The sequence below is a fragment of the Streptomyces bullii genome, from assembly GCF_042657145.1.
GTDB classification, from domain to species: domain Bacteria; phylum Actinomycetota; class Actinomycetes; order Streptomycetales; family Streptomycetaceae; genus Streptomyces; species Streptomyces bullii.
In genome coordinates this window covers 230,686-287,612 of the sequence record NZ_JBHSNY010000004.1, presented here as the reverse complement: position 1 = coordinate 287,612, position 56,927 = coordinate 230,686, and the positions used below count along the sequence as shown (strand labels likewise).

Genomic DNA, 56,927 nt, shown 5'->3' with positions numbered 1-56,927 from the left:
CGCCTGCGGCCACACCACGGTTCCTTTGCCGTCGATGAAACCGACGTTCCAGGTTCCACCCTCGGAGACGAGACCGTCGCGACCGACGAACAGTGCGTCGCCGAAGCCTGCGAGCTGCGCCGTGCGACGTGCGTGCAGGGCACCGAACAGGCCGCAATGCTTCACCTCGGGGAGGTCGCGCTCGTACGGAACGCTCATGGCGCGCAGCGGCTCCGGGGGCAGGGCGCCGGCCCCGCGCACGGACACCATGATGTGCGGATCATTGGCGTCGGCCGGGTGCCCCAGCTCGATCTTCGGGTCATAGATCGTTACGCGGACAACGCACGCGCCGTTTTGCCCATCCAGGCCCTGCCGGACGTACTCCCGGACGCGCTCTGGGTCAACGCTTGCGCCCCACACGATCTTGCTGTCTCGCACGAGCCGTTCCATGTGCAGCGTCAGGCCCCGGATGCTGCCGTCGGCGTCGACGCGCATGGACGTGAAGTGGCCGGTGTTGGTCAGGGCAAGGGGCAGCAAATCGTCTGCGGATACGGGCTTTCCATCGAGAGTCACCATGCCGCCCAGCATGTCAGGACCGTGCACTCCGGCGGCACCCCAAACCTAGTTACTGACGAGTCAACTTCACAGAAAGTTCCTTCCCCCTTCCATGCAGCACGGTGTTCGCTGGTCACCGTGCGAACACGCCCGGTGATCGACGAGGCGTGACGTGCACCGCAAGGACGCCGCGCGCAGCACGCTCCCCCACACCGCCCACCCGGGAGGCCACCGATGAGCCCCGTCACAGCCGTCGCGCCAGCCGCTGCGAAGGCGCTGCCGCAGACGTGGCGCGCCTTCGATGTGGCCTTCGCCTCTGACCCGGTCTGCATCGGCCTTGCACGTCGGATCACCCGCGCCTTCTTGGGCCTGTGGAACGTGAACGACGAGCTGGCCGAGAGCATCGTGCTTGCCGTTTCCGAGCTGGTCACCAACGCACTCGCGCACGGGAGCGGAGACGTGGGATTCCGGCTCCGGTACCCCGACGGCGAACTGCGTATCGAGGTCACCGACGACAACCCGACTCCAGCCGAACTGCGCTTCGCTGGTGACGATGACGTGTCGGGCCGCGGTCTGTTCCTCGTCGCCGTCCTCTCCCGGAAGTGGGGCGTCAGCGAAGACGGCAAGACGACGTGGTGCATCTTCCGCATCCCTGAAGGGAGGGCGTGATGGCTGCAGTCCCGCCGGCGCACAGATCTGGTGTCGTCTCGCTCTCCCCATGGCGGCGCCTGGCTGCCCCTCATCGGCTGCGAGCGGACCGATTGCGCCCATTTCCACAATTTGCACGGCGACCCCGGTCAACTTGGCCTGATCTGAATAGGAGTTGTGTCATGCGTCTCTCGCTGGCTCCCCGCCAGGACGCCGGTCAACGCGTCGCGTCCAGCAGGAAGGGCCGGGTCGCCAGTGAGCCGGCTGCGCAGCGCGACCAAGCGGTGGCCGCGGCGGAGACAGTGGCGCTCGTGCTGCACGAGGATTCAACGCTGCCGGAGACCGCTGCTGACGTTGAAGACCTTGCGAGGCGTCTGCGTGGTCACATCAATCGACTCGGCGTCATGGTGTCGAAGGAGGAGCCGGCGCTGCGCCGCGCGCAGCGGTTGGGCTTGGAAGCGGTTCCCGACGGCTACATGCCCAGCAGGGTGCATCTGGTCAAACTGGCCGAGGCGACCCAGGAACTCGTGGCGACCACGGAGGCCCACAGCACCAGCCGGGCGATGCCTGGACGGGGCCGTCGTTGGTGGACGCCGCCGATCAACCTCCTGCGCGGCACAGTCTTCGCGGTCGCCTTCGCCTGTCTTGTCCTGGCCGGGTCGGTGCCCCGGACATGACCGTCACCGGGCGGTTCTGATCGTCCTGATCCTTGGTCCCACGGCATGGCTGGTTCTCCGCGGTGATCGCGCAATCAGTGCGCCATCGGCGGACCAGGAACCAGCACCGGCCCGGAGCGAGTCGCCGCCTCACCGGTGACCCCGGAGTCTCGCCTCACCGACAGTTCGCCGGCCGTTTCGACGGCCCTGGAGCCCTCCCCGGATTCGGGGGCCTTACGGAGATCTACACGATGAAACGCCTTCCGCGTATCGAGCACTACGGCCTGATCGGCGATATGCAGACCAGTGCCCACGTCTGCGACGACGGTTCGATCGACTGGCTGTGCCTGCCCCGCTTCGACTCGCCAGCCCTCTTTGCTGCGCTGCTCGGCACGCAGAAGCACGGAGCGTGGCGCATGGCCCCGGCCGCTGCGTGCGAGGGGGGAGTTGGTGCGACTGCCGCGCGGCGCTATGTCGGTGAGTCCCTCGTGCTGGAGACGGTCTGGACGGCGCCGTCCGGCAGCGCGAAGGTCACCGACTTCATGCCGCCGCGCGACGGGGCACCGCAGGTGATCCGGATCGTGGAGGGAACAGCCGGCCAGGTCTCCATGGCTTCCACGCTGCGCGCCCGCCCTGGCTACGGCCGGATCAGCCCGTGGATCCATGAGCTGGGCGGACGCGTGATCGCTGAGGGCGGAGGGGACGCCCTGTGGCTCGACACTTCCACCGGGCAGGTTGAGAAGGACGGCGCGATCGTCAGCTCCTTCACGGTCACCGCCGGCGAGAGCGTCGCCTTCGTACTGAGCTGGGGACCCTCCCACGGGGCCGCGCCGGAGATCCCGGATCCCGATGCGGCGCTCGCCGCGACCCTGGCGTTCTGGGAGGACTGGACGAGCCAGTGCGCCTACGACGGCCCGCACCGGGAAGCGGTCGTCCGGTCGCTGATCACCCTGAAGGCGATGACGTACGCCCCCAGCGGCGGCATCGTCGCAGCGCCGACCACGTCGCTGCCGGAAGAGATCGGTGGTGGCCGGAACTGGGACTACCGCTACACGTGGTTGCGCGACGCCTCCACCACCCTGGCCGCCTTGCTCGGTTCGGGATACCGGAATGAGGCCGAGGCGTGGCGGCGGTGGCTGTTGCGGGCCGTGGCCGGAGATCCGGAGAACCTGCAGATCATGTACGGCATCACCGGAGAGCGGGATCTACCGGAGCGGGAGCTGCGGTGGCTGCCCGGCTACGAGAACTCCGGCCCGGTACGGATCGGCAACGAGGCTGTGGACCAGTTGCAGCTCGACGTGTACGGCTATGTGATCGAGACCCTGTACCTCGCCCACCAGAACGGGGTCGCCCGCTGTGGCGACACCGCGGTCCTCCAGCAGCGGCTCATTGAGCATCTGGCCGAGCGGTGGAAGATGCCCGACGAGGGGATCTGGGAAGTCCGGGGTGAGCGGCGGCACTTCGTGCACTCCAAGGTCATGACCTGGGTGGCCGTCGACCGCACCATCCGTCTGGTCGAGGCCGGCGCTCTGGACGCTGACCTGTTCGCTCTGGTCGATCTGCGCGAGGCCATCCACCACGAGGTGTGTACGCGTGGATTCGACCCGGCCCGCAATACCTTCACCCAGTCCTACGGATCGCAGGAGGTCGATGCCGCCCTGCTGCTGATCCCCCGGGTGGGATTCCTGCCGCCCGACGACCCCCGCGTGCTGGGGACGGTGGAAGCAGTACGTCAGCAACTGTCCACCCCGGAGGGCCTCGTGCGCCGGTACCCGACCGCCGGCGACCGCATCGGACTCGACGGCCTGAACGGTGACGAGGGGGCCTTCCTGCTCTGCTCGTTCTGGATGGTCGATGCGCTCGCCCTGACCGGCCGCCTGGACGAAGCCCACGCTCTCTTCGACCGGCTCCTGACCTTGCGTACCGATCTCGGGCTGCTCGCCGAGGAGTACGACCCCGCCACCGGGCGACAACTGGGCAACTTCCCGCAGGCGTACAGCCACATCGGGGTGATCGGGTCCGCGCTCCTGCTGCAGCAGCTCGGCGCGGGGGCGCCCGCAGCCGAGGCCGACGTGCTCTTGACGGCGGGTGTCTGATGAACACGACCGCCTCCATCATGGTCATCGTGCTTGCCGCTGCGGCCATCGTCGCTGCGGCATCGGCCTGGATTACCCACCGCCGCTGGCAGAAGACAAGGCGGCAGGCCCACCTCCTGGCCCGCGAACGACAGGCCACCGTGGGTGCCCTGCAGAAGCTGGTCGACGAGACGCTGCCCGAGATCCACCGGTCGGGCGGTCGGATCACGGTGCCGGCCCCCGCACCGGAACTGGCCGACACCGTGATCGCTGAGCAACTGACCAACGTGGTCAAGGGCACCGCCGGCGTCGTCCAGGCGGTGGTCCGCGACATCCAGTACGCGGCGCACGAGGAGGTCGTGCAGGCGAAGACGCGCGGGGCGGAGGAGTTACGGCGTTCACACACCGCCGCCCAGGAAGAGATCGCTCGGGTAGGTGCCACTGCCGTGCGGTCGACCGAGGCCGCAGTGCGCAGTGTGTCGTCGGCGCTGGTGGGCATGGCCGCCAAGACCAGCCGCAAGGTCAGCGAGGGTGTACGCCGGCACGAGGACGACGCCGCGTTCGAGACGCTCACCGGTATCGACCACACCGTGCAGCAGATGCTGCTGGTCGCTCAGGGCTGGGCCATTCTGGCCGGCGGGAAGCTGACCCGGCACTGGCCCACGACGACGCTGACCGATGTGGTGCGGGCCGCGATGGGCTACGTCGAGGACTACCAGCGCGTACAGCCCCAGGAACTCACCGTCGCGGTGAAGACCCGCGTGGTCGGGCCCGTGGTGCACGCCCTCGCGCTTCTGCTGGACAACGCGCTGCGCTTCTCGCCACCGCAGTCGAGAGTGCACGTGTCCTTCGAACAGGGCCACCACGGGGTCACCGTCTTCGTGGACGACAGCGGCCTGCAGATGACGCCGGAGCAGCTCGACAACGCCCGGGACATCCTCACCGGGCAGCGCACGGACGACATCACGCAGCTCGGCGCCCGTCCGCAGACCGGGTTCCGTGTCGTAGCCGCCCTCGCGCGCGCCTACGGATTCCGGGTCGATGTCCAGGCGCCCAACTCCCTGCTGGGCACCCGCGCGCTCCTCACCCTCCCCCAGGAACTCCTCACCACGGCGCCCCAGGCGCCGCCGGCATCCTCGCAGGGGGCACAGGAGGGTCCGCCAACTCCTCTCGCCTCCGCACCCTCCGGCCGGCTCCCCGCGCTCGCCGCGGTTCCGGCAGCCACAGCACCCGCGCTCACCCCCGTCCCGCCGACTGCCGGGGAGTCTGACCAGGAGCGTGCCGCTGTCGGCACGACTGCCAGCGGACTGACGGTGCGCAGCCGTCGCGCCGCACCTGTCTCCGGTCCCGTTGCCCGCCCTGCCAACGCCGAGCCGGGGCGGGCGAGCGTGGTCGCCGCCTGGGCGCGTGGCACCCAGCGCGCCCGCGCCGAGCAGGGCACCCCCGTCCCCACTGCCGACAACGACCAAGGACACGACGCATGACCGACACCCGCAAGAACATCGGCTGGCTCCTCGGAAGTCTTGAGGAGACCGCCGGCGTGGAGTACGCCGTGCTGGTCGCGGCGGACGGCATGAGTCCGGCCTACACCGACCGGCTGTCGCGCGAGCGCGCCGAGAAGATCTCGGCCATCGCCTCCACGCTGTGGGGAGCATCGCGGGCCTACGACCGGGAGACGGACGGCGGGGGCGTCCGCCAGTTCGTCATGGAGTCGGTCGACCACATTTCCCTGCTCATCCCTGCTGGCGACAACACCATCCTCGCCGTCCGCACCGACAGCCCTCACGCGGACATCGGTGTGATCAGCGAGGCCGCCCTGCGCTTGGCCGCGAGCGTCGGCGAACAGCTGGGCGTCCAGACACGCATCGCCAACGGCACGGAAGCACCACTGGCATGAGCAGGCCGCGGCAGGACCCGGATCTGGTCAGGCCCTACGTCCGCACGGGTGGACGTACCCGCCCCAGCAAGGACGTGCGTCTGGAGAGCCTGGTCTTCGCCGCGACCGGCACCCTTCCTGGCCTCCACCCGGACGCACGGCGCGTACTCGCCCTGTTCGCCCCCGCGCAAGGCGGAGGGCTGGCCGTCGCCGAGATCGCCTCCGCACTCGCCCTCCCGCCCTCGGCCACCCGGATCCTCGTCGCCGACCTCATCGGACACGGGCTGATGACCCTGGCCCAGAGCCAGGACGACGACCGGCCCCCGGCCTCACTCATCGAAAGGGTTCTCCATGGCCTCCGCGCCCACGCCTGACCGGTTCGTCGCGCGCACGGTGACGGCTACCGCGAAGATCGTGGTCGCTGGAGCCTTCGGCGTGGGCAAGACCACCTTCGTCGGCAGCGTCTCCGAGGTGCCTCCGGTCCATATGGAGGAGACCATCACCCGTGCGAGCGCCCTCGTCGACGACCTGGCCCGCACGCCGGAGAAGATCACCACCACCGTCGGCGTGGACTTCGGACGCAAGCACCTCAGCGACGACCTCGTGCTCTACCTGTTCGGCACCCCCGGCCAGGCCCGGTTCAGCTTCCTCTGGCAGGAGTTGATCATCGGCGCCCTCGGTGCCCTGGTCCTCGTCGACCCGCGCGACCTAGATGCCTCCCACGAGATCCTCGGCCTGCTGGAAGAGAACGGCGTCCCCTACGCAGTGGCGGTCAACGAGTTCGACGGCGCGCCCCGCCACCCGCTCGAAGAAGTCCACGAGGCCCTCGCCCTGGAGGGGCACACGCCGCTGACCGTGTGCGATGCCCGGGACCGAGCGTCCTGCATGCAGGCCCTGATCCAGCTCACCGAATACCTCGCCCGTCTCGCGCACCGTCTGGAGCCCCGACCGTGAGCACCGCGACCCACCGCATCCCCCTGTACGAACCGGAGTTCGCCCAGCATCCGCACGCCGCCTACCAGCGCATGCGCGAGCAGTTCGGCCCTCTGGTCCCCGTGGACCTGGCCCCCGGTGTGCCCGCCACGCTGGTCGTCGGCTACGAGGAGGCCCGCCGCATCCTCGGCGACCCGCAACGCTTCCCCGCCGATCCGCGCCGGTGGCAGACCTCCATCCCCGACACCTGCCCCGTCCGGCCGATGATGGAGTGGCGTCCCAACGCCCTGCGCTCGGCCGGCGCCGAGCACGCCCGCTACCGGGCCGCGAACACCTCCGCCCTCGCCGCTGTCGACCAGCACGCGCTGCGCGACCACGTCGAACTGGTCGCCGAGCAGACCATCAACGCCTTCAAGGCCGACGGGAAGGCGGATCTGCTGTCCCAGTACTCCTGGCCGCTCGCCTTCCAGACGCTCAGCTACCTGCTCGGCTGCCCCGACGAAGTCGGACAGCGGATCGCGGACGGAATGGCGAAGATCTTCGACGGGGTCAACGCCTCCATCGGCAACCAGATCATGGCCCAGGCCGTGGCGGACCTCGTCGCCCTGCGCCGCCAGTATCCCGGCGACGACGTGACCAGCGGGCTCCTCGCCCACGTCGCACGGCTGGACGACACCGAGATGGGCCAGCAGCTCATCACCCTGTACGGCGCCGGCATCGAACCCCTGACCAACCTGATCACGAACACGCTCCTGGAGATGCTCACCAATAGCGAGTTCTCCGGTGACCTGCACGCCGGCGACGCCTCCGTCCGCGAGGCCCTGGAAAGCGTCCTCTATCGCGACCCGCCGCTCGCGAACTTCGCGATGACCTACCCTCCCCGCCCGGCCGACATCGGCGGGTATCTGCTACCCGCCGACGAGCCGGTGGTCATCAGCTATGCCGCCTGCAACAACGACCCCGCCTTGGGAGCCCACCGGCCGCTCGGCAACCGGGCCCACCTCGCCTGGGGCGCCGGCCCGCACAGCTGCCCGGCCAGCTCGCACGCCTATCTCATCGCCGAAGCCGCCATCCTCCACATCCTCGACGCCCTGCCCGAGATGGACCTCGACACCCGCCGCGACGACCTCGCCTGGCGCCCCGGCCCCTTCCACCGCTCACTGGTCGCCCTCCCCGTCACCTTCCCCACCAGCTGAAAGAGACCCTGACGTGCCCGAGCAGCAGATACTCGTCCTCGACCCCACCGGCAGCGACCCGGATGCCGAACACCAGGCCCTGCGCGAGCGCGGTCCCGCCACGCCGGTGGACATCCTCGGCGTGCGGGCCTGGTCCGTCTCCGCCCCGGCCCTCCTCAAGCAGCTGCTCACCAGCAAGGACGTCTCCAAGGACGGCCGCGCCCACTGGCCGGCCTTCGCCGAGACCGTCCCCACCTGGCCGCTGGCCCTGTGGGTCGCGGTGGAGAACATGTTCACCGCCTACGGCCCGGACCACAGTCGCTTGCGCCGCATGGTCGCCCCCGCTCTCTCCGCCCGCCGCACCGCCGCCCTCCAGGCAGACATCGAGGCGCTGGTAACCGGCATCCTCGACGACCTCGACACGCTCCCCGCCGGCGAGACCGTCGACCTGCGTGAACACCTCGCCTACCCGCTGCCGATCGCCGTCATCGGCCAGCTCATGGGCGTCCCCGCCGACCAGCGCACGGAGTTCCGCACCGTGGTCGACAACGTGTTCGCCACCCACCTCACCACCGAGGAACAGGCCGCCAACACCGCCGCCCTCTACGCCCTGCTGGACGCACTCATCGCCATCAAACGCACCGAGCCCGGCGAAGACATGACCTCGCTTCTGATCGCCACCCGCGACGAGGAAGGCGACGGTTCCACCCTCAGCGACGCCGAGCTGCGCGACACGCTCCTGCTGATGATCAGCGCCGGGTACGAGACCACCGCAAACGTCATCGACCAGGCCCTCACCACCCTGCTGTCCGACCCGCAGCAACTCGCCCATGTCCGGAATGGACGGTGCACCTGGCAGGACATCGTTGAGGAGACCCTGCGGCACGAGCCCGCGGTCAAGCACCTGCCCCTGCGCTACGCCCTCACCGACATCCCGCTCCCCGACGGGCAGACCATCCACGCCGGAGACGCCATCCTGGCCTCCTACGCCGCCGCCAACCGTCACCCGGACTGGCACGAGGACGCCGACCGATTCGACGCAACCCGCCTAAGCAAGGAGCACATGGCCTTCGGGCACGGCGTTCACTTCTGCCTCGGCGCTCCGCTGGCCCGTCTCGAAATCGCCACCGTCCTGCGCCTGTTCTTCGAGCGCTTCCCTGACGTCCGACTCGCCACCGCATCCGACAAGTTGGAGAGGCTGCCGAGCCTGATCAGCAACGGACACACCACCGTCCCCGTGCGCCTGCGCCCGACAACGACCAGCTGACCGACATCAACGAGGAAGCCCGCCATGACCGCCCTCGCCCCAACCCAGCGCCTCACCCCGTCTGAACGGCGGCTCGCCCAGCACGTGGTGGAGGGCCTGAACGCTCGCGAGATCGCAGCCACAACCCAGCTCAAGCCCAACACCGTCCACTCCACGCTGCGCACCGTGCGCTGGAAGTTGCGCTGCCCCGAACGCTGTTCCCTCGCCGTCGTCGCCCACCGCCTCCTCGACGCCAGAGAGATCACGGCCCCTGCAGCGGAGCGGCCCGCTCCGGACATCAGCGCCGAGCAGATCAGCCTACTCAAGGCCGTCGCCGAACACAGCCAGCCCCTCGACATCGCCCGCGCCGCCAACCTCGCCCCCGCCGACCTGCGCGACGCACTCGACCAGCTCCTCGCCGCCACGGGAACACAGGACACCACCCAGTTGGTGGTCCTGGCGCACAGCTGGCAACTGCTGGCCGCCGAGCAGTCGCACGGGCCACGAAGCGGAGCGAGCAAGTGACCCGGCCCACGACTCCCACCGCAAGTCAGGAGCGCCCCGCTCAGCCTCCGTTCGTGCTGGCACCGCCGGCCGCCGTATACGAGATGTGCACCTTACGCACGGACGCCGAGCGTGAGGAGGCCGCCGCCCTCGTCCAGGACCGCCAGCGCTGGCTCGTCCTTCGCGGTCTTCCGGTGCCCGCTCAAGCCGACATCCCAGCCCTCTTCCGCGACCCGCAGACCAGGTCGGCAGGGCTGTTCGAGGACGGGAAACTGCTGGCCTGCATGATCCCCGAGCGCGACCCCAGCCTCGGCTGGGGCGAGGGCCCCTGCCTCTTCCTCGGCTGCGTCCACACCCTGCCCAATCAGTCCGACGACATCACCCGGCTGGTCACCCTGTGGGCGTCCGACTTCGCCGCCCGGCAGGGCCTCCCCCTCGTACGGGCCGAGGCCCTGGCCCGCCACCCCCGGGACGCCGACCCCATCGCCGGCCTTCTGCGTCGGCTCACCGACATGGGCTGGAGCATCCAGGGCTCCGGCACAGGACGAGAGGGTGACCGAGTCGCCCGCCTCGAACTCGCCGCCGAGCACCGGTCCGGGCTGAGCGCCCTCATCGGCTGCCGCGTCCACGCGCCTGAGACAACCCCGGACGATCGGGGCAGCGCGTGACGACCGCCGAACCCCAGCGCCCCGACCTCGCCCGCGAACTGATCGCCCGCGCAGCCCAGTCGGCCGCGCGCCGGGCGAAACGAGTGCGCAATCAGCTCGATGCCGTCCAAGTGGGTCAGGGCCGTCATGCCGACCACGCCGACACCAAGTTCCTGAGCCGCATCCTGGCCGATCACGACTGGCCCGGCCATCGTCTCGTCGGTCCCGACGGGGCCCGCGCCGCCTGGAGTATCGCCCTGCACAGCGACGACGACCCGGCCTTCCAGCGCGCCGCCACCACTTTGCTGGGACGTGCGGTCCAGGCCGGCGACGCGCTGGTCCAGCACTGGGCGCACCTGCGCGACCGCGCCCTCATCACCAGCGGGCGCGACCAGGAGTACGGCACCCAGCTCCTGCTGAGCGCCAACGGGATCGAGCTGTGCCCCCTGGACGCGCCGGCGTCGGTCGACGCGCGCAGGGCCACCGTGGGTCTGCCGCCGATTGCTGTCGCTCTCCAGGCCCTGCGTCGCCGCTACACGCTAGACCACTCCGCCGACGAAGCCCCGACCGTCGTCCTCACGGGGGCCGCGTGAACATGCGGAACCCCGGGTTCTCCACCAGTCGGCCTCCAGGCCGGCACTCTTCCCTGCGAAAGGATCGTTGACTGATGAAGCTCACCACAGCCGTCCTCGCTGCCGGTGCTGCCCTCTCCCTCACCACCGCCGTGGTCGGAGCCACCCGTCTCAGGCAGGACGCGCGGCACCAGACCGAGCGCAACGAGGCGTTCCTCACCCGCAACCAGCTCGAATGGTTGGCACAGCTGTCCACCAACCCCGACCTCGCCAAGCTTTGGACACCCGAGGGCATGGACGTCGAGGAGTACATGCAGCTGCTCAAGGCCAAGCAGCTCATCTGCATCCTCAGCGTTCGCGACCGCCTCGGCTTCGTCCGTGCCGGACAACTCCCCTTCTACGCCGCGAAGCTGATGGAGAGCGACGTCTGCCGACGCTACTGGCAGCGGTTCGGCGGCCTCCGAGCCGAGGAGGCCGAGGGCGATGAGCAGGGCGAGCACTTCACCCGGGTGCTGGACCAGGCCGCTAAGAAACTTTCGCAGGCGCAGGCCGCAGCAGCCTGACGGCACCACTGACTCCCAGGCGCGCGACCGGTCAGGAGCCTTCGCCGGTCGTCGCGGTCTGGTGGCAGACCCCGGGGCCGACCGCGCCTCGGCATCCCGCACCACCCACTCCTAGGAGGCATGCATGACCGCCATCCAGGCCGAGAGGCCGACCGCCCCCGCACAGGCAGACCTCGTGAAGACCGACGCCGACCCGTTCAAACTCGACATCACCTTCGTCGAGGGCACCCCCGCGACCGAGACAGTCCTGATGTGCAGCACGGGCGACACCTGCGGCAGCTCCTGCCCCAGCGCCTGCACCACCTCGTAAGCCGGATCACCCCGGCAGCGCGGGCCGGACGGGGCTCTCCCCGTCCGGCCCCGCCCCCGCCCGTCACGCCAGGAGATGAGGAGAGCACTGATGACACGGCACCGGCCCAGCCTGTACGAGGCCGCGGGGCAGGCCATGCTGCGCGCCGCGGTGCACACGACCGAGCCCGTCATGCCGCCCTGGCCGGCGTCGACGGCGCCCATGGACGAGTGGCGCGCGTGGCTGAGCACGGTATGGTCCGACGCTGACTTCCGCAGGACCGTGTCGCAGGCGAGCCCTCACCTCGCCAAGCAGGTGCTGGCGATCATCGACGGCCGCACGCCGAAGGTGCGACGGATGCGCCGGGCGGCACTGTCCACGGCCCGCTACGCAATCCGCTATGCACGCCGCTCCACCCCATACGGCCTGTTCGCCGGCGTTGCTCCGCTCGCCTTCGGCCAGGCCGCATCAGTCCGCTTCGGCGACGAGCATCAAACCGTGGCCCGCCCCGAGCCGGTCGGGCTCGAGGAAGTCCTCAGCGCCTGGGAGAGCGACGCCGCCCGCATGGGCGACGCCGAGGTCTGCGTCAACACCCTGATCCGGCAGCGCGATCAGCACATCCACGTGCCGTCCGAGGGTGACGCCGAGTTCCGCCTCGCTCTCAGCCCCGCGCTGCGTCTCATCCTCGGCCTGGCCCGATCGCCGATCGGGTACCGCCAGTTGTCCGACAAGCTGGCCGCGGAGTTCCCCTCCGTGAGCGACACCGCGCGCGACCGGCTGCTCGGTGAACTGCTGCGGGTGCGGCTGCTGCGCTCCTCACTGCGCGCGCCCGCCACCGTCGCCGACCCCACCGACGTCTTACCGCATGCAGCATGCGCTCAGGCAGCCGGCCTGCGGGCAGCGTGCGACCTGCGGCTGGACGCCGACGTGCGGCTGCCCGAGCAGGTACTGACCGAAGTGGAGACCGCGGCGACCGTCCTGGCCCGCCTGGTCACCCATCCGACCGGGACACCGACCTGGCGGCGGTGGATCGAACAGTTCTCCGAGCGCTACGGCGAGAACACCGCGGTGCCGGTGGACGTGGCCACGGACCCCGACCGGGGCCTGGGCTTCCCTGCAGGGTTCGTCACGGCGAACGAACCGCCCCGGCCGATGTCCCGGCGCGACCGCCTGCTGCTGGAGCTGGCCGGCACCGCCGCCGCCGAAGGCAACCGCACCATGGCGCTGACCGGGGCGATGATCGAGGAACTGGAAGCAGCGGCCGGCGGCAAGCCCCATGGCCTGGCGCCCCACCTCGAACTGGCCGCACAGGTCCACGCCACCTCCGTCCCTGCCCTGGACCGGGGCAACTTCCGGCTGCGCGTTTTGACCGTCTCCCGCTCGGCCGGATCGATGACCGGCCGGTTCTGGCACCTGTTCCCCGGCGCCGAGGAGGCGTACGCGCACCTGCCCACCATCGATCCGGAGGCGGAACTCGCACAGCTGTCCTTTCACGCCGGGCGGGTGCCGGCCGACCTGCTCACCCGCGCGCCGCAGGCACTGCCCCGCGTCGTCAGTGTCGGCGAATTTCGCCACCCCGGCCCGAACGTCCTCTTCCCCCGCGACCTCGCGGTCTGCATCACCGAAGGCCGCCCACAGCTGATGGAGTACGCGACCGGGAAACGGCTGGAGCTGCTCGCCCCGACCGCGATCAACTTCCTGTGGAACCACTACACCCCGCCGATGGCCCGCTTCCTCGGCGAGGTCAGCCGGGCCATCTCACCGCAGGTGACCTGGTTCGACTGGGGCGCCGCCTGGACTCTGCCCTTCACCCCGGCGCTCACCTACCGGCGCACCATCCTCACCGCCGCCCGGTGGAAGATCCGCAGCCGCGCACTGCCCGCCCGCACCGCACCACTCCGGCAGTGGGCAGATCAACTCCATGCCTGGCGTGCCCGGTTCCGGGTGCCGGAGCGGGTCCTGCTCGCCGAGGACGACCAGCAGCTGCCCCTCGACCTCACCCGCGACGTCGACCTGGACCTCCTGCGAGCACACCTGGACGCCAGCCCTTTCGGCATCGCCACCCTGCACGACGCGCCCCCGCCGGACGCCGACGGATGGATCGGCGGCCGGGCCCACAGCATCGTCGTCCCCCTGGCCAGGCGCTCATGACCACGCCGATCGTGCCCCGTACGCAGGACCTGTCCGAGGGCGCCCTGGGGATGGCCCTGCTCGACATCGAGCGCCGGGACCTGTCAACCGCCCGCCGCCACCTCGCCCAATCCATCGGGCGGGGAGTGAGCACCGGCAGCAATGCATCCCTCTTCCACGGTGCACCCGCCCTGGAATTCGTCCTCGATCGCGTTCACGCGGCCGGTAACGACGTCCGCGCGGCCGTCGACCGCGTCGTGGAGACCCGGCTCGCCGCAGCCCACCGACGTCAGGCGGCCGGCGCGCTACCCCACCTCGCCGAATGGGACCTCATCCGCGGCCTGACCGGACTCGCCGCACTATTGCTGTCCCGCCGCCCGATCGCGCCCCGGCTGCCCGACGTGATCGCCTACCTCGTCGCGCTCGCCCACCCCGCCCGCAGTGAAGGCCGGATGCTGCCCGGGTGGTGGTCGGCGGTCGGCCCGGACGGGAAGGAGATGGCCGGCGGGCACGGCAACAACGGCATGGCCCACGGCATCGCCGGGCCCCTAGCCGTGCTCTCCCTCGCCCTGCGCGCCGGCGTCTACGTCCCGGGCCAGGAGGAAGCGGTCGGCACATTCGCCACCTGGCTCGACCGGCATGGCTCCCACTACTGGTCCACCGCAGCACACCTGGACGCCCAGCAGCCTCCCGCGCCGGAACCGGCCCGCCAGTCCTGGTGCTACGGCCAGCCCGGCATTGCCCGCGCCCAGCAGCTCGCCGCGCTCGCCCTCGGCGACTCCGCCCGCCGCCGGGCGGCCGAGGACACCGTCGAGACCATCCTGACCGACCCGCTGCGGCTAGCCCGCATCACCGACTCCACGCTCTGCCACGGCTGGGCCGGCCTGCTGACCCTCACCCGCGCGGTCGCCGCCGACAGCCCCGCGCCCGCACGCTTCACCCCCATCATCCAGAACCTGCACCGACGGCTGGCCGACGACTGGGAGCACCTACCCAAACCCGGATTCATGGAAGGCCGCGCTGGCGCCCAACTCGCCCTGAACGGCACCGACATCACGGGCTGGACCCGCGTCCTCCTGCTCACCTGATCCTCTCCCCGCCGCCTCGCAAGGAGTTTTCTGCCCATGACCTTCGACGACGAGAACCTGCCGATCCCCCCGGACACGTCCTGGTGGCACGCCTCCGTGGCCTTCCCCGACCAGCACGCGGACGCCGCCCGGGCCCTGGCGACCGCGCTGTCCGGGCGCCGCTTCCACTTCCTGCGCAAGGACGCCGGTGTGCGTCTGCGCACCGAACAACCCGCCAACGACTTGCTGGACCAACTCGTCGCCGACCGCGTGATCACCGGCTGGACGGGCGGGATGTACGAGCCGGAGACGCACGCCTTCGGCGGCCCCGAGGGCATGGAGGTCGCGCACGACGTCTTCTGCGCCGACAGCCCGGCCGCGCTCGCCGAGACCGGCCTCCCCGGCGCACGTGAGCGCAGCGTGATGCTGCTGTCCGCCATGATCCGTGAGGCCGGATTGGACCCGTTCGAAGCCGGAGACGTGTACGCCCGCTGGGCTGCCCTGCGGCCCGCCGTCGCCCCGCCCCAGGGGCCCGCGCTGGAGACAGCCGTCACCGCAATGCGGCGGCTTATGAACGCGGACGCCGCCCTGCGCCCGACGCCGGAGCCGGGCTGGGTCGAGCGCGTCGCCGCGTTTGAGGACGCCGGCCGCCGCCTGCGCCGGCTCGCCGCTGACGGCCGACTGATACGCGGAATCCGGGGCGTCATCGCCCATCACGCGATCTTCGCGTTCAACCGCGCAGGCGTGCCTGCCGAAGCGCAGGCCGCCACCGCGTGGCTCGGCCGTCACGTCGCCTTCTCCACCGGAGAAGGAGCTGACGTGCCTACCCGCAAGTCCGCTTCCGCGGACCCTAGCCTCCCTCGAATGGAGACCCCCGTGACACCCGTAACCGACCCCACCGAGCTGCGCGAATCCCTCGTCCAGCGGCTCGTCGGCAGCGGCCATCTGCGCAGCAAGGCGGCCGTCGACGCCTTCCGCACCACCGACCGGCACGCCTTCCTGCCCGGCGTCGACCTGGAGAGCGCCTACAAGGAGGACGCGGTCCCGATCAAGCACGACGAGCACGGGGAGATGATCTCCTGCATCTCCGCGCCGTCCATCGTCGCCACCCAGCTCGAACAGCTCGGCGCCCAGCCCGGCCACAAGGTCCTGGAAGCCGGAGCCGCCACCGGCTACAACGCCGCCCTCCTCGGCAAGATCGTCTCCCCAGGCGGGCAGGTGTGGACCCTCGACGTCGACCAGGACCTCGTCTCCGGCGCGAGCCAGCACCTCGCCGAGGCCGGCGTCGACAACGCCACCGCGGTGATGGCCGACGGCGCGGCCGGGCTGCCCGAGCACGCCCCCTACGACCGGATCATCTTCACCGTCGGCGCCGGCGACGTGCCCGTGAAGATCCTCGACCAGCTCGCCCCCGGCGGGCGCCTGGTCCTGCCGATGCGTATCCGCGGCAGCATCTCCCGCAGCTTCGCCTTCGAACGCGACGGCGACACGTGGAAGACCGTCTCCTGCGAGATGGCCACCTTCATCCCGCTGCGCAAGGGCGTCTGCGACGACGTGTACACGCTGGTGCCGATGGCCGGCGAGGGCACCGTGCGCCTGGAGACGTTCAGCGAGCAGGACGTCGACCGCGAGGCGCTGCGCACGGTCCTCGACGAGCAGCAGACCAAGCTCTACACCGGGGTGAAGTTCCGGCAGGGCTCGGCGTGGGAGTGGCTGTACCTGTACCTGGCCTGCGTGCTGCCCAATGGCCTGTCCCGGCTGCCGGGCCAGCGCCCCGGGTTCACTCCGCACTTCGGGTGGGGCTCCATGGCGGCCCTCGACGGCGGGTCGCTCGCGTACCTGACCATCCGCGAGGGCGAGGACGACAAGGGCCGGTACTGGGAGGTCGGCGTGATCGGCCACGGCGAGGGCGGCGCCGGCCTCGCCGAGCGCGTCGTGAGCGAGATCCGCGCCTGGGACGCGACCGGCGGCAACGACGCCCCCGAGCCGGGCTTCCGGATGGCCGTCGCGGACTCGCGTGACCGGCTGACGGCGGACGACGCCCGCTTCGTCGTCGACAAGCCTTACAGCCGACTGGTCGTCGACTGGGCGCGCAAGGGCTGAGCCGATGATTCCCGCGATAGCCAGCCGCATCCCCCTGGTCCGCCGCACCAAGGCGCCCGCGCTCCCCTTGGCCGAGCGCATCAACCACCTCACCGGGCTGACCGTCGCGCCCGCAGGTGCGAGCCACCATGACCTGGTGGCCCGCGCCTGCGGGGTCCTCAACTACGCCGCGCTCATCGCCTCCGACGTCGGCCTGCCCGACCTGGCCGCCGATTTGTGCTGGCGCCAGCACCAGGTCTTCACCGACGCCGGACGCCTCAGCGGACGGGTCGCCGTCATGTCGCTGATGCCGCTCGTCAACCTCTCCCGATTGCAGACTCGCGCCGGCCACGGCGAACTCGCCTACGGCTTGTTGTACTGCCTCAACGACGCTGCCCGACATCGGAACAAGGCTGACATCGAGGGCCGCACCGTCGACCTGTCTGCTCTGACCGGCACGGACGAGGACCACCGCACGGTGTGCCAGGAGCTGTACGTCACCCTGCTGGTGGACGGCGCCCGCGCCCTCGCCCAGATCGGGCGGTGGACCGACGCGGCCGACGCCATGGCCCGGCATCGGGGCATTGGCAACCGGCTCCTCGACGGTCGCCAGATCAAGATCATGGCCCTGATGGAGCAGGGCCTGGACCAGCAGGCCCGCGACCTGATCGACACCACCCAGCCCACGGAGCCTTGGGAGAGAGCCATCGCCCTCCTCCTGCACGCCCACTGTCGGCCCAACGACACCCCCGTCTCGGAACCCGACCTCGACCGCACCGTTGATGCAGCCGTCCAGCTCCTTGCCCATCCCGATCCGCCGACCGCCGCCTTCCAGACCCGGACGGGCTTGTCAGCCCTGGAACTGGACCGCACCGGACGCCATGTCGCCCGCGTACTCGACTCCCTGGTCAGCGTTGCCCGACTCGACGCCTACGCCGCACGAGACGCACTGCACCACCCCGTCGCCGCGGCCGCCCTGGACGATCGGGCGGCAGACGCGCTGAACGCGGTGATCGCCGCGGCCGGACTGGGATCCGGCGTCCTGTCCGTCCACCACCATGAGGCTCTGACGGGCGCGGTCGGCCACGCCGAGACAGAGCTGGAAAGGCTGCTGCAGGCCGAACCAGATCCCGGCTAGGAGGGGACGACCGGGATGGGCCCGCCGTGCTGCCCACGCTGTTTGGCGGTGTCGGCGTTTCGGCCATTTCCTGCCCGCGGCCGCTCCAAGCCAGACCAGGGATCCCACGCCCGCAGGGTTCCCTGACGCAGGAAATAGCAGGCTCCCCAGCACGACCGAATGACGTGTGTTCGATATCGCAGCCGTGTCGTTAGACCTCACGACTCTGCCGCAGCGACCGTCCTAGGGGGAACGATGACCTCGGCCATTACGCAGGACCAGCCGCCGCAACCGCCAAAGGGGACCGCGCCGGACGACGAACCGCAGGAGGCCGGTGTTCGAGAGGAGGAATACCTCTACCGCGACGAGTCGAGGCTCCAGGCCGGCTCCCAGCTGACCTCCCGCACCATGGCGCGGCGCCTGCCCTCGCTCGTGCGGCGCTCGGTGCAGATGGCCTGGCGCGTAGACCGCGGCGCGACCATCGGCCTGCTGGTGTGCCAGATCGCAACCGGCGTCCTCGCGGCCCTCGGCCTCCTGGCCGTCACGGGCACGATCACCGCGCTGATCTCCTCGGGCGGCATCACCGAGCGGCTGTGGGACGCCGCCCCGCAGCTGGCCGTGATCGCCGCCGCCACCGGCCTGCGCGCGCTGCTGGGCATCGCCGTCGTCTGGCTGACCGGCCGCCTGCGCCCGGTGCTCGGCCGGGCAGCGGAGCTGACGATGATCGAGGCCGCGCTCGGCGCGGAACTGGCCGCCAACAACAAGCCCGGCTACAACGACGCCTACGACATCGCCGACCGCGGCGCCCAGGTCACCCCCGACCTCGTCGAAGAAGCGCAGGACGTCCTCGCGGCGACCGCCACGCTCGCGGCCGGCGCCACCGTCCTGACCGTCCTGCATCCGCTGCTCCTGCCTCTGCTCTTCCTCGCGTGCCTGCCGCAGGCCGCCGCCTACGTGCGCTCCGCACGCGTGATCTACCTGGCCGGGCTGGAGACCTCCGGGCGGCGCAGGATGCTGGGCAAGCTGCGCTGGCACATGGCCTATCAGGAGTCCAGTGAGGAGATGCGCGCCTGCCTGGCCGGGCCCTTCCTGATCGGCCGGTACCGGCGGCTGGCCGCCTCGGTCAACGCGGCCGAACGCAAGGCCGCGAACACCGGTGCCTGGATGGGGCTGGCAGGAGCAGTGGCCGGCGGGATCGCCTCGACCGCGGTGTGGGCGGCGCTGCTGTGGCTCCTGGCCTCCGGGCGGTTGAGCCTGGCGGCCGGCGGCGGCGCCGTCTTCGCCCTCCAGACCGCCACCGGCTCGGTGCGCGGCATCATCAACGGCGGGGCACGCCTGGTGCGCACCGGCTGGTACGTGCAGGACTGGCAGAACTTCCTCGACAACGCCCACGGCCAGGCCATGACCGATTCCCGCGGCGCCCGTGACCGCGGCCCCGGAGCGTTTCGAGGTCCGCGAGGTCACCTACCGCTACGACGGCGCCCCCAAGGACAGCCTGAGCAACGTCTCCCTGCACGTGCGGCGCGGGGAGATCGTGGCGCTGGTCGGTGAGAACGGCTCCGGCAAGACGACCCTCTCGCGCCTGATGTGCGGGCTGCTGCTGCCCACCGAGGGCGACGTGGCCTGGGACCACGCCTCCACCGCGGACCTGGACCCGTGGGGGTCGTGGGAGCACGTCGCGCTGGTGCCGCAGAAGTTCACGTACCTGCCGCTGACGATGCGCGACAACATCACGTTCGGGCAGGGCGACACCAGCGAAGCCGCCCTGCTCGCCGCATGCGAGGCGTCCGGCGCCGCGGAGATGCTGCCGGGCCTGCGCTCCGGCCTGAACACCCTGTTGACCAGCGAGTGGTTCGGCGGACAGCAGCTCTCCGGCGGGCAGTGGCAGCGCCTGGTCCTCACCCGAGCGTTCCACCGGCAGGCGGCGCTGCTGGTGATGGATGAACCCACGGCCGCCCTCGACGCCCGCGCGGAGCACCGGATCTTCGCCGGCCTGCGCGAACTGGCCAAGGACCGCGCCATCCTGCTGATCACGCACCGGCTCACCAACGTGGCCGTCGCCGACCGGATCGTGGTCCTGGACCAAGGCCGGATCGTCCAGGAAGGCACATACGCCCAGCTCACACAGCAGCCAGGTCTCTTCCGGACCCTGTGGGAGCTGCAGCGCCGGATGAGCGGCGACACCCCCTGATCACCCCTAGCCGTTCCGCGCTGCCCACTCGCCCGTCCACCGTCTCGGAAGGCAGAGATACGTGACCTCTCCCGTCTCCCCTTCGGATCACGTCTCACCGCGTGCCGCTCTGCCCGCAGCGCAGTACGCCGCATCCCGGCATGCTGCGTGGCTCGGCGCCGCCGCGATCATCACCGACGAGGTCGGCCGAGTCCTGCTGGTGCACCCCACCTACCGCGAGGACGACTCGTGGCTGCTGCCCGGAGGCGTCGTCGAAGCCGGCGAACACCCGCACGTCACCTGCAGGCGCGAGATCACCGAGGAACTGGGCCTGGATCTACCCCTGTCGGCCGTGCTCGCCGTCCACTCCTTCTCCCCGCACCACCCCGACCTCCAGCCCGCCACGGCATGCCCCGGCGAGATCCGGTTCATCTTCGACGGGGGAACCCTCCGCCCCGACCAGGTGGAGGCGATCCGCCTGCCGCACGAGGAGCTATCCGAGTACGCCTTCCTGGAGACCCGAGACGCAGTGCAGCGGCTGCGGCCCGTGGACGGGCAGATCATGCTCGCCGCCTACCGTGCCCGGCTCGGGAACACCGCCACCGCTCATCTCGCCGATGGCTGGCACATCCTCGACGTCCCGGCGCTGGACCGCCATGACGTCCACGTCCGGTACCGGCCGCTGTGGGACAGCCCTCTCCACCGCGGCCCCGTCCCCGGGCAGCTGCCCGTGCTGCAAGCCTGGGCGTGGTGCTTCGTCCCCGACGGCCGGGTCGTCCTGGTGGCCGACCCCGGCCCGCGGGGTGCGCTGCCGATGCTGCCCGGCGGCACCGTGGAGACGACCGACGCGACGCCAGAGGACACCTTGCACCGCGAAGCCGCCGAGGAAGCTCAGCTCACTCTGACCGATCCGGTGCGACTGGGCTGGGTGCTGGACGAGACCGGCGAGGTCTACGGCGGGGTGGGGCCCAATGCCCGGCTCCGCCTGGCCGCCCGGGTCACCGCCATCGGGCCGGCGGCCGTCGACCCCGCCACCGGCCACCCCTTCGTCCGCCTGCTCGCCACGCCCGCCCAGGCAGCCGCCCTGCTGGGCTGGGGCCCGCCCGGCGCGCGGCAAGCCCGGCTCGCGGCGGAGACGGCACGCGAGCGGTGGGGCCTGCCCACCGCTCGCTCCGCCGCCATCGAGGAGATCCCTGCGGAGGGGATGCGGCTGAGCTGACCCGAACACGCACCCGCCCCGACTCCTCCCGCTCCACGGCCCTCTGAGGTAGCCCCATGCCGTTGTCGCACGACCACATCCGCACCACCGTCGAGACCTACCTCGCTCGCCACCCTCACGAGCGCAGGCAGCTCGGCGGCCTCCTGGACGCCCTCGAACGTCCCACCGACATCACCAGCCGCTCCACCTTCACCGGACACGTCACCTGCGGCGCGATCGTCGTCGACCCGCTCGGCCGCGTCCTGCACGTGCTGCACCTGGCGAGCGGGAAGGTCCTCGCCCCCGGCGGACACACCGAGCCCGCCGACGAGTCCCTGGCAGCAGCGGCGCTGCGGGAGCTGCACGAGGAGACCGGGATCCCGCCCCAGGCCGTCACGCCGTGGCCCGGCTATGAGGCCGTGCCGTTCGACATCGACATCCACGACATCGACGCCCACCCGGGCAAAGGCGAACCCGGCCACCAGCACTTCGACCTCCGGTTCCTCTTCCGCCTGCACCCCGCAACAGATGTGCCCGTGGTGCTGCAGGAAGAAGAGGTCGGCGGCATCGAGTGGCGTCCCGTGGACAGGGTGACCTCCCCCTCACTGCGCGAGAAGCTGCTCAAGCTTCCGCCCAAGACCGAATCGGATACGGCCAACGCCTCCGCCCTGATCTACAACGACCGCGGCGAGTACCTGCTCCACCTGCGCGACTACTTCCCCGGCCGGATCTGGGAGCCGGGCATGTGGTCCCTGCTGGGCGGCGGCCGAGAGCCCCAGGACGCCACCCTGGAACACACCGTGCGGCGCGAACTGGCCGAGGAAGCCGGCCTCGACATCGCCGACCTGACCCCGTTCGGCACCGAGTACGCCTCCGACAACGCCGGCGCGAGCGTGCCCATCGCCATCTACGCCGGGCACTGGAACGGCGATCCCCGCGAACTCCGCCTGACGGAAGGGGTGATGCTGGCCTGGTTCGCCCCCGACGACCTCCACCGCCTGCGCATCGCAGACACCACCAGCGACCTCGTACGGCGCCACGCCGCCAGCCTCCCGGCCAACGCTTCCAGCATTGCGTCGCAGAGCGGGCTCGCGTCGCACGAGGAGCGTCGCCCAGCTTCGCCGCACGGCACGGTCCTCAACGTCATCGGCGTCCACCTCTACCTGGAGCGGCCCGACGGGACGGTGTTGCTCGGGCTGCGCCACCCCGACTCCGCGTTCGCGCCGTCCACCTGGCACGTCCTGGCCGGCCACTGCGAGCAGGAGAGCGCCATCACCTGCCTGATCAGGGAGGCACGGGAGGAAGCCGGCCTGCGCATCGAGCGCCAGGACGTCGAACTCGTCCACGTCGTCCACCACATCGACCGCTCCGGGGACCGGCCCCGCATGGGCCTGTTCTTCCGCGCCCGGACCTGGAGCGGCGAGCCGGAACTGCGCGAGCCGGACAAGTGCACCCAGTGGAAGTTCTGGGACCCGGCCGCGCTCCCCGACGACCTCGTCCCCTACACCCGGGTGGCCATCGAGGGCATCCGCGCCGGCCGCCTCTACTCCGAAACGGGCTGGGCATGAGCACGGCCGCGCCCCCGCACCCGGACCTCCCGCCCGAGGAAGTGCGACAGCTCGCCGAGCAGGCGGTGGGACCCATCGTCACCTGGACGGACGCCTCCTGGGACCGCGACAGCAGCCGGGGGTGGCGGGCCGCCGGAGCACAAGAAGGGGTCTGGTACGTCAAGATCCACCAGAACGCGCGGTTCCACCACCGCGAGGTGGACGCGTACCGCAGCTGGGTCCCCAGCCTCGGAACAGCGACTCCGACCCGCGTGACCGCCGACAGCACGTTGCGGGCCGTCGTCATCACCGCGGTGCCCGGCCGGCCCCTGCACGGCATCGCACACCCGCCCGAGCAGCAACAGCTCCTCTTCCACCACATCGGCGCCCTGCTGAGGGGACAAATCAGCGACAGCGACCGCGCGCAACGAGGACGCCATCCAAGCGGCCATGGGACGGCTGCTGCGCGGGGAACTCCCGCCCGGCGGCAAGTGCGACCTGAAGACCCTGGCCGCCGAATCCGGCGTCACCCTGACCGGCTTCTACCCGAAGAAGAACCGGGACGGCAACCCCCGGCCAGGCCCCTACCAGCACCTTGCCGAGGGGTTCGAACGGCGCCTTGCGGTTCTGCAGCAGGCTGGCGAGATCGTCGACCCCCGGGCTGGGCAGATCGAACGGCTCCAGGCCCAGGTCGCCGAGCTCAAGGATCGGGTCACCAAGCGGGACGAAGCCCTGGCCGAGCTCACCGCGTTCAAGACCCTCGCGGTCTCCCAGATCGCGGCCCAGCACGATGAGACCCAGCGGCTACGGGAACAGGTAGCCGCCCCTCGGCAACGTCCGCAGGCTCCCGGCCAGCCGCGTGGGTACGGCGCCGTACGGGTCGTGCAGTTGAGCTCGATCTGCCCCCAGAGCGGGGCGCGATCATGGACAACCGGCGCCCTAGGAGGGGCAAACGCCGGACATGATTGTCGACTCTGCGTCCAGTCGCGCCCACCGGCACGCAGCTTCAGCAGGCTGCTTGGGCACGGGCGGGCGATAGGTTCGCGGATCTCCTATTGTGGCGTCCTTGCGTAGGGTCGGCGCTACACTCCCAGGGCGAGTGCTTCGACCAAGTGCGGCCACCTCGAACGGTAGGCAGCCGCCTTGGTGCAGCGGACGCCGTCCGGCGCAATACTGGCCGGGCTGGGGCGAAGGACGCCGCGGAACAGGTCAGCGTAGCCATGTGTGGCGTACGTGGTCAGCATGCCGTCTGGTCTCAGTGAGAGAGCTACAGAGCAACATGTGAACGCGAAGGAGGAGATGGGTTCCTCCAGGTTGCGGTACGGCTCGATGGGGCGCCCGAATTTCTCCTCGTACCAGAGGTGCACGCGAGCTTGGTTGCGAGGTTCAAGCTCCACGCCCAAGCCGTCAACACTGCTCAAGCAGCGTCGGATCACCACATCCTCTGCTTCGTAGGACAAATCCTCGGCATCATAGTAGAAGAGGTCGAAGTCGTGGATTCCCTGGCTCAGGTCGGCGTGGCCTGCGGCGACGTTCCAGACCGTTTGGAACAACGCCCCTGCAGTCAGGTACCACGGGGGGAGACCGAGGTTTGCGACACGTTCAAGTACGGCTCTCACATCAGGATTCCGAAGCACCAGCGCCACGAACGCTCTCTCTTGCTCGATGGACGGAGCATCGGCGAGTGCAGGCAGATCGGTCGCAGTGAGCGAGTCCCAGGGGTAGTTCGGAGCGCAGAAGTAGCGGTAGTCGAAGAGAGCCACCGATCAAGCTTCCCATAATCCGGCAGTCCCCCATGCACTCAGCGTGCGGGCCCCACTCAATCTGGGAGCGTGACCCGCACTGCGCCGGCGCGCCCCGTCATCACTTCAACAGAGCTGTCATGGCTGAGTGGTCGCTGATCCGCCGCGTCCGCACGCTGTGCGTATAGCCGCAATCGGCGAGCCTGTGGGAGAGAGACTCGTCAATCAGCATGTGGTCGAGGCGCTGTCCGCCCATAGGGCCGTACCAGCTCAGGTCGGTACCCTGGGGGTGAATGTGCCGGTAGGCGTCGACCAGGCCCAGGCCCAGGAGACCGCTGTAGAAGGCGTAGTCGTGCTCCTCGAAGTCGTCCGTGACGGGCTGGTGTCCGGGCTCCAGTACATTGAGGTCACCCGTGATCAGGAGGGGAGTCCCAGAGTGAGCTGTTCTGTGCTCGGTGAGAGTCTCAAGGATGCGCTTCTGGAACTCTCGCCGGGCCGTGCTGCTGTCAACACTCATGCCATTGGTGACTGAGTACAGCCCCACTACATCCAACGGCCCGAAATGCGTGGCCAGCCGGGCGATAGCCAGGCGAGGCGTGCTGTCGTTGGTTTTGACAGGCTGCACCTCGTAGCCCTTGGTAGCGATGACGCTCCGGTAGCGGTCGTCTGGGCCCGCAGGGACGCGGACGGCTTGAAAGCCGCTGCTCTCGAGTTCTTGAATCAGGCGGTTTCCGCTGTCATTGACCCTCACCTCCGTCAGGACAAGAACGTTGTGCTCAGTCCCGTAGAGCCACTCCAAAATGTCGTCGCGGCGGGTGGCGGGCGAACCCTGGACGTTGAGGGTGAGCAGGCGCACTTCTCGCTCCGCAACATCGTCGGAGACGACGTCGTGTGAGGACCCGAAGAGCAGCCCCTGCATCACGTCGTCGGTCATCGCGGTGCCCTTCCGGCAGCCAGGCCGTTGGGGCGTCCGGCACGGATGATATCGATGGTGGTACGCAGGCGTTCCTCGGTCATGCGTTTGGCGGCGCGCTCCTCGGACGTCTCTTGGGCGGCACCCTTGACGGTGAAGGAGCTGCTGCGGTCGGTTTCGATGATGCGGAAGCTGTCTTTGACCGCGGGACCTCGGAGCACCAGCGACAGGGTTCCCGCTTCGGCACTGACCGAGTGCACAGCAGTGTGATGCAGGGCATACCAGTCGCCGGGGCGTTCGGTACGGACGGAGAGCGGTCGCAGGTCGTTCGGGTCGACGTCGGCAAAGCCACTGTTGTCGCCGTACTGGGTGTGGCGGTAGGAGCCAGTGAGGATCATCGAGGCGAAAGGCCAGCGATGGTCGTGCGGACGGTCGAAGTAGCCCTCGCGGAAGAGGTGTGCGCGGATGCGGTAGCCGTGCTCCTTGTCGTTGTGCAGCACGACCTTGTCGAGGAAGTCGTATGTCTCGCACATTTCGGAGAGCTCAGGGTCCGTCGGCACCGCGTCGAGCAGGCTCAGCAGCAGCGCCCAGCGGTCTGCGGTGAGGGCAGCGAAAGCCTCCTCCGCTGCCGGGAAGACCGCCTCCATGTCGTCCCAATCCAGTCCGTGCAGGGAGGGCAGCGGGAGAATGCTAGTGGTCATATTGACGACTCCTCAGAGGTCGTGGTCGAGGGGGCGAGGTCGGTGTAGTGCCGGTCTAGGAGGCGGCGCAACGCCGGATGCATCCGGTACCAGCGACGCGCCGCACTCTGGTCCTGGCGCCTGCCGACGGACAGAGCTCCGGTTACTGCGTAGTCCGCCGCCGTACGGGCCAGCAGCGCGATTTGAGATGCTTTGACCGCGGCCCGCAGGTCCGCGCTGTCGGCTGGTACAACAGCGGAGGCTAGAACCTCGCCCGCGTCCACGGCCGGGGTAACCCGGTGGACGCTGCAGACAGGGTGACGGCCCGCCAGGCGCGCCCAGGCGACAGCATCCATGCCGCGAAAGGCGGGCAACTCACCGTTGTGGGCGTTGATGGTGCCAGCCGCAGGAACGCCTAGCACCAGGGGTGGGACGACGTCCATGCCCAGAAGCACAAGCAGACCGGTGTTCCATTGCGCCAACTGCTCGGCAGCAGCGTCCCAGTCACCGTGCGCGAGGTGCCGCTGCGGCAGCGTCATGGGGATTTCTGGCAAGGCGCGAACACGTGCGGCGTTGCGGGGCTCCGGATACCAGGCTGCGGCATACGCGCTGTCGGCAGGGACGCCACCAGGTGCAGGCGCGTGGTGCAGGACGCCGTGCACCGTGAAACCGCTGCGCCGTGCGGTGTCCAGGAACAACGGGAGCCCCCGGGAACCCTCACCCGCGAGCACGACGATGCGGCTGTCTTCTGCCCCTCGGCCCTTGGGCGACAACCCGTTCGGCTCGGCGTATGGCACAGGAGGCAGGGTGGGCGGGATCGCGGCGGCGATACGGGCGAGCCCATTGTGTGCGGACGCCACCACTTCGCGTGCCACCCGCCCGCGGCCTGCGGCACGGCCCGACAAAATGGCGCAAGCAATCAACTTCAGTGCCGCGTTGAGGTAGCGCGGGTCCTGCTCCCGCTCGGCGACCGCTAGCCAGGAATCAGCGACACCGAGGAACAGTCCTATGAGTTCCTCATCTGCAGCCCGGGCCCGCTCGTGGACGGGCGGGCGGAACAGCATGGACGTTTCGGCCTCATGCAGGAGTCGCTCGTCATGTGTGTCGCCGCTCCGCAACCAGTCATGCGCTGCGGAACGGACTGCAGGGGTGGCGGTACGCAGCCGAAACAGTCCGGCAGGCGGACCGCTGCTGGGTGTCCCCTGAGCTTGTGGCAGGGCCGGGCCGGCCTCCTCGCCCAGGGCGGCGAAGAGACCCGGGACGAACACGTCTCCGTCAACGAGATCCTGCAGGCGGAGGACGGAGGCGATGGCTGTCATCGGACGACGGCGGCGGCATGCCGCGTGAGCGTGGCGAGTTGGTGCTCGACCGATGCCTCGTCACCCGGATAACCCCACAGCGGGCCCTTGAAGAAGGAGCGGATAAAGGCGTCCGCGCCCGGGAAGTCACTGGCCTTGACGTCTGGTACCTCGGTCCAAGACTGCGCCCGGTGAGTACGGTGGAAGAGGGGTTCGTGAGCGATGACACCAGTGGAGCCGGGGATGTCGAAGTCAGCACCGTCAGCGGTGAGGCGATCGACGAATTCAGCCATGGAACAAGTGGCCGCAGTCGCGTCATAGCGCAGCCCCATCACGTACAGCCCGAGCTCGCTGCGGCCCTCAGCTCCCCGACTGAGAGAGACTGCGGGGTTACCAGCCAGCGCCTTGTCGAACCGGTCCAGGATGTGACGGCGTCGAGACTCGATGTCAGTCGCCGCAGCAAGCTGGTCGATGCCGATGGCCGCGCCCAGCGTGGTGGAGCGCGACTTCAGACCCATACCGGTGAGTGCGTAGGCCGCATGAGGTCGGTCAGCGGGGATCTCCTGGAAGCAGCGCTTGTTGTACTGCCCGTGCAGCAGGGCGAGTTCCTTGAAGTGAGGGTTGTTCGTGACGAGAACGCCGCCCTCACCAGTGGTGATGGCCTTCTGGTTGGTGCTGAAGACGGCCATGTCACCGATGGTGCCCACTCGTTGCCCGTCCCAACTGGCGAAGTGGGCGTGGGAGCAGTCCTCAAGCAGGAGCAGGCCGTTGTCTCGGCAAAAGGCCTTGATGGCGGTCATGTCGCACGGAACGCCCCACATGTGAGTGACGATGACGGCGCGAGTACGCTCGGTGAGCAGGCGGGGCAGGGACGCGGGGTCAAGGTTGCCGTAGGCGTCCGCGTCGGCAAACCTCACCTGTACGCCTTCGTAGGCGAACGGCGTGGCCGTGGCGAAAAAGGTGTAGGCGGGGGCGATGATCTCGTCGCCCTCAGTCAGGCCGGCGGCCGCGCACATGGCGTGCAGACCCGCAGTGCCCGACGACATCGCGACGGCGTGCTCAGTACCGATGAAGGCGGCGAAGGCCCGCTCGAACTCTCCGATGACGCCTCGACCGTCCCGGTCTGATAGGGAGCGGCTCATCTGCTTCAGCACGGCGCTCTTGAGGGAAGAAGTCGGGTTGGGCCAGACGTAGCGAGCGGTGAATCCCTCGGAGCCAGCGGGCTGAGCGGCCGCCGCCGAGGTATCGAGAATGCCCGAGATGAGCGAGACCAGTCGTGCGGCGGTCTCCTTCACATCCTCCTGGTCGGGCACATCCACGATGTGCCAACCCTCGTTCTCGGCAGTGGTTGTCAGGTTGTCGAGCGTGCGCTGTTGATGGTCCAGGAAGGATTGCTCGCCGAGTTCCGTGTATTCCCTGTTGTGCATGCCGAGTTCGGTGGGGCGCAGGGTTCCCTGTCGGCGTTCCCACATGGCCTTCGGGGAGGTACGCAGCAGAATGACGTGATCCGGGCGGCGCACCCTGGCGAAGAGCCGGTCCAGGTCGGGATCGGCCCAGCCCTGGTCTGACAGCTTGGCCGCCAACTTGTGGTACCAGCCGTCCACGATGACCGGTCCGTCTGCGAGGGCGGGCCTCACCACATGCTGGCCGTGCGCGCTGAACCAGGATGCTTGCAGGTGCGCCCAGAAGTCGTCAGTTAGGTCACGGCTGTCACCCGAGCTCCAGAGCATGTTGGCAAGCTGCTCCATGAGATGGGCGACGAAGGGCGAGGTGTCGGCTATCTGGCGGCGATCTAGGTGGCGCAGCCCGCGGTGGGCCAGCAGCGAGGCCACCGAGCGGGCCAGGGTGGTCTTTCCGGCTCCATCCGGACCTTCAAGGACGATGAACGGCGCGGTCATGCAGGGATTCCTTTACGAGGGAGGGGTCGGTCGGTCATATCGAGACGCAGCCGGAGGCAGGCGTGATCGCTGAGACGCAGATCGCGCGGCGCGTGATCGTAGACACGTGCCAAGACGCGCTCAGGTGTGCTGGTGAAGGCGTGGTCGAATCGGAAGCCGTTCCCGGTACGGCCGAACCAGGAATGCCCGCGATCGTGCGGTAGAAGGTGGCTGAACACGTCAGTGAGTCCAGCCTGTCCGAATGCCTCGTAGAAGTCGTATTCCCAGCGTCCGAAGACCCGGTGGGCGGGGATGTGGTCGGGTTCGACGACGTTCAGGTCGCCAGCGATAACCACACAGGCATCCCGGAACCGCTTCAGCAGCCCGGGCAGCGCCTCGACAACGGCCTGCTGGAAGGCGCGTTTATCCTGATTGCGGCGCTCCCGTGAACCGCGCGAAGGGACGTATAGACCCCACAGACCTACTGGCACCTGGCCGTCCGGCCGTAGCAGCGCCGCAGGCCCTCGGTGTGGCAGAAATCTGATGCACGCGTCGACGGGCTCCAGCCTGTACCTGCAGGCAAGCACTGTGCGGTAATCACGGCCGGCCGTGGGCAGTGCGTGCCAATATGAGTAGCCAAGGGTGGTGAGCTCGTTGATCAGGGTGGCGCCTCCGAGACCAGCACCAACCTCAGTAAGGACCAACACGTCGACCCTCGGCTCAGCGGCGAGCCAAGCAGCCTGACGAATCGCGCGGTCAGGGGACGCGTGCTGGGTGTTGAACACCAGCAGGTCCAGTGTGGCTGCATTCACCGGGAGGCCGCCTTCTCGTCCACGAACACCTCACCCATCGTGTTCAGCTGGTGCTGCAGGGACTGAGCAGTGGCTAGTACCAGTGTCAGCTCTTCTGCGCTCAGCTGGTGATAGACGGCAGCTACGTTCTCCCGTACGTGTCCGGGGGAGGTGAATCCGGCCAGGACCGCGGTGTGCTCGCCGAAACGCAAGCAGGCACCCAGAGCAGCTCGGACCAGGTTTGCGGTCGTGGGGCCGAAGTGTCGTCGGAGAGGGTCTAGTCCCTGGTGAACCACATCGAGCGCGGCAGGGGTGAACCAGCGCTTCCGCAGCCGGTGGTCGCCTGCGCCGAATCGGGTCGGCTCACCCGGGCGGTACTTGCCTGTCAATAGTCCCTGCCCCAGAGGCTTGTTGATCAGAACGCTCGTGCCGTGCGCAGCGGCAAATGCAAAGAGGTCCTCCTGTCCAGGGCCCGGGGACGGCGTCAGCGCGTTATAGCGAACTGCGAGAAACTCCGGGCGTACGGCCTTGAAGAGACGACGAAAACGGGCATGCTTATCCTCCCGCTCATCAGAAGTCAGCTGCGTTCGCTCGCTCGCCAGGCGGTGCGGACCGCGCAGGCCCACACACCGGATAAGACCTTCTGCCTGAAAGGCCCGCATCTGAGCGATGGCCGCCTCCAAGTGACGATCGCCAGGGCCGAAGTCGGGGTGATGGAAATGGTAGATGTCCAGGTGGTCAGTGCCCAGGTTTTCCAGCGTTGTCTCCAGTTGGCGACGCATGTGCGACGGGAGGTAGCCGTGGGCCGCTGTTCCGGAGAAATAGCCGACCTTCGAGGATAGGACGACGGAAGCCCGCGGGACCTGTCGCAGCAGGCCGCCCAAAAGGCGCTCGGAGTGGCCGTGCCCGTAGACGTCGGCAGTGTCAAAGAGGTTGACGCCGAGTTCGTACGCCGTCTCGAGCGCTTCGCGGGAGGCAGTGTCCTCGGCGGTGGACCAGCCCATCGGAACCCCGCGGTTGCTACCCGGACCTCCGATCGGCCAGCACCCGGCACCCAAGGGGAACACCGTCAGCCCGCCGTTCAGTACGCGATGCGGCACGGGCCGGCCGACCAGGGGGGCAGCTGCGGGATCGTACATCTAACTCTCGCCTTTCGAACAGCGATGGTAGAAGCGGATGAGCTAGCTTCACCGGTATGACGCCTGTCGCCACCTCACTCGACCTGCGCACAATCGTTGGGCACGGTTGGGCAGAGTCCGATCACTTCACCACGGTCGAGGCTGAGCGCGCCCGCCGATTCTGGCATGCCATCCGCGCCCACGACGCTGATCTGACTCGCATCCGCCAGCAGGCAGGCGCTTTGGTGCAGCGGCGCACCGGTGCGAATTGGTGCGACTTCGGCTCGCTGGGCCTGCACCTCAACCTTCCCGGCTCGGACGTGGACCTCGGCGCGGCGGTGGCGAGCCACCGATGGCCGCACGTCCGGGCCGCGCTGGCGGACTGCACCGACTACCTGGGCGTTGTCCGTACCCCGTTCGCCAGTGTCCGCCTCGCCTTCTCCTGGCGGATCGGGCAGTCGATGGTGGACCTGAGCGTCGTGACTCCCGATACCTACGAAGAAGCCCGCCGCATGCTGGTGCGCATTGATACGGGGATGACGCGAGACGACCGGATCCGATACACGTGGGTGAAACACTTGCTGCACGTCTCTGGTCGGAAAGAGGAGTACGCCGCCTGGAAGCTGGCACCCTACCGACGTTTCTGTGCCGGACTCGGACCGTTTCAGCACTGAGGCGCGCCAGGTCGTCTCCCTCACGTTCCGCATGGATCGGCGGTGTTGATGAGGTCCCACGTGGTGGCCGACGCCCATCGCTCATGCTGTGTCAGGAGCGTCCTGCGGTGCTGTGCAGGCAGGACGGCAGCGACCTGCCTCAGGGCCTCGCCCATGCTGTCGCGGAGGATGGTCATCTCTCGGTCTAGAATCTGTTCCACACTTTCGGACAGTGCGGCCTCCGTTCCTTGAGAGGGCTCGGTGGGCTGTTCGTCGATCGCGTCGATCAACGAGCCGAGAACCGTATAACTGGCATCCTTGAGTACGCTGCGTGTCTCTCGGACGACTGCGCGCGGCGTCCCGTCGAGGATCTTTTCCTGGGACTTGAGTGTGTAGTCCAAGGCGAAGTTGCGGTCCACCCACAGTTGGGCCCAGTGGGAGGCAACGCCGATGCGCCAGTCCGCGAACTTCGCATCAACTCTGCCCATCGATGGCCGCGCCTGTCCCGCGAGGCCTGCCTGTTCGACCCGCCGAGTGTAGGCGGCGCCGATCAGGCACTCCATGCTGACCAGCATGTAGGAGATGCCGGTGTGCAGTGCCCGTGCTGAGGAATGCGTGGCGACGAACTGCTCGTCGCGAACGCCCTGGACGATCTCCTTGACAGACAGCTGGGGCTGCGGCCTCAGCAGCAGGTCGGTGCGCCCCTGGAAGGCGTAGGTGGCCTTCAATTCCTCAAGCGTCATCAGGTGGTCGAAGGTGATGTAGGTGAACCGAGTCGGCACGCCGAGAGCCGAGAGCGTGCGGATCGCCAAAGCGTTCTGATCACCCGTGGTCTCCTTGTTGAAGCGCTCCAGGATGGAGTCGACACCAGACTCGACGCCGAAGAGCATCCGACGCAGTCCACGGTCGAGGAGACCGCGCCACATCTCGGCCCTCTCGACGTGCCAGTCCTCGGCGCGGTCGGTTCGGACGACCTGGTCGACTCGGCAACTCGACTCCCATTTGAAGCCGGCATCGTGCACGGCTCCCGCAACCTCCAGGGCGCGCTGGACGGCTTCTTCGCCACGCCCGATGAACTCCTCGTCGACGAGGTAGAGCACCCGCGCGGTTTCGGGGTGGCGATCGAAGACGTTGCTGATCTCCGCGAGGATCCAGGGCAGTTGCTTGGCCTCAGACCCTGACCAGATGCCCTTGTGACCACGCGGGCAGAATGAGCAGTAGTTGGTGCAGCCGCGACTCGTCTCGAGTTGAGCCACACCATGGTGCTGCAAAGTAGCCGGCAGCAGGTCAAGTTCGGGAAGAATGTCGCTACTGGCATCACGCGTGATCGGTTTGGGTGTGCGGCGCCTCCCGATCGTCAGCGCCCCGCCGCGCCCGGCTCCGTTGAACCCGAGTCCGGGTATTTGCTGTTTGTCCATGTCTCCGTGCCAATGCTGGAGCAGCGCTTCTATCGTTGCCTCCCCACCGCCCCTGGCAATCAACAAGTCGGGGAAGCGTTGCAACAGCAGCGCCTCATTGCGGACGGTCAGACTGCCGCCAGCGATGATGGTGGGCGGGTCAGGCAGGGAATGCACAGCATCCAGTAGCTCAACCAACAAGTCGTGCTGGCCGAAGGTAACGCTGATACCCAGGATGTCGGGCTGTTCAGAGGTGACTCGCTCGATCAACCCGCGTAGCTCGATGCCCAACTGCATGTCGACCAGACTCACGGTGCCCAGCAGTTGCGATCGAGCCGCGCGGGCCACGTCGCTGATGCCAAGAGGGAAGCGGGGCAGCGGAAAGTACTCGGGGTGATAGAGAGCGGCCAACAGCACCCGAGGACGCGACAGCCGGTGTACGGCCTCCTCGGTGAGCTGGGCGAGGGACACGGCAGCCAACGGATCGTCCAGGGTTATGTGCTCATGCGTCCATGCGGGCCACGCTCTGCTGATGTGGGGGAGATTGGCTAGGTCGGCTACCACCCAACGCCCGTCCCTCCGCTCGATGAACACGAGTCGGCGATCCAAGGATCCGGTGACGCGAACACGCCCGACTTTCGATCCGAGGGAGCTTTTGAGCTCCCCTTGGATCTGCTGCGGATCGATCAAGACCGACATGAGGTCTGACGTCAGGCTCGTCGCTGCGTCCTCGCTAGGTTCGCAGGCCAGTTGAACGGCCTTGAGTAGAACGACGGACGCCTTCGATATGGGCTCACGATCCACAAGCATGTACATCCTTTAGGGAGTCGTTGAGTTCGTCGTGCGATTCGGCAGCCTCAATTCAGGCAACGCAACACGAGCCGCCCGTTCCTCGCCTCGTCATTGAGGGGGCACGAGCCGGCTGGGAACTTCGGGCCTTTCTAGGCAGCGCGCGCCGTGGGCTCAGACGATGGTTTCGCGCAGCAGGGATGACTGCAAAAGTTTGGGCGCTAGTTTTCAGCCAACCTTCGCTCAGTGGTGGCCGGAAAGGCCCCTGCTCACCCCCCTGCAAGGCTCATGTAAACCTCGAAACACCCTACCCATCCAGCGAAACCGGACAAATTATCGCCACTCGACACCTTTCAAGACGGCCGGTCCAGAAGCCTTCGATGTAGCGTCCATGATCTTACGACGCGAAACCAATTCGCGGAAGAGTCGGCGAAGTTCACGTCCCTGAGCGCTCCGTCCTGCAACACCAGCCTGTAAATGGGAGAAAATGGCCCCCGGTTGCAGAACTGGACATTCAACTCATCGGCTCTTGGCGACATATAGGGAACATAGCCAAGCTCACCCTCCTAGCGAGACGGCCACCGGGGGACGGTGGCCTCTGTTGAACCGATGGCCGGCTCCTCGCAAGGGGGTGAGCGACTCGTGTCAGCTGACGGTGCTAGGGGGCATCTCGCCAGGCGACGATTCCCTTGTCGGTCAGATCGTCTAGAAACTCGCGGACATCGTGGAGGGCCTCTTCCGCATCGACCGCGTACTCCAGAGCAACCAGGTGGGCCACGTCAGAAACGCTCCGGCGGCCGTCGAGCGAGGCGAAGATCAGCCCGGCGACATCAGTGAGAAGCAGAGCCCTGTCTTCTTGCCCGATTAGAAAGTCGCCATTGACCCGGCGAATGCGGATCCCTAGCGCTCTAACGGGTACGGCGTTCGGGTTCCGCAACTCTGCATCGCTCACAAGATCTCCTCGCACATCGCTTTCGAATCGCAATTCTATTAGTTAGGTGTCACCCTTCCTGCGCTCGGCTTAGCTCTCTGCTCTCCCGCACCGGGCTCATGATCAGAATCAACGGTGGGATCAATGCCCCGGCGCACACGAACCAGAGCGCAGGCCGCAGGCCAGCCACCTCCGCGAGCACACCGCTGAGTGCCGCACCCAGAGGTAGCACACCCCATGACACGAAACGCACCGTCGCCATGACGCGCGACAGCAATTCGGGCGGAGATTCAACTTGACGGTGGGTCCTGGCCATGATGCTTCCGGTTACGACACCGAACTGGAAGCCGATGTTTCCGAGAAGGAAAAAGAAGACGGTTCCGAGCGTCGTTGTGAAGGGTATCGCCAGAGTGATAATGCCACCGATTAGACCTGACCAGATCATGGCACGCGCCGTGCCAACCCGTGCAGCAAACTTGGGTGCCGCCGCCGAGGCGATCAGCGCCCCAACTCCATTCATGGCAATCACGACCCCCACTACCGCGGCCGAGACGCCGGCCTCGCGTACCAGGTAGAGAGGGGTCAACGCGACCAGGGCCGCGGACACGAAGTTAATGACTGTGGCCCAGATCATGCAGGGACGCATTACTGGGTGCCGGACGACGAAGTCCCATCCTTCGCGGATCAGCTGTAGGGCTGGGACGTTCGACTTAGTTTCGGGACGACGCTCCGGGAGCGTCCGCAGTATCACGGCCGACACTAGGTAGGTAACGGCGTCGATGAGGAGAACACCAACGGCCCCTATCAGCGTGACGAGGAGTCCGCTCAAAGACCGCCCCCCGGTCTGGGTGACCGCCTCGGTGCCCGAAATGAGGCTGTTTCGTGAGGTCAACTCCTCTTTACTGACCAGGGCAGGCAGAAACGTGGAGTTGCCGACGTCGAACAGCACCGATGCCAGACTCGTGATCAAGGCAACAAGCAGCAGGTGCGGGTAGGTGAGTGCGTCCAGCCACCAGGCGATCGGGACGGAGCCCATCGCTGCCATCCGGACAAGGTCCATCGCCACCTGCAGATCACGCAGCGGGTAGCGCTGGACGATGACTCCCGCCGGCAGCCCCAGGAACAGCCAAGCTGCTTGACTCGCTGCCGCGAGCAACGTGACCTGGAACGTTGTGGCCTCAAGGACTATGAGCGCCACAAGCGGCAGGGCCACCGACGTCATATTCGAGCCTGCACGACTCACGGTCGAGGCTAGCCAAAACCGCCAGAACATCCTTGCAGCAGTGGCGTTGCGGGCGTCGGGTGCTTGGGTGGTCATGTGGCAAACTCCCTCGTCGTGCCCGGACGATCCGACTGCTCGTACGACCCGGCTAGCAGGCCGGCCTCCTCGAACGACGCCAACGTGCAGGCGTCGTCGAGAGCTCCGACCTCGGAGAAATAGCGCGTCAGTTGGGACGCTGCCCCAGCGATGTTGCTTCGCACTTGGTGACCTGGCCAAGACTCCGCGATGACCTGGTCGATCTCATCGTTGGCCAGCCCAATACCTCTGAGATGGTGGGCCGTCTGAGAGTAGTCAGGCTCAAGGAATGCGTAGATCGCCGCTGGGATGAGCGGCCCAACAGCCCTTCGCTCCTGTGATGTCAGCGCAGGCCACAACTGCCTGAGTACCGACCTGAAATAGACATGGTGACGTCCTTCGTCCTCCGCATGGTCGCGAACGATGTCACGCACACACTGTGGGAGTCTGTCATCACGCGGAATGTCAGAGAGAATGCCGGAGATCAGGGTCTCACTCACGATGGAGAAGAGAAGCGACTCCACACCCATCAAGTGATGAGGCAGTCGATCCCGCACCTCGTCAAGCCGAGGCAAGAACGCCGGGGGCGCGATGTCCTGCGCCTGCAGCCTCGGGACGTTGGTCTCTGCCTCAATCTGGCTCGCGAAGTCGTGCGAGAACTGGGCATGCCATGCCTCGTCCGTGACGATCTTGTATGCATCCGCCTTCATCCGCTCCGGCAGCATCAGCCCTGACCGGCCCCGGCTAATCTTCGTCGCAACGGGGATGACGGCCAGACTTTCCAACTCGGTGGTGAAGTCCAGGTAGTCGTAGAGACGCTGCAGAAGCAACCCTTTGACGACAGATTCTCCCTTGGCCGTGACAAGCGGATGCAGCACCACGGGGTAGAGCTCAGGTGGAAAATAGAGGTCGAGAGCCCCGACCACGAAGCCTCGCCGCGGTCGACGGCGCACACTCGCTAGATCATCCCAGCGTTCGAACCGGCTGATGTAATCGGCGCTGATGGGCCTGGAGGTGGCGTCTCCTTGCACCAACTGCTCCTGAAACTCTCGGAGGTGCATGCCCATCCCTGTCACTCGGCGAACGCGATCAGACGCTGATCGACCAGCTCATCGAGTTGGGCCCGAATGCTTTCCAGTGCGACACCCGACTCAGTGAGCACTGAGTCGAGAGTCGACTCACCGTCTATGCAGCGCAAGAGACGCAGGATGGCACTGTCCTCTTCGAGTACGAACTCGATCTGTCCATCGTTCGCCAGGTACCAGTCTCCGTCTGTGCCCGACAGAAGAAGCAGTCCTTTCGCAGGAACCAGGATCCGTGCAAGGTCGTAATCCCGGGCTTGCGTGAATAGTCCTTCAGTATCTGCTACGGGGTGGCGCCCCGCCTGCAGGACGCAACGAACCGGGCCGGCGGTCATCCGGTCGAGCTGGGGAGGCTGCGCCGCCATCTCAGCCAGTAGACCCATATTTACAACGCGCATCAGGAGTTCCACCGAGGGGACGTCTGTGTCACCGTTACCGAACTCGGCAAGTCGTTGCCTGATGGCTCGCCCATCCAAGTACGAGTCTGCACCCGGTGCGGCCAGAGCACGCTCCACCAACTCCTGCTTATTACCTCGCATGAGGCGCACGAGCATCTGATAGGCGTGCCCTGTCCCGGAACCATAGAAAAAGGCGACCTTCGGTCGCTCGGCGACCCGATGGGGGACGCGGGACTTCACCGCGTCACGGAGAATTCTCTTGTCCCACAGCAGACGTGGGCGCAGATGAGACGGGATGACCGAGGTCAGTTCCACCAGACGGTGGTCGAGAAACGGCACGCGTGCCTCAATGCCGCTGCCGGCCGCGGTGCGGTCCTCATGCCACACGTTGTACTGCTGGACCTTCCGGTACTCGGACTGGACATACGCGTGATAGAGGTCCCTGCCGTGAGCGCCCCGCACAGTGTCCAGCGCAGCGTCGGAGAGGAAGGACTCTCCGTTGCCCCACCAGTGCCGGAACTCTGGGTGCCGGTCCAACAGTGTGTTGCGGTTCATCTCACCGAGCCCTGCCAGGAAGGAGTCCCAGTCACTACCGGTGTTAGGCGAATAACCGCCGTTGAATTCGTCGCTAGCCGCCCCGAGTAGCATGCCCCGCAGCTCAGGCCGTTCCTGGCGGGCGAACCGGTGGAGTTCATGCTTGTAATAGACCTCTGGACCGGCCATGGGAGTCTCGGCAATCCATACCAGACGCAGCCATTCCTCGGCCGTGGGCACGTCAGCGGGGCCGAAAATCACTTGGTGGTTGTGGACGCCGAGCTCACGCGTCAGCCAGTCGGAGTACTCGGCATCGCCGTTCGCGCGCGTCCCGCCGCTGAGAGCAGTAAAGGTGTGGATCCCCTCCACGTGGGTCCGCGCAAGCGCGAGCACGGTCGCGGAATCGACCCCGCCCGACAGGAAGAGGCCGAGCTCGGTGTCCGCGGTCGCGCACTCCCGGACAGACTCCTCCAGTAGGTCTCCATAGCGGGCAATGAACGCCTCAGCATGAGTCGACTCATCGGCATCCGTCGGCAGTTCCCAGTAGCGGTGCTGCGTTGTCCGGCCGCCATGGAGGTCCACGCGGAGGATGGTGGCCGCCGGAACGCTCTCCACGCCCTCGAACCAGGTACACATCTCTGGAGCGCCAAAACGGGGTGCGGCCGCCAGCGCTGGCACGGCTAGCGCCTGCTCCCAAGCGAAACGCCGAGGGGTGGCGGGGTCCGCGAAGAGACCCTTGATCTCCGATGACAGGACGATGCGCTCGTCGTTGCGGTGATAGTAGAGAGGTTTGACGCCGAATCGGTCACGCGCGAGGATCAGTTGCCCACGAGCCCGATCCCACAAGATGATCGCGAACATGCCACGTACATCGCGAAGGAAGTCCAGGCCATGCTTCCGGTAGAGGTAGAGGAGCACCTCGCAGTCCGAGCCGGTCCTGAGTCTTACGTCCGAAGGCAGACCTGAAGCTAGCTCCTTGTGGTTGTACACCTCGCCGTTGGCGATGAGGATCAGGTTGCCGTCATCGCTGACCAGCGGCTGTGTGCCGTCTTCCGGGTTCACTAGGGAAAGCCTCGTGAAGGCCAAGCCCACCGGCCCGTTTCGGAGCAACTCCCGCTCATCGGGCCCTCGGTGATGCAGAATGTCAGCGAATTCACTCAGGAGAGCGTCGCCCTCCGGACCGAGTTCCTGCCCATCAAGTCGGGCGATGCCCGCGAGACCACACATGTGTTTTTCCTTCAGACGCGCGAAGCCCGGCGTTAAGGACCCGGGCAGGAAGTACGCACCCCGCTGAAGGATGCGTACTTCCTGCTGAGATGCACCTGAGTGAGATCAGGCGTTGTCGCGCAGGACAGTGCCCTGCGAGATCGTCTTGGCGGTCGGCTTCGAGTACTTACGCATGCGAATCCCTCCTCTCCCTGTCAGGTAGCGGCTGCGGCCCCCGCCGCCATGAGGCTGCTGGTGCCTTGCCGCCGACGTGAGCAGCCAACCATGGGGGCGTGGACTCCGCCTAGGCATTCGTTTTTAACCGAACACCTCGCCCGAGTTGGCCCGTTGCGGGGCCAGTTGCGATGGATGCGGCGCTTTACTCGAAGGCTCCGGGCGGCACCGTCGGCGACTTTGCGCCAACTCTTTTGCGCCAGCCTCTTCGGTTGGCCGGCCATCCAGGGAGGGAGATGTCGGCCACGGGCACAGCAACTCGAAGGGCTCGGCGCTATGACGTCGACCAACCAGCCTCGGCGAGTTCGCCGTATCTACGACGAAAAGACCTAAAGGCGCACCTCCCGCTTGCCCGAAATGGGGCGTATTGCAGTTGAGTGTGACCGAATACGCCCGCAGAAGTGGCTCTTGTCCTCCGTGCTGCACGGTTATATAGATAGTCTCGCCACCCGGAAGTGCTGGGTGACGCGCATTGGACTCAAGGAGTGCGTAATGGAACAGATAGCCGTGGACTGGTTGACCCCGCTTCAGTCGCGGGACCTCATCCCAGAGGGATCTCTCGCGGCCTTCGTGGTCGGGTCGGCCGCGCGCGGGTGGCATAACGACCGTAGCGACTTCGACATCTACATCATCTCCAGCAGCGAGTGGGAAACTGCCACAGCATCGACGATACCGATGCCTTTGAACCCGCCTCGGATTTGTAGTGAGACCTTCTTTCATGCGGACCGGCGCTGGGAGGTCACCTATTGGCTCGACAGTCAAATTGATCAAATGCTGGCAAAGGTTTCGCGGGACGAATACGATCGCGAGGTCGTCGCCCGAGAGGTACTGACTCCGCGAGAAGAGCTTGCGCTCTCCCGTATTCAAAACTGCCTTCCCGTCTTCGGTGAAGAATGGATACTGAGCGCTCGGAAAGAGCTTGCCGACTCCGCCTTCCGTTCTTTCGTAGTGGCTCGTTCCCTCAGCGGGGCCGACGACTCCGTGGAGGACGCCCTAGGGCAACTAGAGTCCGGCGACTTGGAAAGCGCCACGCTATCGGCACGCAGGGCTCTCGGGTTCGCAGTCGACGCTCTCCTGGAGGGGCACGGTGAGTACGGTAGCCAGTCCCCGAAATGGCGACCCAACAGGTTCAGGGCCGCCTCTCCTTCGCTCCTCTCATTCGAGGAATACTGGGCCCTTGAAACCATGAGGGACTACGACATGACGGCACCCGAGAACTGGATCAGGGAAGTGCTCACCATTTGCCAGGAAATATCCATGCGCGTCGAGACCGAGTGAGACAGGGCCGAAGCCATCGGCACAGGTGAGGGTTACATAGAATGGTAGCGATGACTCGAACGTCGGTGAATGGCCAGTGATTCGCCTACGCATTGACGACGAGAGCCTCAACGCCATCAGGCTGACGTTCAGTCCACTCTGGGAGACAATTGGAAGTCTTGCACTTCTGGCCCGATACCGGGGCACCGTCCCGACACCGTACAAGAATTGGGTGCGGATCCTGCATCAGGGCAGGAGTGTTGCGTTAGCTGAAGAGCTAGCACGCATTATTCGTAAGCCGGATCTTTCGGCTCTCCCGGGAGAACTCTTCAACGTTCCAGACCCATCTCGCTCTACTCTTGAAGCTGAGCTTAGCCATGTAAGCGACTGTATCGCGGATGACTCCAGGCAGCGCACTCTAGAGTTTATCGAGCAGTATTGGGAATGGGCGATTGCGCCATACTGGAAGACAATTCGCGCTTCGCTCGAGGAGGAGATATTGTTCCGGGGCCGGACCTTGGCGGTCGAAGGCCCGGAAGCCATGCTCCGGGAGTTGGGAGGCACGGTCTCATGGAATCGACCGGTACTCACTGCTCCCTATCACCGAGACTTGGACCACACAGTCCGCAAATCGAGGCTTTTGCTGATCCCAACAGCATTCTCCGGTGGAATTCGCATGTTTGCGGCACGTGACGGCGTTTTAGCCATGTCCTATCAGGTTCGCGCCACTGCCCTCTTTCATGGCGACACGACACGGAAAACACATCCTGAACTCACCGATCGGCTGGCGATCATGATAGGGACCCGGCGCGCACAGGTGATGCGATCCCTAGTGATGCCGAAGACGACAACAGCCGTTGCCGAATCTCTGGGATTGGCTAAAAGTACCGTCTCGCAGCATCTAGCGGTCCTGACAGAGGCAGGAGTCGTGTGGCGGCAACGCTTGGGGGGGCAAGTTTTCTACCAATTGGACCGCGAAGGCTTTCTGCTCCTTGAACACTTGGGGCAGAGCTGATGTGACGGCGTCTGCGCGCTCGTTGCTGAAGGCCCGCTGAAACAGCGCAGCGCGCAACCGTGCAGGCTTCCGGCAAAGTTGTCGATCACGCGGTCAGGAAGAGGTTGACGGGCAGGGTTCTGGCAAAGTCGTCTGGTAGCGCTATGACGTGGGTTTTGCGGGAGGGTGAGGTACGCGGGCGTGTTCCGTTCCAGTTGGATAGAGGTTCCTACGCCTTCTGTCCGACCAGGGAACAGCGCCCGCGCCGTGTCATCGTCTAGCACCTCCGCGCCTGCTCGCATGCCCAACCCGGATCACGAGCTCCTGGTCGACGTGCTCTGCCGGATGCCCAATCCACGCCTTCGGGGCGGGGTCCGTCATCCAGCGGGCGCTTTGAGCACGGACGCGGTATGTGCCGTGAGGCGTCGACTACCCCGAGCCCGAATATTTCGAGCGCGAGGCCCCCGCGTTCGAGACCGTACGGGCGCAGCTTATGGAGCTGCTGCGCGCCGGCCGGTCCATCGTCCTCGACCACGGCCTCTGGCGTCGTTCCGATCGCGACGAGTGGAAGAAGACCGTCCGGGCCGTGGGAGGACGCCCACTGCTCGTCTACCTGCCAGCGTCCAAGGAGGTCCTCCTGCGGCGCCTCGCCGCAGGCAACCAGCGTCGAGACGCCAATGCCTTGACCGTCACTCCCGAAGCGTTGGACGACTTCTTCGCTCGGTTCGAACCGCCTACCGCCGATGAAGACGCAGTCACTTACAACGGTGACGTAGAGGTCATCCGCTCCGTGGTGCGATGACGCCCTCGGCCGTCCCTCCGAGCAGGGGCGCCAGGTGCTCGGCCATCACGAGCAGGGTCCGGTCCGAATAGGCCGGTCCTACGAGCTGCACACCGATCGGGAGGCCGTCGGCGCCGTGCGCAATAGGCATTACAAGGCTAGGCAGACCGACGTGGCTGGTGAGGTTGGCCCAGCCGGTCTGGTCGAAGAAGCTCCGTTCGACGCCGTCGACCGTGAGAGAACGGCTCCCGGCTGGGATCGCCGCGGTGGGAGCGGCGGGCGTAATGAGGACGTCGTACTGACCGTCGGCGAAGAACCGGTGCCACGTCTGCTGGAGCCGGAGGCGCTCCTCGTTGGCGCGGAGCCAGGCGCGGTGTGTCTGCGTGCGGTGGCGGAGGATGGCGGCCCGTGGGCTCGCGTCGTCCGTGTGCAGGTCACGGGCGGCGGCGAGTTCGGCCGCGCCGGCGGCATCGTCGGTGGCGGCCGTCGTGGTGGCGTGGAGGAGCTGCTCGAAGAGGCGGAGGGATTCGGCGAAGCGGACCGACCCCGCAGTGCGGTGGACACTGGCGCCGGCGGAGGCGAGTGTCCCTTCGAGGGCGCCGACAGCATCGGCGATGTTGCGGTCGACGGGGCAGCTCGCGTCGTCGGCCCACACCGCCACGCGGAGCTGGCCGATCGGGCGCTGCGCCGTGGGCAGCGTGACGCTCCAGGGGTTGTTCTCGTCGGGTGACGGTGTCGTCAGTGCGGCGAGGAGCAGGTCGAGGTCGCGGGGGTGGCGGGCCAGGGGGCCGGGGGTGACCATGTCGCTGCTGGTGATCCATCCCGGCGGGCGGGGGATGTGGCCGCGGGCTGGGATGAGTCCGTGGGTGGGGCGCAGGCCGTAGACGCCGCAGTAGTGGGCGGGGAGCCGCAGGGAGCCGGCGAGGTCGCTGCCGAGGTCGGCGGGGGTCAGGTGTGCGGCGACTGCTGCGGCGGGGCCTCCGGAGGAGCCGCCGGTGGTGTGCTTGGGGTCGTGCGGGTTGAGCGTGGGGCCGAACAGGGCGTTGTCGGTGTGCAGGTCCTGGCAGTACGCCGGAGTGTTGGTCTTGCCCATGATGACGGCACCTTGGTGGCGAAGCCGAGCGACCGCGTCAGCGTCGCGTGTGGGGAGGTGGTCGGCGAGGTCTTCGGCGCCGCTGGTGGTGCGCAGGCCGGCCGTCTCGAAGCTGTCCTTGATCGTGAGGGGTAGGCCGTTGAGGACGCCAGTGCTCTCGCTGCGAGCGCGGCGTTCGTCGGCTGCGTGCGCGGCGGCTCGGGCCGCGCTGTCGTCGCGCGTGACGACGGCGTTGATCTGGCTGGCGTCTATCTGGGCGAGGTGCAGGTCGAGCAGTTCGCGGCTGGAGATCTCGCCGCGGTCCAGGGCCCGGAGCTGGACGTGGGCGGGCTGGTGGGTGAGGTCGTTCGTCATGCGGAGACTCGCTCAGGGTGGGGGGCTCGTGCGGGCTGGCGGGGCAGGTGGCGCGCGACGTCGAGGAGAGCGTCGATGTCGTCCATGGGCCTGGTGGTCTGGCGTTCGAAGTCGGCGAACTCTGTGAGCTGGTCGGGCTCCGGGCGGGCGCCGGCGGCCCTAGCGGCGATTCCGGCGAGGATCTGGTCCGCCGTGACGGCCGCGGACAGATCCTTTCCCTGAAGCCCTCGGGCCCGGTGACGGGCTTCGCTGGCCTCGCGGACGGCGGCGTCGAGGTACTGGCGGATCACGAACCGGCCGTCCCGGATCTCGACGGCTCGGCGGTAGAGCCGGATCGAGATGCGACGGAAGCGGCGCCGCTGGGCCGGGTCGACCCTGTCGATCGGCAGCTCGATCTCGGGTGCCTCGCTGTAGAAGGCCAGCCATAGGGGGCGCAGGCCGTAGTAGCTGCGGTACTGCTTAATCCGGTACCGGACGCTCTGGGCCTGGTCGCTGATGGTGGGCACGAGCCAGCCGATCAGCGTGAGCATGGCGCCGACATCACCGCAGGTCCAGGCAAAGCCCTCCCATTCCGCGAGGGAGGTGTCGAAGGCGCCGGCGATCACGTTCCCGATGCGGACGGCGCTGTATCCGAGGGTGACGGTCGCGCCGAGGGCGACGATGCGCAGGCCGACGCGGACGGACCCGCGAGTGCTGCGGCGGGCCAGGCGCCAGCAGGCGCGGGCGAGGAAGACTTCGCCGATGGTGTAGGCCGTGACGTACAGGGTGAGGTACGCGGCGTACCAGTCGTCGTGCGCGTAGTAGAGCGTGAAGTCGATCGGGTGCGGCGCGTTGGGCGTCAGCAGGGCGAACAGCACCAGCAGCCCGGCGATCACCGCGAAGCCGGCCCAGAGCCAGCGGCGACTGCGCCGGCGGGCCACCTCGGGCGGGGATCCCCAGTAGGTGAGGACCACCTGTTGGCAGGCCAGGAGCGCGACCACGCAGCCCTGCGCGAGGGGCACGGAGATGTTGACGGTGCCGAGCACGCGGTCGAGGTAGTTCCACATCGGCGTGATGGAGAACAGGAACGAGAGCCCTGACAGCAGGAAGACAGCGGCCAGCGCGGCGGAGGCGGGGTCGCGGCGCCGAGTGGGCACGTCCCGCAGGAGGCAGAGGAAGCCGAGCGTCGCTACGACGAGGCTGATCGGGTGGAGCAGATCCTTCACGGCCGGGCCTCCCGTCGGCGCAGCAGCGTGTGCGTCACCCGATCCTGCACTTCGTCCCCGGAGGGCTCGTCGCTGCGCAACCACCGGTCGATGATCCGGCGCTGGAGCAGCGATGCTAGGAGTTCGGTGTCTCGCTCCTCGTCCTCGTCGTACTTGGTGCGCCCCAACATCATCTGCACGGTGGCCGGGTCCACGCTGGTGATGAAGGCCGGAGCCAGGGCGGAGACCGGTCGGTTCTCGTGGTGGCCGAGCAGTAGGTGGCTGAACTCGTGGGCGATGATGTGGTCCTGGTGCAGGACGCTGGTCCACGGGTCGTAGAAAACGTGGACGGCACTCTCTGTAACTGCACATGCCCCGCACACCGAGGGCGCTTGCTCCCGGGGCTCTAGGACCACCGTCCGTCCCGTGCGGCGAGAGACCTCGTCGCTGAGGTCGCGGATATTGGTGACGTGCGGGAGCTTCAGCTCGGCCAAGAGGTCAGGCCGGCGCAACCTACGTGCAGACCACATTGCTTTCCTTGATCATTTACTAAACTGCGGCCGTTTACACGCCAGTTGAGGGCGGCAACCCCTCGGATTTTCGTACGCTCTCAACGATCCCCAGGACGGCATCCTTTCCGTCTGCGGAGACGTCGGATAGGCGAAGAAGAACGTTCTTGATCTTCGCGTCGCGAAGCAGCGCGAGCAACTCAAGTTCCTGCACGGTCTTTTCGGCGACAGCATCGTCGAACCAATAGGCAGGATCCACGCCGAAGAACCCTGCGAGCGCCTCGAGATGACGCTTCGTCGGGTTATCGCGCTGCCCGGTCCGCAAGAGCCACAGGTACTGCCCCGACAGCTTGCCCAGCCCTCGCTTCTCCATCAGTTCGGCCACTTCAGCGTTGCTGTAAGGGCCGCGATCGGGCGGGTGCACAGTGTCGAACAGGCGGTTTAGACGATCCATGAGCCCCTTGGGGCTCACCTGACCTTCGGCCACTCTTTCATGATCCTTTCCAGGACGGGTTCGTCGTAACTTCAGCCACCCTACCCCGCCATAAACACCAGTTTGACGCGCCGATCACACGTGTGGAAAGTTCTTCTTCACCAGCACGTTTCCGTGTGGCGCGTACCGCCTGTTTCAGGTCGACCTGTCCGTTTCTACCGGCTGGAGTACGCCGGGCGACGTGGCGCAAGCCACATTCGCCCAGCCACATACGTCACGTCTGGCAGGCCGTATTTGATCTTCGATCGGAAAGCGCGGAGGCGACCGTGGAAACTCCTCATCCACATCGCTTTTCCGCTGCCGGGAATACCAGACTCCCGCTCCAACTCGGGCACAATGGCAGGCCCTTGGCGTACGAGGCAACCGCGGCAACGGTGCACTTCGACGCGAGGACGGACCCCGCCAGGCTCTCTGCGGACGGCTGCGGCACACGACCGTTCGGTGACTCTCTGCAACCAGTACAGAGTTTAAGAACCAAGTCTGGATCTTGACACCGGTCCGTGCGTATGTTCGTCGTCCCCGGGCAGCCCGCCTGCGGCGACGAACGTGAGGAGACCGCGAGCACGGGCCGGACCGCGAAGGTCCGCAAACAGCGACGGCGCCCGAGAGCGGTAACTCACGGACGCCGAACGCTAAGCGGCATACCCGCCCCGGCAAGGGCGGAGAGTGCCCACCATCACCACGCTGAGTCCTTCCGAGGGGCGCGTCAGCGTGGCAACACTGCAAAGGGGAGTATCGCATGCCTCCTGCCCTGCGTAAAAGGCCCTTCCGCCTGGCCTGCGCGGCAGCCACCACCGCCTCGGCGCCTCAGCGCCCCGAGCCGGACCGCACCACCCTGGCCCCGGTGACCAGCCGGACCCGCCCGCTCGTCTGGAGCGGCCGATGAGCAGCGAAGCCCGCGAGTGGGTGTGGGAGCACAGCTCCAGCCGAGGGGCCGCGCGCCTGGTCCTGCTGTCAATCGCCGACCGGGTGGCCGACGAGCAGTGCATCTCCTGGGCCTCGCTGTCCAGCCTGGCCAAGCGCACCCGCGCCTCGGTCTCCACGGTGCGCGAAGCCGTCGAGCGCCTGCTCCTGGCCGGCGAGCTGGAACAGCTCGATGGCCTCGTAGGTCCGCAGCGCAGCACGGTCTACCGCATGCCTCTCGCCGCCGAAGTGGTCGCCCAGAACCAGCGCGAGCAGCAGAAGCAGGAGGACAGCGACACCGCGGCGGCAGACGAGCCCGTCGGCCCCGCGAAGCTCCGGCTCTCGGCTCTGCGGCGGTACGGGATCCGCCCGCGTGAGGTGCCGGAATCCCCCGCGAGGGTCCGGAAACCGGCAGTACCGGAAACCGGCAGGTCGAGGCGGAAACCGGCACAGCGACGTACCGGCCACCGGCACAGCGATGTACCGGCTACCGGCACACAGAACCGTAGTGAACCTGATTTGAACCGGAGGTACAGCAGGAGTGGTGCTGCCGTCCTCTCGGCTGCCGAGTGGCAGGTCGACCCCGCCACCCACACCTGGACCCGCCAGCAGGGGCACCTCGATCGCCTCGGCGAGGAGGGCCTTCGCGCCGCCGACGCGAAGTGGCGTGCCCATCGAGCCGCCCTCAAGCCGAGGCCGGCGGAAGCCTGGGCTGCCGACTGGCGCTCCTGGGTCGCCCGGGAGCACGCCCCCAACCGCCCGAACCTCTACGCCGTGCCCGGCAAGAACACCGCCGCACCGGGGGGCATGACGCGGACGGAGGCCCACACCGCCGCCCTGCTGGCCGCCCTCGACGAGCCGACCGGAACGGAGGGCTGACCGTGGACCGCCGCGAAATCGCAGCCCTGCTGGCCTACATCGGCCGACTCGACCCCCGCACCATCCGCACCGACCAAGGCGAGGCCCGCGACCAGCTCGCCCAGTGGCACGAGCTGCTCGGCGACGTGCCGATGGCCACCCCGCATGGCTGGGACGTCCGCGTCGCCGCCCGCCAGCACATCCGCACCTCGCCGTACCAGATCCTGCCCGCGGACCTGGCCCGTCCCTGGGAGAGCTACCGGCGCGACCGCCTGGCGAGGCACTCCGACCCGACACCGTCCGTCGACCCGGACGACCAGGCCGCCTGGACCGCCGAGCTGGTCGGCACCCGCCGCGCCGTCGCCGCCGGTACCGCGCAGCCCGCGCAGGCCCGGGCGATCACCAGCGGTCGCGACGGAGTCGACCCGAAGCTGGAGGCGCGGTTGCGGGAGATCGGCTCCTGCATACCGCCCGCCGCCCGAGCAGCCCTCGCGCCCTACCGGCCCGCCCGCGCAGTCCGTGAGGCCGCTGTCGCGCAGGGACTGCCCGATGCCCTGAGCGTGCGGTGCGAGTGGTGCCTGGCCCAGCCCGGCGAGCCGTGCCGCCGCCGGAGGATCGGCCCCGATGGCGGAGCCCGCGGAACCGCCCCGCGCGCCACTCCGCACCCCGGCCGTCTCGACCTCGCCGCCGCCCAGCAGGCACAGCGCACCGAGCAGGCCCAGCAGCCCGCCTTGGCCTGATCCGGCGCCTCCGGCGCGTGCATGCCGTCCGCTGCACCGCCGCAACATCACCGTCCCGCACCGGCTGCGGCGCACGCCCTGCGCCGCAGCTGGCACCCGACGCCGCACCCGCCGAGCACCGCCCTAGCCGGCCGGCGCGGCAGCACATCGGAGACTCGCCTTGCGCCACATCACCACCCACGACGCGCCGGCCACCAGCCTGCGCGGCATCGGAGACACCAGCTGGCACGTCCGCGGAGCGTGCCACGGCATGGACGTCGAGGACGCCGACGCCGTGTTCTTCCCCGGGCCCCGGGATCACGAGGAGATCGCGGAGGCGAAGGAGCTGTGCGGTTGGTGCCCCGTACGCCGCGAGTGCCTGGACTTCGCTCTGGAGAACGTTCTCAAGGAGGGCGTCTGGGGCGGGCTCACCGAAGCCGAGCGGCGCCCGCTGCACGACGGACTGCACCGGCGCCTGGACTACCGGCGCGTGACGGCCTTCTTCCAAGGACGCGACGTGCACCTGACCGAGGCCGAGCGGCAGGTTGTCATCGACCACGCCTACGTCCGGGGCTGGCGGCCCGACCGGCTTGCCGCCGCCCTGCAGATCAGCCACAAGCACGCCCGCGACCTGCTCCGGCAAGCGGCCAACAAGGTCCTCGACCGCGACCGCAATTACGGCGTGCCCCACTCCAAGAAGAAGCGGAAGAAGACCTCCAAGGCCAAGGGCACCCCCGGGCCCGCAGCTCCCGGCACTCAGCAGCCGGCAGGCCGCCCGGCAACGTCGACCCCGGCGCAGGTCCCTCTCGGAAAGGCAGCATGACCCATCCCGTCCTCGCCTTCGGTGCTACTTCGGACCTCCCTCTCCTCCTCGCCGCCGTCGTGCCCGCCGCCCTCGCGCTCGTGCTGACCGCCTGGACTGTCCGGCGCCGGGGAACCCGCGCGCAGAAGCGTCTCGGCGGCCCGGCGGTCAAGGTCGCTGCCGTCGCTGCCCTGGGCTGCACCGCCTACAGCGCCGACACCTCGTGGCGGTTCGCGGCCGACTACCTCGACATGGCCGGCACCGCCGAGCGCGCCGGCATGTTCGCCGCCGCCGAACTCGCACTGTTCGCCACCGCGCTGATGGCACGGCAGAACCTCGCCGTCCAGGGCGCCCCCGGCCTGCCGGGCACGCTGGTCTGGGTGATTACCACGGTGCAGGTGATCCCCGCCTACGCAGAGAGCGGCCCCATCGGCGGCACGGTCCGCGCCTTCGTCGGACCAGTCATGGCGGCGATGCTGTGGCACCTGGCCATGGGCATCGAACTGCGCCTGCGCACACCCGGCGCCGCCTCAAAAGGACTGATCGCCGTCCTGGGCCGGGAGGCACGTGAGCGGCTCCTGTCCCGCCTCGGCATCGCCGCGCGAGACCGCGACGCCGCACAGATCACCCGGGACCGGGCCACCGCCCGTGCGGTCGCCCTCGCCGCCCGCCTCGCCGAGCGCACACCCGAGCAGCAGCGGAACCGTCGAGGCCGGCGGCTGACCCGACGCCTGTCGAAGGCGGTCGGCAGGGCTTCGGTCGGCACCGACCCCCTCCAGCGAGCACAGCTGCTCGACCAGCTCGCCGCCCGGCGACACGCGCTCGCGCTCGCCACCGTCCCGCTCCCTTCTCCCTGGTTCCCGGCGCACAGCAGCGCATCGGCGGCCGCGGTCCCCGCACAGCCGACATCGAATGTGCCGGTCCCCGTCCCCGGTCGCGACAGTTCCGACGAGCCGGTCCCGGACCGAGGACCGAGGACTCGTCGGGGACCGGTCCCCGAGGAGGCGGACCCTGAAGCCAAGGTCGGCGCGGGGACCAAGGGCGACGAAACGGGAACGACCGCGGGGACCAAGCCCCCTGAAGACGGCGCGGTCCCGGGGACCGGTCCCGCCGATCCAGAAGCCGCAGCGCGGGTCTCAGCGACCACGAGGACCGACCGCAACGCGCGAGAAGTAGCAGCTCAGGACCCAGATTCTCATCGGGGACCGAGCCTCGCGAAGTCGGGGACCGAGAGCACCGAGGACCGAGGACCGACCGCCACCGAGTCCGGGACCGAGACCACCCAGGACCGAGGACCGACCGCCACCGAGTCCGGGACCGAGACCACCCAGGACCGAGGACCGACCGCCACCGAGTCCGGGACCGAGACCACCCAGGGCCGAGGACACAAGGTCCCACTCCGTCGGAAGCCGGCCAGGAAGTCCCGGACGAAGAACAAGGACAACCGTGCCCGGTCCCGCTCTCCGCAGACGGAGCGCCCGGCACGCGAGCTGGGCGAGTCCGAGCGCCAGCTTGTCCGCGAGGTGCGCCCCCATGTTCCCGCCCTGCTCGAACGGGACGGCAACGGCGCGATCACCCGGGTGCAGCTGCGCGAAATCATCCGCCGCCAGGGCCTGACGGGTGTCGGTAACGACCGACTCGGCCTCGTCCTCCAGGAACTGCGGAACGAGGACATCACGACGACGAGGAGCACCGCCCGATGAAGACCTGCCGCAAGTTCAACACCGTCCGCGCGGAGTACGAGCGAGAGATCGGATTCATGCTCGCTCACTCCGAGCGGCACGCGGGCAGGCCGGCGGCGAAGTCCAGCGCGAAGCAAGCTGCCTCCGCGAAACAGCGGATGGCCCGCGCGCTCAACAGCCACGTCGGGCGCTGCCCCGAGTGCGGCTGAACCGGCAAAACCCCAGCTCAAAGCCCGTACCCGCAAACGTGGCCCGGCTCCGTGCCGGGCCACCGTCCCGCTTAGGAGGTACGCCGTGATTCCGCGTCCCCCTCGTTCTTCCGAGCCCACCGTCACCGAGGCCGATGCCTGGGCGGACGTCCTGGTCCGCCAGCAACTCCTACACGCCGTCGTCCTCACGCCGACCGGGCAGTGGCTCGTCCAGGACCGCCCCGACGGACCGGTCGGCGTCCTTGCCGGCCCAGCCGATGTCCTCGCGCTGGCCGCAACCATCCAGCAGCGCACCCGCTCCACGAGGCCCGAATCCCGATGACGAACGCACGCAAGAACGGCACCACCCCGGAACCTGATCCCGACTCCAACTCGGTCTCGGGGCGAGCAAGTTATCCCCTTGGATACTCCGCCTTGAGCGGAGTATCCAAGGGTTCCCCTGCCCCTGGGGGGCAGGGGCTCGTCCGGCGCCGGGGGACGCCAGACGAGGAGGCTGCGACCGAGGGCGGATCGCAGCCAGAGGGGATACGGGACGGACGTGATCAGCCGCGCACGCGCCGCCGCAAGTACCAGCGTCGCCAGCGTCCGCACGTCCGCAACACCCGCTTCAGCGACGACGAACTCGCCCTCGTGACCGCCGGCGCGAAAGCCGCCGGTCTCACCCTCGCAGGCTTCCTCGCCCGCGCTGCCCTGTCCGCCGCCCGCGACCTTGAACGGACCGCGAGTGCCGTCGCCAGCGAGCGTGAGGTGATCGCCGAGTTCTTCGCCGCCCGTCGGCACCTCGGCCATGTCGGCAGCAACTTGAACCAGATCGCCCGAGCGGTCAACGCCGGAGGGCACCCGGGCGAACTCGACGTGGTCATCGCGGCCACCAACCGCGCAGTCCTGCGCGTCCAGCACGCCACCGACCGGCTCCTCCACCAGGACTAGGACCCCCGCACCGGCATGATCCCCAGGATCCAGAAGCGCGGACAGCGCACGATCGGCCTCCTCTCCTACCTCTACGGGCCGGGCAAGTTCGAAGAGCACACCGACCCGCACCTGGTCGCCTCCTGGGATGGCAACGCCCCCGACCCCGGCCGTGACCCGTCCGCCACGCTCAAACAGCTCCAGCAGCTCCTCGACCAGCCCGTCGAGAACGTCGAGCAGGCCGACCGGCCCAAGAAGCATGTGTGGCACCTCTCGGTCCGCAACGCCGAAGAAGACCGGATTCTGAGCGACAAGGAATGGGGCGAGGTCGCCCGGCGCATGGTGGCCGCCGCCGGCATCGACGACCCCGAGGAAGGCGCCGGATGCCGATGGGCGGCGGTCCGGCACGCCGACGACCACATCCACATCATCGCCACCCTCGTGCGCGAGGACGGGTTCAAGCCCGACCTCGACCACGACGCCGTCCGGGTCCAGGCCCAGGCCCGCGCCCTCGAAGCCGAACTCGGCCTGCGCCGACTGAACAAGGGCGACGGCACCGGTGCGAAGCGACCCACCAGCGCTGAGCGCCACAAGGCCGAGCGCCAGGGCCGCGAGCGCACGGCCCGCGAGGAACTGCGGGAAGCGGTACGGCGGGCGGTGACCGGCGCGAGGAGCGACGAGGAGTTCTTCGACCGGCTCGCCGCCGCCGGCGTTCTGATCCGCAAGCGTGCCGCGCCCTCCGGCGACCTCCTCGGATACAAGGTCGCTCTGTCCGACGACCTCAACAAGGACGGGGAGCCGGTCTTCTACCCTGGCGCGCGGCTCGCCCCCGATCTCTCGCTGCCCCGCATCCGAGAGCGCTGGTCCGGCGATGCCCAGGACAACCCAGCTGCTCGGCAACAGCAAGCACCCCGTACGGGACCGGGCGCTCCGGCCTCCGCACGCCGCAGCACGGCATCAGCCGCGTGGCAGGCCGTCCTCGTCGTCGAGCACGGCGACGATGCGGTCGCCGCCGCCCACATCGCCGCGGCCGGCGAGGTCCTGGACGCTCTCGCAAAGACGTCCGCCGCCCACACCCGCCGCGAACTACGGGACGCGGCTACCGCCTTCGAACGAGCCTCGCGCTCCCATGTCCGCGCCGTACGCGGGCACGACCGAGCCCTGCGGCAGGCCGCCCGCGACCTCGTTCACGGTGGCCCGGCCCTCGGCCGCGGGGAAGACGGCGCCACCACGGCGATGGCCATCGACATGTTGTTCTTCCTCATCACCGCCGCCGCGCACTGGCACGCCAGAAAGGGCCACGCCCAGCAGGCCGAAGCCGCCGCCCGGGCCGCCGAGCACCTGCGTACCGCCTATCAGGCCGCCGCCGCCCAGCCCCTCAGCGTGCTCTACCAACGAGGCCGACGTATGAGCCGCCCGATGCTCCAACGGCAGACCGTTCTGCTGTGTGAGGCGCTGCCGCATCTGGCCGAGCAAATCCTGGCCGAGCCCGGCTGGTACGCCCTGGCAGCGACCATCGCGGAGGCCGAAGCCGCCGGTCACGACCCGGCCGCCCTCCTGTCCGACGTAGCCGAACGCCGCGAACTCGACACCGCCGACTCCATCAGCGACGTGCTCGTATGGCGGATACGGCGGACGGCCGACCTGCCCGCCGACGCCTCCCACCTGCCCGAGCACAGCACCACAGGGAGCCGGTCCGCAACGCACGGGACGACGACCAGGACCTCCGCGCCCGGCAGGCGGCGCAGCGCAGAGGAGGCATCGCGCAAGACCAGGTGAGGCCGCCGGGCGCCGGCACTCGGTCAGCACATCACCAAAAGTGGGAGAGCACCACCGCTCCGCTCGCCACTGCATGGCCGTACGCCACATCGAACCTCGGTGACGACCAGGTTCGATGTGGAGGCCGTCGGAAACCGTGCACCTACAGGACGAGCCGGCATGACGCAGGTGGGGCGAGTCGAGCCAGTAGACGTCGCGGAGTTGGGCGGTCGGGGGAGACGGCGACATGTGGTCGGGCACATCGTGACAATGGCGTCTCGCAGCACGAAGACACGCACGGTGGCCAACTCGTCATCCGGGCAACGGAGAAGCCGAACACCCCAGATGACCTGGCCGAAGGCGGCTGTGGACTTTGTGAATTGCAACCGCCGGGGGCGTGGGGCACGATCTTGAAGCGCGCAAGGACGAGGTGACGAGGTGGAGGAGGACGCCAGGGTGTTTCACCGGATACGCCGCCGGGCCAAGGAGCCGAGCGAAGCTCAAAGGCAGTTCGCCGAGCTGCATGCACGGATGCAGGGCCAGGCCCCGCCGGGCATTGGGCTGCAGGCGGCCGAACCGGCGCCTGTCGAGCCGGCCGTCGTCGTGGACGACTTCCTTCCGCCGGAGCTGCGTGTGCCGAGCCACGACCAGGTCGACGGCAAGATGATGCCGTGGAAGCAGCCCTTCGTCCTCGATGGCGAGATGGCCGCCTGCGCCGAGTGCGGCGCGTACCGGGACTGGCTCATCCTCTCCACCCGCGGCGAGATCTGGCTGCGTTGCCGGGCCGGCCACCAGCAGCAGGAGACTCGCCTCGACACCGCGTGGTTCAACCGGAACAGCGGGCCGGCGGACGCGACGCACGCCACGTTCGAGGACTGCCTGCGCCACCTCGGGCACTGACCACCACTCCTACGACCCCACCGGGCCCCCGGGCCCGCACTGACCACCCGTCGCCTAGCACCAAGGGGTCAGTTCCGTCATGCGCGTTCGCGTCGCCACCACCGCCCTCGGCATCACCGCCGCCCTCCTCGCCCTGCCCGCCTGCTCCGCAGGCACCACCGCGGCCAAGCACCAGACGCCCGCCTCCGCCTGGGCCGGAAAGCCCTCCGGCGCGGTCCACAAGCCAGCCGCGCTCTCGTCGGCCGCGCTCGAGTCCCGCCTGCTCAATCAGAGCGACCTCGGCAGCGGCTACCTGCCCAAGCCGCAGCGTCCTGCCCAGCACGACGACGTCACCGTCATCGGCTGCCCGGCCCTGAGCGAGCTGGGCGGCGACGCGGCGACCGGCGGCACGCTCACCTTCCCGCGCAAGGCGAAGACCGCCTTCACCTACGGCGACAGCTCCTCGGAGATCTCCGAGGAGCTGTACAGCGACACGGCGACCAAGCTGTCCGCCGGCATCGGACGGATCTTCGACGCAATGACCGGCTGCCCCACCTATCAGGTGGTCGCGGGCGGCACTCCGATCGACATAACCGCGCAGAAGCTGCCCGCGCCCCAAGGTCTCGGGGATGAGCAGTGGAGCCAGCTGCTGACGTACTCCACCGCCGGGCGCGGCACCGTGGTCAAGCAGACCGCGATCCGCGACGGCAATCTGCTGCTGATCGTCTCCGGCGCCCCGGCCCTCGTCGACCGCCACCTCGGCAAGGCCCACGCCAAGGCCACCGCAACCGGCTGACATGCCCGGTCATCCTGCTGCCCCTCGACCACGGTGGTCGGGGGCAGCAGCGCGTCAGCCGATGCGCTGAGCAGCGCGCGCCGCCTGAGCGGGAACCCAGGCTTGGACCTGGCCCGGCTGTACGTAGAGCACATTCGGATTGTGGCTGTGGGGTCCATAGCCGCTGGAGGCATTGACCAGCAGGTACGCGCCCGCGGGGACGTGCCAGTTCCAGAACCAGGCGTCCTGTTGTCGACCGGTGTCGCACCAGGTCACAACGGCCTTCGACCCGCGGCGTCCGCGCTGGTAGACCCGCGTGATCTGAAGAAGATCTCCTCGGCCGGCATTCCTGTGCTGTTGGAACGCCTGCCACTGTGCCGCGAGGGCGGCCGTGCGTTTGCGGTGTGAACGGACCTTCAGCGCGACGATCCCGGCGACGCCAAGGACGAGGGCAAGAAGGACGCCGGGGCTGAGGTGCATTGCTGCATCCTGCAGCCTGGCGTCACAGGGTCGCAAACCCTTCGCCGGACATCGAGGAGCAGTTTCAGACAGCAAGCCAACAGCGCGTTGTGTGCACACAAGTGCCAGCGCGTGAAGCACGAAGCCCGGCCCTCCATTTCGGAATAGGCCGGGCTGTGTGTTTGGGGGAAATGGCAATGGCGGGGCGTTAGATGGCCGGCGCGCGCAGGAGACGCTCCCGGGTGGCCTCGGGCAGCACCCGTCGCAGGACCGGTGCCGTCGAGCTGAGGGAGGCGGCGAAGGCTGCCACGAGGTCATGCGGGACGCTGGAACCGAAGGA

Annotated in this window: 54 protein-coding genes and 2 pseudogenes (2 of these 56 only partly in view); 36 read left to right on the top strand and 20 right to left on the bottom strand. The window is 68.2% G+C overall.

Annotation, left to right across the window (positions count from 1 at the left end; genetic code table 11):
• Positions 1–567: the 5' portion of an aminotransferase class IV family protein gene (locus ACFPZJ_RS12665; protein WP_381020592.1), read on the bottom strand. The gene continues 237 nt to the left of window position 1, outside the view; 567 of the gene's 804 nt are visible here — the first part of the coding sequence; it begins with the start codon at positions 565–567; the stop codon falls past the left edge of the window.
• Between the two features lie 201 nt (positions 568–768).
• Between ACFPZJ_RS12665 and ACFPZJ_RS12660 the strand changes: the two genes are divergently transcribed.
• From ACFPZJ_RS12660 to ACFPZJ_RS12560, 21 genes and pseudogenes are all read left to right on the top strand, one after another.
• Positions 769–1,203, top strand: coding sequence for an ATP-binding protein (locus tag ACFPZJ_RS12660; RefSeq protein ID WP_381020590.1), 435 nt, complete (start codon positions 769–771; stop codon positions 1,201–1,203).
• 161 nt (positions 1,204–1,364) lie between these two features.
• Complete coding sequence (locus ACFPZJ_RS12655; protein ID WP_381020587.1) at positions 1,365–1,859, top strand: DUF6415 family natural product biosynthesis protein; 495 nt, start codon at positions 1,365–1,367, stop codon at positions 1,857–1,859.
• 230 nt (positions 1,860–2,089) lie between these two features.
• Complete coding sequence (locus ACFPZJ_RS12650) at positions 2,090–3,934, top strand: glycoside hydrolase family 15 protein (protein WP_381020584.1); 1,845 nt, start codon at positions 2,090–2,092, stop codon at positions 3,932–3,934.
• Positions 3,934–5,397, top strand: a complete 1,464-nt coding sequence (locus ACFPZJ_RS12645; protein ID WP_381020582.1) for an ATP-binding protein — start codon at positions 3,934–3,936, stop codon at positions 5,395–5,397. The genes ACFPZJ_RS12650 and ACFPZJ_RS12645 overlap by 1 nt, the downstream gene beginning before the upstream one ends.
• Complete coding sequence (locus tag ACFPZJ_RS12640; RefSeq protein ID WP_381020580.1) at positions 5,394–5,810, top strand: roadblock/LC7 domain-containing protein; 417 nt, start codon at positions 5,394–5,396, stop codon at positions 5,808–5,810. Before ACFPZJ_RS12645 ends, ACFPZJ_RS12640 begins: the two co-directional genes overlap by 4 nt.
• Complete coding sequence (locus tag ACFPZJ_RS12635) at positions 5,807–6,163, top strand: DUF742 domain-containing protein (RefSeq protein WP_381020577.1); 357 nt, start codon at positions 5,807–5,809, stop codon at positions 6,161–6,163. The genes ACFPZJ_RS12640 and ACFPZJ_RS12635 overlap by 4 nt, the downstream gene beginning before the upstream one ends.
• Positions 6,141–6,743, top strand: a complete 603-nt coding sequence (locus ACFPZJ_RS12630; RefSeq protein ID WP_381020574.1) for a GTP-binding protein — start codon at positions 6,141–6,143, stop codon at positions 6,741–6,743. The genes ACFPZJ_RS12635 and ACFPZJ_RS12630 overlap by 23 nt, the downstream gene beginning before the upstream one ends.
• Complete coding sequence (locus ACFPZJ_RS12625) at positions 6,740–7,918, top strand: cytochrome P450 (RefSeq protein WP_381020572.1); 1,179 nt, start codon at positions 6,740–6,742, stop codon at positions 7,916–7,918. The genes ACFPZJ_RS12630 and ACFPZJ_RS12625 overlap by 4 nt, the downstream gene beginning before the upstream one ends.
• 13 nt (positions 7,919–7,931) lie before the next feature.
• A complete protein-coding gene (locus ACFPZJ_RS12620) occupies positions 7,932–9,164 on the top strand; it encodes a cytochrome P450 family protein (protein WP_381020569.1) in 1,233 nt (410 codons plus the stop codon).
• Positions 9,165–9,188: 24 nt separating this feature from the next.
• Complete coding sequence (locus tag ACFPZJ_RS12615) at positions 9,189–9,668, top strand: LuxR C-terminal-related transcriptional regulator (RefSeq protein WP_381020566.1); 480 nt, start codon at positions 9,189–9,191, stop codon at positions 9,666–9,668.
• Positions 9,669–9,751: 83 nt separating this feature from the next.
• Positions 9,752–10,315, top strand: a complete 564-nt coding sequence (locus ACFPZJ_RS12610) for a hypothetical protein (protein ID WP_381021296.1) — start codon at positions 9,752–9,754, stop codon at positions 10,313–10,315.
• A complete protein-coding gene (locus ACFPZJ_RS12605; RefSeq protein ID WP_381020564.1) occupies positions 10,312–10,887 on the top strand; it encodes a DUF6624 domain-containing protein in 576 nt (191 codons plus the stop codon). Before ACFPZJ_RS12610 ends, ACFPZJ_RS12605 begins: the two co-directional genes overlap by 4 nt.
• A 74-nt stretch (positions 10,888–10,961) precedes the next feature.
• Positions 10,962–11,429 (top strand): DUF6082 family protein, encoded by a 468-nt coding sequence (locus ACFPZJ_RS12600; protein ID WP_381020562.1) that lies wholly within the window; start codon positions 10,962–10,964, stop codon positions 11,427–11,429.
• A gap of 124 nt (positions 11,430–11,553) precedes the next feature.
• Entirely contained in the window at positions 11,554–11,739 is a 186-nt protein-coding gene (locus ACFPZJ_RS12595; protein WP_381020560.1) for an FxLD family lanthipeptide, read from the top strand.
• 90 nt (positions 11,740–11,829) lie between these two features.
• The gene (locus tag ACFPZJ_RS12590; protein WP_381020557.1) at positions 11,830–13,869 is read left to right on the top strand and encodes a lantibiotic dehydratase family protein; all 2,040 of its coding nucleotides are present in this window, start codon (positions 11,830–11,832) and stop codon (positions 13,867–13,869) included.
• Positions 13,866–14,936, top strand: a complete 1,071-nt coding sequence (locus ACFPZJ_RS12585) for a lanthionine synthetase C family protein (RefSeq protein ID WP_381020556.1) — start codon at positions 13,866–13,868, stop codon at positions 14,934–14,936. Before ACFPZJ_RS12590 ends, ACFPZJ_RS12585 begins: the two co-directional genes overlap by 4 nt.
• Before the next feature lie 36 nt (positions 14,937–14,972).
• Complete coding sequence (fxlM, locus tag ACFPZJ_RS12580; protein ID WP_381020553.1) at positions 14,973–17,018, top strand: methyltransferase, FxLD system; 2,046 nt, start codon at positions 14,973–14,975, stop codon at positions 17,016–17,018.
• A gap of 4 nt (positions 17,019–17,022) precedes the next feature.
• A complete protein-coding gene (locus ACFPZJ_RS12575) occupies positions 17,023–18,135 on the top strand; it encodes a hypothetical protein (RefSeq protein WP_381020548.1) in 1,113 nt (370 codons plus the stop codon).
• 234 nt (positions 18,136–18,369) lie between these two features.
• Positions 18,370–20,305: pseudogene (locus tag ACFPZJ_RS12570) on the top strand (ATP-binding cassette domain-containing protein).
• A gap of 61 nt (positions 20,306–20,366) precedes the next feature.
• On the top strand, positions 20,367–21,503 hold the full coding sequence (locus tag ACFPZJ_RS12565; protein ID WP_381020546.1) for an NUDIX hydrolase: 1,137 nt from the start codon (positions 20,367–20,369) through the stop codon (positions 21,501–21,503).
• Positions 21,504–21,559: 56 nt separating this feature from the next.
• Entirely contained in the window at positions 21,560–23,050 is a 1,491-nt protein-coding gene (locus tag ACFPZJ_RS12560; protein ID WP_381020544.1) for an NUDIX domain-containing protein, read from the top strand.
• Between the two features lie 384 nt (positions 23,051–23,434).
• On the opposite strand, the gene ACFPZJ_RS12555 is transcribed toward ACFPZJ_RS12560, so the two are convergent.
• The 8 genes from ACFPZJ_RS12555 to ACFPZJ_RS12520 all read right to left on the bottom strand — a co-directional run bounded on the left by ACFPZJ_RS12555 (position 23,435) and on the right by ACFPZJ_RS12520 (position 31,469).
• Complete coding sequence (locus ACFPZJ_RS12555; RefSeq protein ID WP_381020541.1) at positions 23,435–23,818, bottom strand: hypothetical protein; 384 nt, start codon at positions 23,816–23,818, stop codon at positions 23,435–23,437.
• A 293-nt stretch (positions 23,819–24,111) separates the two neighbouring features.
• A complete protein-coding gene (locus tag ACFPZJ_RS12550) occupies positions 24,112–24,792 on the bottom strand; it encodes a nucleotidyltransferase family protein (protein WP_381020539.1) in 681 nt (226 codons plus the stop codon).
• Between the two features lie 100 nt (positions 24,793–24,892).
• Entirely contained in the window at positions 24,893–25,705 is an 813-nt protein-coding gene (locus ACFPZJ_RS12545) for an endonuclease/exonuclease/phosphatase family protein (RefSeq protein ID WP_381020537.1), read from the bottom strand.
• Positions 25,702–26,385: a hypothetical protein gene (locus ACFPZJ_RS12540; RefSeq protein ID WP_381020534.1), complete on the bottom strand. Its 684-nt coding sequence runs from the start codon at positions 26,383–26,385 to the stop codon at positions 25,702–25,704. The genes ACFPZJ_RS12545 and ACFPZJ_RS12540 overlap by 4 nt, the downstream gene beginning before the upstream one ends.
• On the bottom strand, positions 26,382–27,683 hold the full coding sequence (locus tag ACFPZJ_RS12535; protein WP_381020532.1) for a formyltransferase family protein: 1,302 nt from the start codon (positions 27,681–27,683) through the stop codon (positions 26,382–26,384). Before ACFPZJ_RS12535 ends, ACFPZJ_RS12540 begins: the two co-directional genes overlap by 4 nt.
• On the bottom strand, positions 27,680–29,560 hold the full coding sequence (locus tag ACFPZJ_RS12530; RefSeq protein ID WP_381020529.1) for an aminotransferase class I/II-fold pyridoxal phosphate-dependent enzyme: 1,881 nt from the start codon (positions 29,558–29,560) through the stop codon (positions 27,680–27,682). The genes ACFPZJ_RS12535 and ACFPZJ_RS12530 overlap by 4 nt, the downstream gene beginning before the upstream one ends.
• On the bottom strand, positions 29,557–30,351 hold the full coding sequence (locus ACFPZJ_RS12525; protein ID WP_381020526.1) for an endonuclease/exonuclease/phosphatase family protein: 795 nt from the start codon (positions 30,349–30,351) through the stop codon (positions 29,557–29,559). The genes ACFPZJ_RS12530 and ACFPZJ_RS12525 overlap by 4 nt, the downstream gene beginning before the upstream one ends.
• Positions 30,348–31,469 carry an aldo/keto reductase gene (locus ACFPZJ_RS12520; RefSeq protein ID WP_381020523.1) on the bottom strand — a complete coding sequence of 374 codons (1,122 nt, stop codon included), beginning with the start codon at positions 31,467–31,469 and terminating at the stop codon, positions 30,348–30,350. The genes ACFPZJ_RS12525 and ACFPZJ_RS12520 overlap by 4 nt, the downstream gene beginning before the upstream one ends.
• 56 nt (positions 31,470–31,525) lie before the next feature.
• Here ACFPZJ_RS12520 and ACFPZJ_RS12515 point away from each other — a divergent pair, with 56 nt between their 5' ends.
• A complete protein-coding gene (locus ACFPZJ_RS12515; RefSeq protein ID WP_381020520.1) occupies positions 31,526–32,122 on the top strand; it encodes a hypothetical protein in 597 nt (198 codons plus the stop codon).
• 20 nt (positions 32,123–32,142) lie between these two features.
• On the opposite strand, the gene ACFPZJ_RS12510 is transcribed toward ACFPZJ_RS12515, so the two are convergent.
• From ACFPZJ_RS12510 to asnB, 5 genes are all read right to left on the bottom strand, one after another.
• Entirely contained in the window at positions 32,143–34,302 is a 2,160-nt protein-coding gene (locus ACFPZJ_RS12510; RefSeq protein WP_381020517.1) for a B12-binding domain-containing radical SAM protein, read from the bottom strand.
• A 643-nt stretch (positions 34,303–34,945) separates the two neighbouring features.
• Positions 34,946–35,239 (bottom strand): PqqD family protein, encoded by a 294-nt coding sequence (locus ACFPZJ_RS12505; RefSeq protein ID WP_381020514.1) that lies wholly within the window; start codon positions 35,237–35,239, stop codon positions 34,946–34,948.
• Positions 35,240–35,288: 49 nt separating this feature from the next.
• Positions 35,289–36,536 carry an MFS transporter gene (locus tag ACFPZJ_RS12500; protein ID WP_381020511.1) on the bottom strand — a complete coding sequence of 416 codons (1,248 nt, stop codon included), beginning with the start codon at positions 36,534–36,536 and terminating at the stop codon, positions 35,289–35,291.
• Positions 36,533–37,582, bottom strand: coding sequence for a diiron oxygenase (locus ACFPZJ_RS12495; RefSeq protein WP_381020509.1), 1,050 nt, complete (start codon positions 37,580–37,582; stop codon positions 36,533–36,535). The genes ACFPZJ_RS12500 and ACFPZJ_RS12495 overlap by 4 nt, the downstream gene beginning before the upstream one ends.
• 5 nt (positions 37,583–37,587) lie before the next feature.
• Entirely contained in the window at positions 37,588–39,756 is a 2,169-nt protein-coding gene (gene asnB, locus ACFPZJ_RS12490; RefSeq protein ID WP_381020507.1) for an asparagine synthase (glutamine-hydrolyzing), read from the bottom strand.
• 705 nt (positions 39,757–40,461) lie between these two features.
• On the opposite strand from asnB, the gene ACFPZJ_RS12485 reads away from it, so the two are divergent.
• The 3 genes and pseudogenes from ACFPZJ_RS12485 to ACFPZJ_RS12475 all read left to right on the top strand — a co-directional run.
• Positions 40,462–41,247 (top strand): hypothetical protein, encoded by a 786-nt coding sequence (locus ACFPZJ_RS12485; protein WP_381020504.1) that lies wholly within the window; start codon positions 40,462–40,464, stop codon positions 41,245–41,247.
• Between the two features lie 211 nt (positions 41,248–41,458).
• A complete protein-coding gene (locus tag ACFPZJ_RS12480) occupies positions 41,459–42,241 on the top strand; it encodes an ArsR/SmtB family transcription factor (protein WP_381020502.1) in 783 nt (260 codons plus the stop codon).
• A gap of 445 nt (positions 42,242–42,686) precedes the next feature.
• A pseudogene (locus ACFPZJ_RS12475) lies at positions 42,687–43,022 on the top strand (P-loop nucleotide/nucleoside kinase family protein); the annotation flags it as partial.
• Here the strand turns inward: ACFPZJ_RS12475 and ACFPZJ_RS12470 are convergent.
• From ACFPZJ_RS12470 to ACFPZJ_RS12455, 4 genes are all read right to left on the bottom strand, one after another.
• Positions 43,000–44,448 carry an amidase family protein gene (locus tag ACFPZJ_RS12470; RefSeq protein ID WP_381020499.1) on the bottom strand — a complete coding sequence of 483 codons (1,449 nt, stop codon included), beginning with the start codon at positions 44,446–44,448 and terminating at the stop codon, positions 43,000–43,002. The pseudogene ACFPZJ_RS12475 and the gene ACFPZJ_RS12470 sit on opposite strands and share 23 nt — an antisense overlap.
• On the bottom strand, positions 44,445–45,653 hold the full coding sequence (locus tag ACFPZJ_RS12465) for an MAB_1171c family putative transporter (RefSeq protein ID WP_381020496.1): 1,209 nt from the start codon (positions 45,651–45,653) through the stop codon (positions 44,445–44,447). The genes ACFPZJ_RS12470 and ACFPZJ_RS12465 overlap by 4 nt, the downstream gene beginning before the upstream one ends.
• Positions 45,650–46,126: a hypothetical protein gene (locus tag ACFPZJ_RS12460; RefSeq protein WP_266405286.1), complete on the bottom strand. Its 477-nt coding sequence runs from the start codon at positions 46,124–46,126 to the stop codon at positions 45,650–45,652. The genes ACFPZJ_RS12465 and ACFPZJ_RS12460 overlap by 4 nt, the downstream gene beginning before the upstream one ends.
• A gap of 70 nt (positions 46,127–46,196) precedes the next feature.
• Positions 46,197–46,628: an XRE family transcriptional regulator gene (locus ACFPZJ_RS12455; RefSeq protein WP_381020494.1), complete on the bottom strand. Its 432-nt coding sequence runs from the start codon at positions 46,626–46,628 to the stop codon at positions 46,197–46,199.
• Positions 46,629–47,373: 745 nt separating this feature from the next.
• Between ACFPZJ_RS12455 and ACFPZJ_RS12450 the strand changes: the two genes are divergently transcribed.
• From ACFPZJ_RS12450 to ACFPZJ_RS12400, 11 genes are all read left to right on the top strand, one after another.
• Complete coding sequence (locus ACFPZJ_RS12450) at positions 47,374–47,520, top strand: hypothetical protein (protein WP_381020492.1); 147 nt, start codon at positions 47,374–47,376, stop codon at positions 47,518–47,520.
• Positions 47,517–48,416, top strand: coding sequence for a helix-turn-helix domain-containing protein (locus ACFPZJ_RS12445; protein ID WP_381020490.1), 900 nt, complete (start codon positions 47,517–47,519; stop codon positions 48,414–48,416). Before ACFPZJ_RS12450 ends, ACFPZJ_RS12445 begins: the two co-directional genes overlap by 4 nt.
• 2 nt (positions 48,417–48,418) lie before the next feature.
• Entirely contained in the window at positions 48,419–49,135 is a 717-nt protein-coding gene (locus ACFPZJ_RS12440; protein ID WP_381020488.1) for a zinc finger domain-containing protein, read from the top strand.
• Positions 49,136–49,295: 160 nt separating this feature from the next.
• Positions 49,296–49,937, top strand: a complete 642-nt coding sequence (locus ACFPZJ_RS12435; protein ID WP_355979950.1) for a WhiB family transcriptional regulator — start codon at positions 49,296–49,298, stop codon at positions 49,935–49,937.
• Positions 49,934–51,619 (top strand): hypothetical protein, encoded by a 1,686-nt coding sequence (locus tag ACFPZJ_RS12430; protein WP_381020485.1) that lies wholly within the window; start codon positions 49,934–49,936, stop codon positions 51,617–51,619. Before ACFPZJ_RS12435 ends, ACFPZJ_RS12430 begins: the two co-directional genes overlap by 4 nt.
• A complete protein-coding gene (locus tag ACFPZJ_RS12425) occupies positions 51,616–51,807 on the top strand; it encodes a hypothetical protein (RefSeq protein ID WP_355979956.1) in 192 nt (63 codons plus the stop codon). Before ACFPZJ_RS12430 ends, ACFPZJ_RS12425 begins: the two co-directional genes overlap by 4 nt.
• Before the next feature lie 85 nt (positions 51,808–51,892).
• Positions 51,893–52,129 (top strand): hypothetical protein, encoded by a 237-nt coding sequence (locus ACFPZJ_RS12420; protein ID WP_266405268.1) that lies wholly within the window; start codon positions 51,893–51,895, stop codon positions 52,127–52,129.
• Between the two features lie 92 nt (positions 52,130–52,221).
• On the top strand, positions 52,222–52,737 hold the full coding sequence (locus ACFPZJ_RS12415; protein ID WP_381020482.1) for a plasmid mobilization protein: 516 nt from the start codon (positions 52,222–52,224) through the stop codon (positions 52,735–52,737).
• Between the two features lie 15 nt (positions 52,738–52,752).
• Positions 52,753–54,495, top strand: coding sequence for a relaxase/mobilization nuclease domain-containing protein (locus tag ACFPZJ_RS12410; protein ID WP_381020480.1), 1,743 nt, complete (start codon positions 52,753–52,755; stop codon positions 54,493–54,495).
• Between the two features lie 435 nt (positions 54,496–54,930).
• Positions 54,931–55,374 carry a hypothetical protein gene (locus tag ACFPZJ_RS12405; RefSeq protein ID WP_381021295.1) on the top strand — a complete coding sequence of 148 codons (444 nt, stop codon included), beginning with the start codon at positions 54,931–54,933 and terminating at the stop codon, positions 55,372–55,374.
• A gap of 79 nt (positions 55,375–55,453) precedes the next feature.
• Positions 55,454–56,149: a hypothetical protein gene (locus tag ACFPZJ_RS12400; RefSeq protein ID WP_381020478.1), complete on the top strand. Its 696-nt coding sequence runs from the start codon at positions 55,454–55,456 to the stop codon at positions 56,147–56,149.
• Between the two features lie 54 nt (positions 56,150–56,203).
• Here ACFPZJ_RS12400 and ACFPZJ_RS12395 read toward each other — a convergent pair whose 3' ends face one another.
• Together ACFPZJ_RS12395 and ACFPZJ_RS12390 are read right to left on the bottom strand one after the other, a co-directional pair.
• A complete protein-coding gene (locus tag ACFPZJ_RS12395; RefSeq protein ID WP_381020476.1) occupies positions 56,204–56,608 on the bottom strand; it encodes a hypothetical protein in 405 nt (134 codons plus the stop codon).
• Between the two features lie 187 nt (positions 56,609–56,795).
• On the bottom strand, positions 56,796–56,927 hold the 3' end of the coding sequence (locus ACFPZJ_RS12390; protein ID WP_381020475.1) for an SPDY domain-containing protein. It continues 690 nt past the right edge of the window; only the last 132 of its 822 coding nucleotides appear in the window; its start codon lies off the right edge, out of view; it ends in the stop codon at positions 56,796–56,798.

Coding starts and splice junctions, on each gene's coding strand:
- ACFPZJ_RS12660 (WP_381020590.1), top strand. CDS start 769: ATGAGCCCCGTCACAGCCGTCGCGCCAGCCGCTGCGAAGGCGCTGCCG.
- ACFPZJ_RS12655 (WP_381020587.1), top strand. CDS start 1,365: ATGCGTCTCTCGCTGGCTCCCCGCCAGGACGCCGGTCAACGCGTCGCG.
- ACFPZJ_RS12650 (WP_381020584.1), top strand. CDS start 2,090: ATGAAACGCCTTCCGCGTATCGAGCACTACGGCCTGATCGGCGATATG.
- ACFPZJ_RS12645 (WP_381020582.1), top strand. CDS start 3,934: ATGAACACGACCGCCTCCATCATGGTCATCGTGCTTGCCGCTGCGGCC.
- ACFPZJ_RS12640 (WP_381020580.1), top strand. CDS start 5,394: ATGACCGACACCCGCAAGAACATCGGCTGGCTCCTCGGAAGTCTTGAG.
- ACFPZJ_RS12635 (WP_381020577.1), top strand. CDS start 5,807: ATGAGCAGGCCGCGGCAGGACCCGGATCTGGTCAGGCCCTACGTCCGC.
- ACFPZJ_RS12630 (WP_381020574.1), top strand. CDS start 6,141: ATGGCCTCCGCGCCCACGCCTGACCGGTTCGTCGCGCGCACGGTGACG.
- ACFPZJ_RS12615 (WP_381020566.1), top strand. CDS start 9,189: ATGACCGCCCTCGCCCCAACCCAGCGCCTCACCCCGTCTGAACGGCGG.
- ACFPZJ_RS12610 (WP_381021296.1), top strand. CDS start 9,752: ATGTGCACCTTACGCACGGACGCCGAGCGTGAGGAGGCCGCCGCCCTC.
- ACFPZJ_RS12600 (WP_381020562.1), top strand. CDS start 10,962: ATGAAGCTCACCACAGCCGTCCTCGCTGCCGGTGCTGCCCTCTCCCTC.
- ACFPZJ_RS12595 (WP_381020560.1), top strand. CDS start 11,554: ATGACCGCCATCCAGGCCGAGAGGCCGACCGCCCCCGCACAGGCAGAC.
- ACFPZJ_RS12590 (WP_381020557.1), top strand. CDS start 11,830: ATGACACGGCACCGGCCCAGCCTGTACGAGGCCGCGGGGCAGGCCATG.
- ACFPZJ_RS12585 (WP_381020556.1), top strand. CDS start 13,866: ATGACCACGCCGATCGTGCCCCGTACGCAGGACCTGTCCGAGGGCGCC.
- fxlM (WP_381020553.1), top strand. CDS start 14,973: ATGACCTTCGACGACGAGAACCTGCCGATCCCCCCGGACACGTCCTGG.
- ACFPZJ_RS12575 (WP_381020548.1), top strand. CDS start 17,023: ATGATTCCCGCGATAGCCAGCCGCATCCCCCTGGTCCGCCGCACCAAG.
- ACFPZJ_RS12560 (WP_381020544.1), top strand. CDS start 21,560: ATGCCGTTGTCGCACGACCACATCCGCACCACCGTCGAGACCTACCTC.
- ACFPZJ_RS12545 (WP_381020537.1), bottom strand. CDS start 25,705: ATGACCGACGACGTGATGCAGGGGCTGCTCTTCGGGTCCTCACACGAC.
- ACFPZJ_RS12540 (WP_381020534.1), bottom strand. CDS start 26,385: ATGACCACTAGCATTCTCCCGCTGCCCTCCCTGCACGGACTGGATTGG.
- ACFPZJ_RS12535 (WP_381020532.1), bottom strand. CDS start 27,683: ATGACAGCCATCGCCTCCGTCCTCCGCCTGCAGGATCTCGTTGACGGA.
- ACFPZJ_RS12530 (WP_381020529.1), bottom strand. CDS start 29,560: ATGACCGCGCCGTTCATCGTCCTTGAAGGTCCGGATGGAGCCGGAAAG.
- ACFPZJ_RS12520 (WP_381020523.1), bottom strand. CDS start 31,469: ATGTACGATCCCGCAGCTGCCCCCCTGGTCGGCCGGCCCGTGCCGCAT.
- ACFPZJ_RS12515 (WP_381020520.1), top strand. CDS start 31,526: ATGACGCCTGTCGCCACCTCACTCGACCTGCGCACAATCGTTGGGCAC.
- ACFPZJ_RS12500 (WP_381020511.1), bottom strand. CDS start 36,536: ATGACCACCCAAGCACCCGACGCCCGCAACGCCACTGCTGCAAGGATG.
- ACFPZJ_RS12495 (WP_381020509.1), bottom strand. CDS start 37,582: ATGGGCATGCACCTCCGAGAGTTTCAGGAGCAGTTGGTGCAAGGAGAC.
- asnB (WP_381020507.1), bottom strand. CDS start 39,756: ATGTGTGGTCTCGCGGGCATCGCCCGACTTGATGGGCAGGAACTCGGT.
- ACFPZJ_RS12485 (WP_381020504.1), top strand. CDS start 40,462: ATGGAACAGATAGCCGTGGACTGGTTGACCCCGCTTCAGTCGCGGGAC.
- ACFPZJ_RS12470 (WP_381020499.1), bottom strand. CDS start 44,448: ATGACGAACGACCTCACCCACCAGCCCGCCCACGTCCAGCTCCGGGCC.
- ACFPZJ_RS12450 (WP_381020492.1), top strand. CDS start 47,374: ATGCCTCCTGCCCTGCGTAAAAGGCCCTTCCGCCTGGCCTGCGCGGCA.
- ACFPZJ_RS12445 (WP_381020490.1), top strand. CDS start 47,517: ATGAGCAGCGAAGCCCGCGAGTGGGTGTGGGAGCACAGCTCCAGCCGA.
- ACFPZJ_RS12430 (WP_381020485.1), top strand. CDS start 49,934: ATGACCCATCCCGTCCTCGCCTTCGGTGCTACTTCGGACCTCCCTCTC.
- ACFPZJ_RS12425 (WP_355979956.1), top strand. CDS start 51,616: ATGAAGACCTGCCGCAAGTTCAACACCGTCCGCGCGGAGTACGAGCGA.
- ACFPZJ_RS12410 (WP_381020480.1), top strand. CDS start 52,753: ATGATCCCCAGGATCCAGAAGCGCGGACAGCGCACGATCGGCCTCCTC.
- ACFPZJ_RS12400 (WP_381020478.1), top strand. CDS start 55,454: ATGCGCGTTCGCGTCGCCACCACCGCCCTCGGCATCACCGCCGCCCTC.
- ACFPZJ_RS12395 (WP_381020476.1), bottom strand. CDS start 56,608: ATGCACCTCAGCCCCGGCGTCCTTCTTGCCCTCGTCCTTGGCGTCGCC.